This is a genomic window from Moraxella sp. I5G, from assembly GCF_055193055.1.
On sequence record NZ_JBUXLH010000002.1, the window covers coordinates 1 to 57671 of the forward strand.

The window sequence follows — 57671 nt, forward strand, 5'->3', positions numbered from 1 at the left end:
ATAGTGACGGTTTGCGGTGTCATACTCAATGTGAGAAGTATTGATGGTGATACCACGTGCTTTTTCTTCTGGAGCTGAGTCAATCGCTGCATAGTCTTTTGCTTCACCACCGTGATGTTTAGCAGCAACAGTTGCAATAGCAGCAGTTAGAGTGGTTTTACCATGGTCAACGTGTCCGATGGTACCCACGTTTACGTGCGGTTTATTACGTTCAAACTTGGCCTTTGCCATAATATTTCCTTAATAAAAAGTGATAAGTTCAATGTTCTAGAAAACTGCTTGCCTAAAACAAGCAGTTTTTACAACAAACAAATTACTCGTCGTCGTCTTTAGCAACGAATTTTTTGATGATTTCATCAGCAACGTTTTTCGGAGTTTCTTGGTATTTTGAAAATTCCATAGAATACGTTGCGCGACCCTGTGACATGGAACGCATTTGGGTTGCATAACCAAACATTTCAGCTAGCGGTACTTCTGCGGTGATTTCTTTAACGCCACCATGCAAATCATTCATACCTTGCACTGCGCCACGGCGACGGTTTAAGTCACCCATGATATCACCCATATAGTCTTCTGGGGTTTCTACCACAACTTTCATGATCGGTTCAAGTAGTGCTGGGCTTGCTTGCATAAAGCCTTTTTTGAACGCCATAGAACCCGCCATCTTAAATGATAGCTCGTCAGAGTCAACATCATGGTAAGAACCATCATACAAGGTTGCTTTTACGCCAACAACTGGATAGCCCGCCAGAACACCACTCTTCATACGTTCTTGAATGCCTTTATCAACTGCTGAATGGTACTCTTTTGGTACAACACCACCAACAATCTCTTCAGCAAATTCGTACTCAACATCACCTGTTGGGTCAAGCGGTTCCAAACGGAGCCATACATGACCAAACTTACCACGACCACCAGTTTGGCGAACAAATTTACCTTCAACTTCTACTTGCTGACGAATTGTTTCACGATAAGCTACCTGAGGTGCGCCAATATTGGCTTCCACACCAAACTCACGTTTCATACGATCAACTAAGATGTCAAGATGCAACTCGCCCATACCTGAGATGATAGTTTGACCTGATTCTTCATCAGTACGAACACGGAATGATGGATCTTCTTTAGCAAGACGACCTAAAGCGATAGACATCTTTTCTTGGTCAGCTTTGGTTTTTGGCTCAACCGCAAGGCTAATTACAGGTTCCGGGAATTCCATACGCTCAAGTGTGATGATATTATTGTTATCACACAAAGTATCACCTGTAGTAACGTCTTTTAATCCAACAAACGCTACGATATCGCCAGCGCGAACTTCTTCAACTTCATTTTGAGAGTTGGCATGCATCTCAACGATACGACCAATACGTTCACGTTTCATTTTGACAGGGTTATAAACACTGTCGCCTTGCTTAGCAACACCTGAATAAACACGTACGAAAGTAAGGTTACCAACGTATTTATCGTTCATAATCTTAAATGCAAGCGCTGCAAAAGGCTCATCATCGGACGATGCACGGGTAGCTTCAGTTTCGTCTTTATCATCTAATACACCTTTAATTGCTTCAACATCATCTGGAGCTGGCAAGAATTCAATCACTGCATCCAACATGCGTTGTACACCTTTATTTTTAAAGGCAGTACCACAAAGCATTGGTTGAATTTCGCAAGCTAGGGTGCGGGTACGCAAACCTTTTACGATGTCTTCACAAGATAAATCGCCATCTTCTAGGTATTTATCCATTAGTTCTTCAGAAGACTCAGCTGCTGCTTCAACCATATTGGTGCGCCACTCTTCAGCAATATCTACCAAATCAGCTGGGATTTCACCATATTCAAACTTCATACCTTGAGATGCTTCATCCCAAATAATGGATTTCATTTCAAGCAAATCCACTACGCCAGCAAAAGTGTCTTCTGCACCAATTGGCACAACGATTGGCACAGGGTTACCGCCCAAACGAGTTTTTACTTGCTCTACTACGCGGAAAAAGTTTGCGCCAGTACGGTCCATTTTATTGACAAACGCCAAACGGGGCACTTTGTATTTGTTAGCTTGACGCCATACAGTTTCAGATTGTGGTTGTACGCCACCTACTGCACAGTAAACCATACATGCGCCATCAAGTACACGCATAGAACGTTCTACTTCAATTGTAAAATCAACGTGACCGGGGGTGTCAATTAGGTTGATACGATGCTCTGGAAATTGTTCTGACATACCTGACCAAAAGGTGGTAGTTGCAGCAGAGGTAATTGTAATACCACGCTCCTGCTCCTGCTCCATCCAGTCCATGGTCGCTGCGCCTTCGTGTACTTCGCCCAACTTATGGCTTTTGCCTGTGTAGAATAAAATACGCTCTGAAGTGGTAGTTTTACCTGCATCAATGTGTGCAGAGATACCAATATTGCGGTATCTATTAAGGGGGGTTTTGCGAGCCATAATTTTTCCTAGAAAAATTCTTAATTTGACTCCAAAACTTAAAAAAGAAATTTAAGTTTTGGATTTTTTAAGTTATTTTGGGAACTACCCAATTGCTCTTAAATTGCTTTAATAACGACCCAAAGTCTGGATGCACAATTTAGAAGCGGAAATGTGAGAATGCTTTGTTAGCATCTGCCATACGATGAACATCATCACGTTTTTTGATGGCATTACCTTTGCCGTCAGCAGCGTCATTTAATTCGCCTGCCAAACGTAGCGCCATAGATTTTTCAGAACGCTTTGCGGCAGCATCAGCAAGCCATCTCATTGCCAACGCAGTACGACGGGAGGCACGTACTTCCATTGGTACTTGATAAGTTGCACCACCGACACGGCGAGCTTTTACTTCTACAGTTGGGCGAACGCTTTCTAAAACTTCCTCAAAAAACGCAACAGGGTCTTCAACATTACGTTTTGCAGTAACGGCATCTAACGCACCATACACAATTTTTTCTGCGATAGATTTTTTGCCATCAACCATTACATGGTTAATAAACTTAGCAATTGTTTGGCTACCAAATTTTGGGTCTGGTAGAATCTCACGAGCGGCAACGACGCGACGTCTTGGCATATTATTTCCTTAAATCTTCAGGGTAACTCTGGCATGACTTAGTATCATTCAATTTATTCAATGAAATCAGCCAGCCTTACTGCGTGCTAAACACGCACAATCAATTTTTTTAAGCGTAGGCTTATGCCTTAGGACGCTTAGCACCATATTTTGAACGACCTTGTTTACGGTCTTTTACACCAGCACAGTCAAGTGCGCCACGTACGGTATGATAACGCACACCTGGTAAGTCTTTTACACGACCACCGCGAATCAATACAACGCTGTGTTCTTGTAAGTTATGACCTTCACCGCCGATGTAGCTAGATACTTCATAACCTGAAGTTAAACGTACACGACATACTTTACGCATGGCTGAGTTTGGTTTTTTTGGAGTAGTGGTGTAAACACGAGTACACACACCACGACGCTGAGGGCAAGCTTGCAATGCTGGAACTTTTGATTTTTCCGTGATTGTTCTGCGACCCTTGCGGATAAGCTGGTTTGTGGTTGCCATTGGCAATTTCTCCCGTTAATTAAAAAATGATAAATCTCATCATTTATCGCTATGCCCATTTTCTGGGCAGTATATTATAGGTGTAAAATATAAAATTTTCAAGTCTAATCGTTTATAATAGCATATTTTTATCGATTGTGCTTGAAAAATGCAAACTCATTTTCCTTCTATATCTTTTCAAAAAATACGTGTTTTTTTAGGTGGCAGCTTTGACCCGATACACTTAGGGCATCAAACAATGGCAAAAACTGTTTATAAAAAACTTCAACAAACCTTTCCAAAAACTCCCATCATTCTGTCGTTTTTGCCAACCGCTGGCAACCCTTTAAAATCAGCACCAACCTCCGTCAATCACCGTCTTTCAATGCTAAATCTTGCTGTAGAAAACACGCCTTTTGTTGTTGATAGTTTAGAGGTTTATCAAAAACCGCCTGTTTTTACCATTGATACTGTTAAACAACTAAAAAAGTGTTATGTTGATGACCGGCTTATTTTTATTGTTGGTCAAGACAGTTTGGCAAGTTTTGATCGTTGGAAGGACAACAAAGACATTCTAAATTATGTACAGTTTTGGGCTTTTAAACGCAATGCCAATCAAGTGTCTGATAGGTTAAAAAATCAGCTCACCAATGACTTTTCGGAATTTAGTCAGCATTTTGATAAAATTTTTTGGGATGATACACCCATACCTGACATTTCTTCTAGCCAGATTCGTCAATATTTAAGTCAAAGTCCAAAACTTGCCAAACCTTTTTTATTACCGTCTGTGTTCGACTATATAAAAACACATCAACTTTATCAAACTATGTTATAATTAAGTATTTTAACCTATAAATTATTATGACAACACTTACATTAGATGAACAAATTGCCCTTGTGGTATCCGCTCTAGAAGATTTAAAAGCTCAAGCCATTACCGTGATGGAGGTTGAGCATCTAACCGAAATTGCCGAACGCATGATAATCGCCAATGCCACCAGCAAACGTCATGTAAAGGCTTTGGCAGACAAACTGGGTGCAAAAGCCAAAGAAGCTGGACTCATGCCCCTTGGTCGTGAAGGTGATAAAGATAGCGATTGGACGCTAGTGGATTTGGGAGCAATTGTAGTGCATATTATGACACCGCAAGCACGAGAATTTTATGATTTAGAAGGTTTATGGTCATCACCTGAAACTTTAAAGGCTCTTGCCGTTCAAAAGCCTTAATGGAATTTAAATAAACAATTTTTTTAATACGGTTTTTTTAAATACAGCTATTTTTAAAATGACAAAAAAAGGTTGCCATGCTAACTGATGATATTTCTGCTTATGTGCGCTTGATTGCCAGCCAAGCCAAACAAGCTGCCAACCAAATGCGTGCTTTGGATAGTCAAACCAAAAACCAAGTACTCATCAATCTTAAAGACGTACTAATTGAATATAAGCAAGATATTTTTACCGCCAATGAACAAGATATTCAAAAAGCGGTGCAAAATGAGCTTGCTTGCGCTTTAAAAGACAGGCTTATCATTAGTGAAACAGTCTTCCAAAATATTCTGAACTCTTTAGATGATGTCATTGCACTGTCTGACCCAATTGGTGAAATTAGCGATATGAATTATCGTCCAAGTGGTATTCATTTGGGCAAAATGCGTGTGCCTTTGGGCGTGATTGCCATGATTTATGAATCACGCCCCAATGTTACAATAGAAGCGGCAAGTCTTGCTATTAAATCAGGTAATGCGATTATTTTGCGTGGTGGCAGTGAAGCGTTTTTTTCCAATCAGCTGCTAGCAAAATGCATACAAATTGCTTTGGTTAAAGCTGGATTATCCAATCACTGTGTACAAGTTTTACAAACCACTGACCGCAGCGCTATAGATTGTTTGATTACCTTGCCTAAATTTATTGATGTGGTGATACCACGCGGTGGTCGCGGGCTTGTTGAGCGCATCAGCAAACACACTCAAATTCCTGTCATCAAACATCTTGATGGTAATTGCCATACGTTTATTGATAAATCCGCTGACTTGACCATGGCAAAAAATATCTGTGTTAATGCTAAAACATCTCGATACGGCACCTGTAATACCATGGAAACACTGCTGATTCACGCCGATATTGCCAGTGAGTTTTTGCATCCAATTTTAATGGCAATAAAAGATGCTGATCCAGCGATGAGTTTTCGAGTTTGTAATAATAGCTACGCCCATTTAACTGATGATTTAACCAAACTTAACATCACTTTAGCCACTGAAAACGATTGGTATGAAGAATATCTTGCGCCAATTTTAGCAGTAAAAATTGTTGATGATGTAAACCATGCCATCAGTCATATCAATCACTACGGCAGTCATCATACTGATGTCATTATCACAAATGATTACACCAATGGCCAAAAATTTTTAAAAGAAGTGGATTCTAGCAGTGTTATGATTAATGCTTCTAGCCGTTTTGCTGATGGCTTTGAATATGGTCTTGGAGCAGAAATTGGCATCTCAACTGACAAAATACACGCTCGTGGTCCTGTTGGTTTGCATGGCTTAACTTCTCAAAAATGGATTGTTCTTGGTCAAGGACAAATACGTTAAACATCAATTTCTTTATCAATTAACCAAATAAAAACCCTAAAGCACTACTTTAGGGTTTTTTGATGATTCGTTTATCCTGTTAATTTAATCATCATTTAAATGCTGCTTGCCTTCTGGTTTAGCTATCAGGTCCTGATTTTCTGGTAATTTTTCTGCTACTTTACGCTTAACCACCTGTGATTTTTGAGCAGCCTTGGAAGTTTTTTTGTTCACTGATGATTTGGAGTTTTTTGGTTTAGTAGGTTTAGGCTTTTTAGGCGTAGCAACTAAATTTAAAATCCCCAACTGTGGTGGCAACATCAAATCAGAAACTATCTCAATCATATTTTTATAGTTGTCTGATTTCTTTTTGTCATCTGCTTTTTTACCTGTTGGTTTTACCTGCTCTGCTTTTGGTTTATCATCACTTAATACTTGTTCAGTAAATAACTCCAACTGATTTTCTATGACATCATTTAACACATTGTCCACTAATTTTTGGCTAATATCCGTGGCATCAGATTGAGGAGCAATCTGTGCAGTTGTATCTACCTGCTCTGTTTGGTCAATTTGCATTTGAACCATTTGCAAGGATTGATTTTCAGCCAATTTACCAAAATCAGGATGCTGTCCACGCGGGTCGTTGCTGGCACGCTTACAAATTGGTGATGGTGTTACGGCAGTTTTTCCTTGAGGTGCGTTAAATTGCCCAACTGGTGTGGTATTTTGATGAAATTCTGCTAAATAACTACCATTGAGTGGAGCATAACCATAATTGCTAAAATCACGCAAATCAAAATCTTGATTTTGCTCATTGTGTTTTAACGCCAATAAAAAGTCTGCAATAAAATCGCCACTGGCTTTAGCTCCTAGCACCTTTTGAATAAACTCGCCTGACAAACCGTTAATAGCGATTGGCATTTGATGGTAAGCGGCAATTACTCGTGGGTCATTATTAGCGCGTCGCATTTGCTGGGCAATTGCGGTCAGTTTTGCTTGGTCAAGCTGCAAAGCAGCTGATTTTTGACTTGATGCATCATGTTGTGATGAGTCATCAATAAGTTTATCGTTTGACACAGCATCTGTTTTGGGCTGCACTGAATCTGATGAAATTTGTATTATATCAGATTGAGTATCAACAAATTTTGTTTGAGTTTTAGAACTTTGAACTACATCTTCAGGCATCGATACTGACTGGGTTTCTTCCATATGCACAGTTTGCTGATGATTTTTTTCTTGAGCCAAAGATTGGGTTTGAGCATTATCAATTGCTTTGACACTTTCTACTTGTGCTTTTGTGATGGCTTTATCTTTAGATTTTTGCACCAATTTTTTGGGTTCTTCTTTGCTATTATCCAATGATAAATGTACTACCTCTGCTGTTTTTTCGGTTTTAGGACTGGCAATCACTTGCAACACAACGTCGGTTTTTTGCTCTTTTTGCACAGGTTCTTTTTCTATGGACGATTTCTCGGTACGCGTCGTTTTTTCTGCTTTTGGTTTTAATGTTTCCATGCGTACCACTTCGCCACGTGGCTCACGCACTGAATGAGCATCACGTCTTGGGTATTCAGACTTTTCCTCTTTTTTATTTTCTTCTTTTTTGACGCGTTTATCAGCTTTATCCTGTTTATCTTTGTCATAATCAGCTTTAAATTCTGCCGATTTATGCTCTGAAGGCTTATCTGAAGATTTATACGATTTATCAGTTTTAACCTCTACAATTTCTTCTTTAAACTCGCGTCGTTTTCTAGGTTTGGTGTTTTTGCGCTCTTCGGATTCTTTTGTGCGTGTTGTGTCAGCAATATGAACCGCACCTGCCGAACCTAAGCTGACTCGTCCACTATTAACAATGCTCTCAATAGCCGCTGTAACATCGTTATTATTTAGTGCGCCTGTCAAATTGGCTTGTGGTTTTGGAGCGAACAAATTAGATAACCACGCCACTGTTTGGGTTGGCATTTTTTCAGGAATTTTGGTTTCTTTTTTAACTTTGTCGTTTTTGTCATTTTTGTCGCTTGCCACCTTTTGCCAACGATTAGTTCCTGATTGTTGAACTTCTGCAGTATGCCAATTGGTATCGTAGCCTTTATCAACAGCGTCTTTTTCTTCAGCATCGACAATGCGTTCATAGCTTGATGGCGCAAAACCATCTGGATTAAAATGCAGACTAAAATTAGGGCTTTCTAAATGCGCATGTGGCAAAATTGTAATACGTACACCGCTATCTTGTTCCAAATACACCAAACTTTCGCGTTTTTCATTAAGTAAAAAAGCAGCAATTTCAGTTGGTACTTCAGCCTGAATTTCACCCATACGCTCTTTTAAAGCAATTTGTTCAAGCTGGCGCATGATGGATAATGCCAAAGAACGTAAATCGCGAATCATGCCATTACCATGACAACGTGGACAAATGTATCCTGTGGATTCTTCCAACGATGGGCGTAGACGCTGACGACTCATTTCCATCAAGCCAAATTTGCTAATTTCAGCAAATTGCACGCGCGCTCTATCGTAACGCGTGGCATCAATTAGGCGTTTTTCCACGTCTTTTTGATGGCGAGGGTCGTTCATATCAATAAAATCAATGACAATCAGCCCACCCATATCACGTAGACGCAGCTGACGGGCGATTTCATCGGCAGCTTCTAAATTGGTGTGATAGGCGGTTTCGGCAACGTCTGAACCTTTGGTTGATTTTGATGAGTTAATATCAATAGCAACCATTGCTTCAGTTTGGTCAATCACAATAGAGCCACCTGACGGCAAACGCACTTCGCGCTGATATGCGGTTTCAATTTGTCTTTCAATATTAAAATGAGCAAATAAAGGTTCGTAATCGGTATATTTTCGCAATTTGCCCAATTGGTTTGGCATCACTGAGGCGATAAAGTTTGCTGCCTCATTATACGCATGTTCACTATCAATCCATACTTCGCCGATATCATCACGCAAATAATCACGTACCGCACGAGTAACCACGCCTGCTTCTTGATGGACAAGGCACGGGCTAGGACGTACGCGATTTTGTTCCAAAATGGATGCCCAAATATCTAGCAAATGTCCCAAATCATTTTGTAAATCATCAAACCCCTTACCCAATCCTGCGGTACGCACAATAACACTCATCCCATTTGGGATAGACAAGTTATTGATGATTTGCTTCATCTCTTCGCGAACTTTACCAGAAATCTGACGGCTAATTCCGCCCGCCTTATCGTTGTTTGGCATCAATACCAGATAACGCCCCGCCAGTGAAATATAAGTTGATAGCGCCGCTCCTTTATTACCACGTTCTTCTTTTTCAACCTGCACAATCACCTCATCGCCTTCTTTGATAAGATGACGAATTGAATCCGTTCTGGGGTCGCCTTTTAGATATTCTGCACTGATTTCACGCAGTGGCAAAAAACCTTGTCGTGCCGAACCATATTCCACAAAAACCGCTTCTAAAGATGGTTCAACTCGGGTAATGTACCCTTTGTAAATATTGGATTTTTTTTGTTCGCGGGTACGATTTTCCAAATCAAAATCGTATAAATGATTATCTTTACACAACGCTACGCGAATTTCTTCGTTATGGGTTGCGTTGATTAAAATGCGTTTCATGACGTTCCTTAATGGGAATTTTCCCAAAATTAACATCAAGTGCAGTTAGATTTTTTAAGAGTAGTTTTGATTGTTTTATATTTTGGTTATTTGTTTAACTGATAAACAAGTAAAACACTCATTCTGAATTTTTATCTGAATGTATGTTTTTTATTCAATTATTAAACTTACTTTGCCAAATATCCATTCTTGATTGCGCAAAACCAGTGTGACAATCACTAAAAATTGATTAATGCAATCATGCACATTGGTGTCATTGTTCATCAGTTATTTAAAATACCAAAACCCAAACTTCATTAATAATATATTTTATATATTATGCACCCTGAGTTTGGCAAAATATTTGGTTGAATTTTATACAAAATTCAAAAATCGTATTTAAACTTCAGTATTGGTACAATATCATCAGATACGCGCCAATAATTACTTTACAAAAACAGGTTTGTCTTGTGTTTTTGTGTCAGCTTCTTTTCTGTCAAAATCTTTTACATCACTTGATGTTATTATTAAAATCAAAAATAAAAATTGTGTTGGGCTGCATATAAAGATATCTCAAAAAAAAAATTAAAACACCTAAAAAAATTCAGTAGATGGCTGCTTGTTTTGATAAACATATTGATCACAAATGTATACCAAAAGCCAAATTAGGATTGATTGTGGAGTATCTAAATGCAACATGCTAAACTATAGCAAATTATTTGCCACTTGCCTACTAAAAGATGAAAAATTTTCAAAATTCCTACAAAAAACCCTCAGAAACCCAAACAGCCGATAATGCAATTAACAACTTTGACCAAGTTAACTACTTAACCATCACGCCAAATCAGGATGGGCAAAGGATTGATAATTTTTTGCTTACGCGTTTAAAAGGTCTTCCTAAAAGTCATTTATACAACATGATTCGCCGTGATGAAATTCGTATTAATAGCAAACGCTGTAAGGCTTTTAATCGTTTAAATGTAGGTGATGTGGTACGCATTGCTCCTGTGCGTTTAGCCACGCGCGACGACGTGATGATTAGTGATAATTTTGCCAAAAGTTTGTTATCACGAATTTTGTATGAAGATGATGGGCTAATTGTACTTAATAAACCTTATGGTATAGCAGTACATGGAGGCAGCGGTGAAAGTTTTGGGATAATTGAAGCAATGCGGTTTGCCACAGGAAAAAAATACTTAGAACTCATTCATCGTATCGATAAAGAAACATCTGGGCTATTGCTGATTGCAAAAAAACGCAGTACCCTAAAAGAGTTGCAAGAAAGTTTTCGACAAAAAACCATTCGCAAAAATTATTTATGCTTAGTGGATGGACATGTGCAAAAAGACCGCCAACTCATTCAAAAACCTTTGCTAAAATATACACTTGATAACGGAGAAAGACGCGTTAAGGTGGATAAAAACGGCAAAGACAGCAGCACTCATATTCAAACACTTGCTAGATTTTATATACAAAATCAAGCTGTTAGCTTGGTGCTAGCCAGCCCCCTAACAGGTCGTACGCATCAAATTCGTGTTCATATGAAAACTATTGGGCACGCTCTACTTGGTGATGAAAAATATCAAAACAATCCTAAAGCAGCACCTGTAAAACGTTTGTGTTTACATGCGTATGAGTTATTTTTGGCTGATTGCACACACCCTAAACGCCCAAAATCATTTATTGCCCAAATTCCTGATGACTTAGCTGCCTATATCAATCCTGCCTGGCTTAAACAAACAGACTAAACAAAAATCCGTAAGAAAAATAAAATAAGCTAACAAAAATACGAATGCAAAATGCTAAAATACAGCCTTTGTAATTTTTATAGATAAATGCTTTTATTAGCTATTTATTCCAATTTACCTGATTAAAAGAATTGAAAGAAAAATATGAAAGCTATATTCACTGATACCACTGCCCGCCATCAACAAATCGCCCAATCTTTGCATGACAGCAATCTTAGTAAAGATGAATTGCTTGGGGCAATTGACTTAGGCTCAAACAGTTTTCATTTAGCCATTGCTCGTTTAGACCATGGCGAAGTAAGAAAAATCGCCAGCATTTCCGAAAAAGTACAGCTTGCCGCAGGGCTTGATGAAAACAATATTTTATCTGAAGAAGCTATCCAGCGCGGTATTGATTGTTTGCGACGTTTTTCTCAACATATCAGTGCTGTAGACAGCTCAAGACTGCGTATTGTCGCCACCAATGCTTTAAGAAAGGCAGCCAATGCAAATGAATTTATCAAACGTGCAAACGTGCTTTTACCAAAACCCATTGAAGTGATTGCAGGGCGAGAAGAAGCACGGTTAATTTATCTGGGTGTATCACATTCTAATGCTAGTACAGATAAACGTCTGGTGATTGATATTGGTGGTGGCTCTACTGAATTTATCATCGGTCAAGGTTTTGAACCTATTGAAACGGAAAGTTTGCAAATGGGCTGCGTTTCCTTTACTCGCAAATTTTTTGACGATGGTAAAATCACTGAACAAACCTTTGATGCAGCCATGAATGCCACCAAAGCCACTTTAATCACCATCACCAAACGTTATAAAAAAACAGGTTGGGATAATGCAATTGCCTCATCGGGTACGGCAAAAGCAGCTAAATTGGTGTTAGAAGAATTAGGCTTGTGTCATGAATACATCACATTAGATGCCATGGTCAAACTCAAAAAACAATTAATCAAACTGGGGCATATTGATAAAATTGATTATCAAGGTGTCAAGGCTCATCGTCAAGCGGTATTTCCAGCAGGTGTTGCCGAATTGCTTGCGATTATGGAGGTCTTTGAAATTGATAAATTAGGCTACTCTGACGGAGCGCTGCGCGAAGGCGTCATGTATGATATGCTAGGTAGGCTCAATCATGAAGATGTACGTGACCGTAGCATCAGCGCCCTTGCCCAAAGGTATTCTGTGGACATCAAGCAAGCAGGACGAGTTACTAGCACCAGTCAAAGACTGTTTGATGCTGTAAGCAGTGAACTTGGATTTACAAACGAAGATAAAGATTTATTACGTTATGCGTCAAATTTACACGAAATTGGGCTTGCAGTTGGGCATAGCAACTACCAAAAACACAGTGCTTATTTGTTAGAATTTTCAGATATTGCAGGGTTTGCCCAATCTGGACAAGCAGTAATGGCGCAAATTGCTTTATATCACCGCCGTAAACTAAAGGTAGAGAATTTAGAAATTATTGAAAATCTAGGCGGTCGTAAATTAGCGTATTTATGTCTAATTTTACGTCTTGCTGTCAGCGCCAACCAAAGCCGTACCATCAAATCAGCGCCCATTTATTTATTTATCAAAAATCCCGATTACTGGCAAGTTACTGTTGGGGAAGGCTTGCACCGCGAATTGATTTTATCTCAATTAACAGCTGATATTAGCCAATTTGCCAAATGGGGCATAAAACTTGTGATAAACTAACCAATTATGGTACATTCATTCAATCATCAATCAACAATGACAAATAAAATATCAAGTTGGCATTCTAATTTGACTGTGTTAAACTAATGTGAGTTTACATTTGTTTGATTTTAAAAACTTGATTTTATTTTAGATTTTGGAGTAATTATGAGTACTGTTTGGGAAAGCGTTCAATTAGCTCGTCATGCAAAGCGTCCTTTGTTTTTGGATTACGTAGCAAATTTATTCACTGAGTTTGACGAGTTGCATGGCGATAGAGCGTTTGCTGATGATAAAGCAATCGTAGGTGGTCTGGCACGCTTTAATGACAAACCTGTTTTGGTTGTTGGTCAGCACCGTGGGCGGTCAACAAGGGAACGCATTGCCCATAATTTTGGCATGGCAAATCCAGAAGGTTACCGCAAAGTTATTCGTCTTGTGCAAATGGCAGAACGCTTTAATCTACCCGTATTTACATTCATTGACACGCAAGGAGCATATCCTGGCGTTGGTGCTGAAGAGCGTGGGCAAGCTGAAGCGATTGCCAAATCCATTGCTGTATTTTCCAGTTTAAAAACCCCAATCATCTCAACAGTAATTGGTGAAGGTGGTTCTGGCGGCGCACTTGCCATTGGAGTGGCAGATAAGGTAAATATGCTACAAAACAGCATCTATTCAGTCATTTCCCCTGAAGGCTGTGCCTCAATTTTATGGCGTACCGCTGAAAAAGCGCCTGAGGCATCTGAGGCTTTAAAACTAGATGCAACTCACCTGCACCAATTAGGGCTCATTGATGAAGTTGTTGAGGAAGGTTTAGGAGCGCATGAGCAGCCAGAACTGGTGATGGAAAATTTAAAATCACTTTTAACCGAACAGTTGGCTCAATTGGAAATTCTAGACACCAATGAACTTTTAAATCAGCGATACAATAGATTGATGAAGTTTAATTCAAATGTTTCTTTGTGATGTTACAAATTTTTATCATAAACCGCCTATTTGGGTGGTTTTTATTTTATACTGTAACGATTTAATTTTAAATACATCCTATCATTGCTATTAAGATTTTAATTGATGATAATTTATATCTTTAAGATAACTTGATAATCAATATATCAATTAGATAGAAAAATAAAATTATCTTAACTCAAAAGGTTTGTTATGCAAAAAAAATTATTTGTCTTGATTGGATTTGTCTTAGGCGTCACTGCTTGCCACAATCAAAACCATCAATCTGCCAACAAAAATGATGAGTCCGCTCTACCTGAACAAAGGATAATCAAAAATGCTGAAGAGGCTCATGATTTAAAAGCGCTTGCCACACAGTTACATCAAGACGATGGCAATGACCAAGAACCTGAGATAAAACCCATTATTACTAAAGATGGTAAGGTAAAAATCGATTGGTCATTAGTGGATACCAAACAACCCATTTTAGACACCAAAACTTATGAATACCCGATTGCGCTTGAAACTGAAGCAGTTAAAAATTATGCCAAAGCCTACAATATTACCAACAAACAAGCCCAGCATAGCATTGTAGTGGGTATGGCAGCTCCTGAAGCGCTGGGTAAAATTTTAGACCAGTTACAAGGCGAATATTTAGGACATTATTTGACAGATGGGGCTAATATGTCACTGGTAATTAACACAACAAACGACGTCATCCCCCAAAAGCACGATTATGTATTTGCAGATAATTTTGGCAAAGGGCTTGTACTGCCAGTTGTGATTGAACCTAAACACTCAACCAAATAAAAAAACCACTCAATCATGAGTGGTTTTTTGGCATTTAGGCTTGTTCAATGCCTTTCATCGTCAGCTTAATACGTCCACGATTGTCAATATCCTGAACCTGCACTTTAACCTTTTGCCCTTCTTTAAGGTAGTCAGTTACATTTTCCACACGTTCATCAGCGATTTGACTGATATGAACCAAACCATCTGTACCGGGTAAGATGGTAATAAATGCCCCAAATTCCACAATGCGAGCAACGGTGCCTTCATATACTGCGCCCACTTCTACTTCTGCAACAATTGATTCAATCTGAGCAATGGCAGCCTTAGTAGATGCTTTATTTAACCCAAAAATACGAATAGTGCCATTATCATCAATATCAATGGTCGCTCCTGTTTCTTCAGTTAAAGCACGAATGGTCGCCCCACCCTTGCCAATGACATCACGAATTTTTTCAGGATTGATTTCAATGATGGCATAATTAGGTGCGTGAGCGCTAATTTCGGTACGAGAAGCAGAAATAACCTGATTCATTGCGTTTAGAATATGGATACGCCCTGCATGAGCCTGTTTTAGAGCCTGCTCCATAATTTCTGGGGTGATACCTTCAATCTTAATGTCCATTTGTAAAGCAGTAATACCATTGGCACTACCTGCTACTTTAAAGTCCATATCACCCAAATGATCTTCATCGCCCAAAATATCCGAAAGCACCGCAAAACGTTCTCCTTCTTTTACTAGACCCATGGCAATGCCTGCAACAGGAGATTTTAAGGGTACGCCAGCATCCATCAATGCCAAAGACGCGCCACAAACCGATGCCATTGATGATGAACCATTTGATTCGGTAATATCGGACACCACACGAATGGTGTAAGGGAAACGGTCAGCAGTTGGTACCATCGCTTGAACGCCACGACGTGCCAAACGACCATGACCAATTTCACGGCGTTTTGGTCCACTCTCACGACCTGTTTCGCCTACTGAATACTGCGGAAAATTATAATGCAACATGAAGTTGTCTTGCTTTGTACCCGCCAACGTATCCACTAAGTTTACATCGCGTGTTGTACCAAGTGTTGTGGTTACCAGCGCCTGAGTTTCTCCGCGAGTAAATAGTGCTGAACCGTGTGTACATGGCAATACGCCTACTTGAATGTCCAAGGCACGTACAGTTTCTAAATCACGTCCATCAATACGTGGTTTACCCGATAAAATATTATCTCGCACTGTGCGGTATTTTAGATTTTCAAACAATTCTTTGATTTGTTTAACTTTTTCTTCATAATTTTCGGCATTTTCGTCGCCCGCTAAGGCAAGTGCCTCTGTTTCAAGCTCAGCCAAACGCGCATAACGGTCTTGTTTGATGGTAATGGTGTAAGCTTCACTTACCTTTTGAGTAAAAGCTTCTTTTAAAGCGGTGTTTAGATTTTCATCAATTGCAGGTGGTACAAATTCTTGTTTGGCATTACCTACCGCTTGAGCAAAGGCATTGATGTTATCAATAACGATTTGTTGCTGAGCATGCCCATATAAAACCGCCCCAAGCATTTGGTCTTCAGATAGTTCATCTGCTTCAGATTCCACCATCAAAACCGCTGATTTTGTACCAGCAACCACCAAATCCAAATCACTTTGCTTCATCTGCGCAAATGTTGGGTTTAAAACATATTCACCATCAATAAACCCAACTCTTGCTGCGCCAATTGGTCCATTAAAGGGGGCTGGCGAAATAGCAAGAGCAGCCGAAGCACCAATCATTGCCGCAATATCAGCATCTTGAGTTTTGTCTGATGAAATGGTGGTGGCAGTAATCTGAATTTCGTTATAATAACCTTCTGGGAACAATGGTCGAATTGGGCGGTCAATCAGACGTGATGTCAATGTTTCAAGTTCACTGGCACGCCCCTCTCGTTTGCCATAGCCACCAGGAATTTTACCTGATGCGTACATTTTTTCTTGATAATTGACTGTCAAAGGAAAAAAATCCTGACCAGCAACTGCTTCGGGACGCACCACAACCGCTACCAATACAGAAACACCGCCCATATGCACAAGGACACTGTTGGCTTGGCGAGCAATACGCCCTGTTTCTAAAACAACTTGGTTATCGCCATACTGAAATTCTTGACGAATGATATTAAACATATATTTTCCTTATTATTTAGGGCAAAATTTAAAGCCCTAAGAATTAAATCCATCCATCTAATTCTTAGAGTTTCAAACATTTGCCTAAAATACTTGAGTAGTTAAAATTAGTTATTTAAAAAAATATTATGAGGGTTTATGATGATAAAATAAAAACGGCACACGCAAAACGTACACCGTTTTTGATATTTTTTATCATACAACTTTGCTTGGTCATAATTTACAAACAAATACAGTTGCAAATTAACGGCGTAAGCCCAAAGAACCAATCAAATCAGTATAACGACCTAGGTCTTTAGCTTTTAGATAATCCAAAAGTTTACGACGTTGGTTTACCATGCGGATAAGTCCACGACGGCTATGATGGTCAGCTTTGTGAACTTTAAAATGGTTTTGCAAATCGTTGATACGAGCAGTTAATAAAGCCACTTGGACTTCTGGGCTGCCAGTGTCGTTTTCGGCACGCTTGTATTGTGCAATAATAGCTTCACGATCTTGATTTGTTAACATAACTATTTCCTAAAAATGCAATGCATAAATTATGGGTAAGCTGCGCATTGCCAAAGCACACCCAATTCGCCCATCTACATAGACAAAGTTTTATTATAACAGTTTTTATTCAAAACAAAAAGTCCAATTTGACTCAAATTAGACAATTTATTTTAAAAGCCGTAATTTTGGTTTTAGAAATTGACTCGAGCGCCTACTTTTGCGCCATATTGATCAACATTCACATCCGCAACTTTGCCTAAGTGATTGTATTCAATACCGCCATCTAGTGCTAAATTTGGATTCATTTGATATTGTACACCAGCAACACCTCCGATACCTGCCCTAACGCGGTGCTCCCCAACTTCAACAATATCACCATTTTCTTCCATAACATTCACTTTAGCATCCAAACGATTTGCTGAGACTTTAACGCCCAAATAAGGTGTTAAATTAGTATTGTTTTTAAAATCGTAAATGGCAGATAACCCGACACCTTGATTTTCAAGTTCGAAGCCTTCTTTGCGTAATTTACCTGTTTTGCCATAATAAGTATAATCTGCTTCAACACGAGCATTATTTTGTAGCTGTTTACCCACAGCAACACCATAAGAGACTTCATTGCCGTTTAAATGTCCACCCGATTCAAATTTTTGGCGAGAAAAACCAACATCGCCTTGGATATAATAACCATTTTGTGCCATCGCCAACATTGGAACAGATAATAATGCTGCTAATGCTAATTTTTTCATAATAAACTCCAAATTTATAAAATATGACTACTATTATAAACACTTGTTATATGAAAACAATGGCATTTGTCCGAAAAATCAGGGGGTTTATCCTTCTTTTATCAACGGTTAAACTGCTAAAATTCGTATGGGTTGCAACCTGCCTTCTGGATAAATTCTTGCCATACCCAAAAAAAGTTCACGATTATATAATCGTACTAATTGTTCATGAGTGGGTGCTTTATTAAATATTTGATAACTATTTAAGCGCTGACCGAGTCTAACTCTTATGGCTTGTTCATTGGTTAAATCAATTTTTGGTAAATGCTTAACCAACGTATCTACTGGCAATAAAACATCCAATCTTTGCTGAAATGACAAAGCAGATAACTCATCTAAAGTTAAGGCGTCATCTATTTTAAATCCACCTGTTTTGATGCGCTCCAAAGCCGTTAAATGCCCCAATGTGCCTAATTTTTCAGCGATACTTTCTGCCAAAACCCGAATATAGGTACCCTTAGAACAAGTAGTTTGCATTTTGATTTCATCGCCACTTATTTTTTGCAAAATCAGTTGATGAATATTAATTTGACGCGGCAAACGCTCAACAGTAATACCTTCTCGTGCTAATTCGTATAATTTTTTACCATTTTGTTTGAGTGCAGAATACATCGGCGGAACTTGCATTTGTTCACCCAAAAAAACCTTTGCCAGTGCGTCCAAGTCTGCTTGATTAAAAGATAAAACATCTTTTTTATCAATAACTTGACCTTCTTTATCACCTGTATCTGTTTTTCTTCCCAATTGAATGGTAGCACGATAAGTTTTATCTGCATCCAATCCAAAACTACTTAATTTAGTAGCCTCACCAAAACAAATGGGCAAAAGTCCCGTTGCCATTGGGTCAAGCGTGCCTGTATGCCCTGCTTTTTTGCTATCAAAATCTGCTGACATGAACAGTCTTTTTGCCTGACTGACAGCTGAATGAGACGTCATGCCCGGTGATTTATTAAGTAATAAAATACCAGAAACAATTTTTTTGGTTGAGTGAGTCATAAATATTTTTGTAACCTTAATTTAATCGGGATTACTTTCAGCGCTTTGGCGATTGGCTTTTTCAATCAAACTCATCATATGGTTGCCATAAGCAGTTACGGTATCATAATGAAATCTTAAGCGTGGGGTTGTACGCGTTCTCATGCTTGCTGATAATTGGCTGCGCAAAAATCCAGCCGCATTTTTTAAAACTTGCAAACTTTCAGCATGAGCACTTTCATTCATGCCACCATCTTGGCTGGGTTCTAAGATGGTAACATAAACATCAGCATAGCCTAAATCAGGGCTAACTTTTACACTAGAAATCGTAACAAATCCGGTTAAACGCGGGTCATTAATTTCATCACGAATCAAAACCGCCAAAGTTCGCTGAATTTGGTCGGCAATGCGTTGTAATCGTTGGTTCATAATACATTCTCACAAAAAATATCAACACATGATACCAGATTTTAACAAAACCTAATAATAATCTAACCAATCAGTCGCAGAGAAAACTGGTTTTGTAAAATAATCATGCTCGTTATCTTGCCAATAACTGGTATAACAAGTTTGATAAACCTCATCGTACGACCGATTACAACAAGCTTGCTCAAAATAGTCTAAACACGGATTTTTTATCTTGGATTGCCCTGAAACTGCTCTTTTTGCATACTCACTGACATTGGGTACGATGGTTAATTTTTTAGGTTGGTAAGGTTTTGAGATTTTATGCTGTTGGATGATATGTAAAATTAAATTATCATACAAAAAACTACGAAATATTTGGCTTGTATTTGTATCGTCAAGATTTGCAAGATACTCAAAAGTAGCAGCAAGAAATTCATCTACACTATCAACAAAAGTAACAGCATCAAAATATTCATATAAAAGTTTGTTTTTTGGGTATTTTAACTTTGCACAAATAGCAAAAATATCCTTAAGCTCCATGATATTACCAATCAATCATAGTTGTATTCTTAAGGATATTTATGAGCAAAATCCATACCAATTACTCAAAAAACGAGCTTGAGTTTTTGGCTTCTTAAAGTGTACTACAGCTCACGTTTGACTTCGTGAATCTCAAAGACTTCAATCAAATCACCAACGGCGACCTCATAACCTTTCACCGCAAGACCGCATTCCATACCTGCTTTGACTTCATTAACATCATCGCGATAACGACGCAAAGACTGCAATTGACCTGTAAAGATAACTTTATCATCACGCAAAACTCGGATGGGTTTATTACGATAGATGACGCCTTCTTGCACCATACAACCTGCTGCCGCACCAAACTTGCTAGAACGGAACACTTCACGAACTTCAGCAATACCAAGAATTTGTTCGCGATGCTCTGGAGCAAGCATACCACTCATTGCCGCTTTTACATCGTCTATCAAACCATAGATTACGCTGTAATAACGAATGTCCAAACCTGCCTCATCGGCTTTGCGTTTGCCCTGCGTATCAGCACGAACATTAAAACCAAGCAGTACTGCCTCACTAGATTCTGCCAAAATTACGTCAGATTCAGTGATTGCGCCCACACCTGAACTAATGACACGCACTTTTACTTCATCGGTAGATAAATCCGCTAAAGCGCTAAGTAAAGCCTCCAGTGAACCACGCACATCAGTTTTGAGAATTAGATTTAATGTGGCAGCTTCTTTACCCATGTTTTCAAACATGTTTTCAAGACGCATTTTGTTTTGACGCTCAAGCAATTTTTCGCGTTCACGAGTTACACGAAAATCAGCGACTTCGCGAGCTTTTTTCTCGTCAGAGACCACCAAAAATTCACTACCTGCCATTGGTGCATCTGGCAATCCCAAAATCTCAACAGGAATTGATGGTCCAGCTGATTTAATGCGCTGACCATTTTCGTCCATCATGGCGCGCACTTTACCATAAAACTCACCAGCAAGCACTAAATCCCCTTGGTTTAAAGTACCTTTTTTCACCAAAAGGCTTGCCACTGCGCCACGTCCTTTTTCCATACGTGATTCAATAACCACGCCTTGAGCAGCACCGTCAACTGGAGCGGTAAGTTCCATAATTTCAGCTTGAATGCTAATGGTCTCTAAAAGTTCATCAATACCAGCGCCAGTTTTGGCAGATACCTTAACCAATGACGTATCCCCACCCCACACATCAGTGATGATTTCTTTAACTGATAATTCATTTAATACTCGTTCTGGGTCAGCAGTGTCTTTATCCATCTTATTCATTGCAACAATGATCGGTGTGCCTGCTGCACGAGCATGGTCAATCGCCTCTTCGGTTTGCGGCATTACGCCATCATCAGCTGCCACTACCAAAACCACAATATCAGTTGCTTGAGCCCCGCGAGAACGCATCGCAGTAAAAGCAGCGTGTCCGGGTGTGTCTAGGAATGTGATGACGCCACGATCGGTTTTAACATGATATGCGCCAATATGCTGAGTAATACCGCCCGCCTCACCGCTGGCAACTCTGGTTTCGCGAATTTTATCAAGCAAAGAAGTTTTACCATGGTCAACGTGACCCATAATGGTAACCACAGGCGGACGTGTCTGCACATTGCCTGATTTTTCATTTACCGCTTCTTGCAAATCATCTTCAAGTTTTGTATCTGATACTAAAATCAAATTATGTCCAAATTCTTCCACCACCAGTGCCGCAGTAGTTTGGTCAATTGTATCAGACTCGCGCACCATCTCACCCATTTTCATCAAAGCTTTAATGACTTCACGCACTTTTACTGCCATTTTTTGAGCAAGGTCAGAAACCGTGATAAACTCACCAACTTCGACATTGTAGACAATTTTTTCAACTGGCATCTCAAATTTGTGTTTACCCGACTGGGATGATTTTAGACCACGAGTTTTGGTTTTAATTTCACGTTCTTCTTGCTGACCTTTGCGTTTAGTAGTTTTAGCACGAGCTGCTGTGTTGTTTGCACCACGTTTAATTTCGCGACGTTCTTTTTCAAATGACTCTTCCAAAGCCGCCCCAACCAAACCTTTGGCAAGCGGTTCATCTTTATCATGTTGTTTACCACGAACAACCGCAGATGTTGCCGATTCGTCTTTTTCATCGTATTTGCCAGCCATAGCTTTCATTTGCTCGAGTGTACGTTTCTGAGCCTCTTCAGCGGCACGGCGACGATTTTCAGCTTCTAAACGACGCAGTTTTTCTTCTTCAGCTTCACGCTGTTTTCTCAGTTCTTTATCTTCTACCGTACTAGGTTTAACAGGTTTAGGTGTTAATTTTTTCTTATCTACAGGTTTGGATTTTTTTACTACGGTTGCCAAAACGCTGTTTTGTTCTTCATTTTGTTGAACATCAACCGTTTCTTTTTTGGTTTTTTTAACCACAACAGATGCTGTAGAAACTGAATTTTTTTCATTTGAACTGCTGTTAGCACGCATCGCAGCTAGTGTTGCTTCTTGACGCTTTTTAGCTTCATCTTTAGCTTTTTCAGTAGCAAGACGGGTTTTTTCAGCTTCATCTTTAGCTTTTTGAGCCTTTTCAGCTTCAGCTTTTGCCTTAGCTTTTGCTTGTTCCTGAGCGGCTTTAGCTTTTTCAGCAACTTCTTCAGCAATTTTAATTGTAGGTTTTTCAAAAACTTTTTTCTTTTTATTAATCACACTGATATTTTTAGTTTTACCACTGGTATCGGTAATTTTTGCTGTTGTCGCTGTTTTAGATTTTAAACTAATGCGTGATTTTTGGGATTGTCCATGACTTTGTTGCAAAAAAATGACCAATTTTTCTTGCTCACTTTCACTTACTACGTCATCCTCGCTTCGAGCGGACAACCCTGCATCTGTAAGTTGTTTTAGTAAAATTTGGGGGGTTTTATTGGATAGTTTTGCCAATTCTTTTACGGTTTTATCTACCATTGGATTACCTAATTTTGTTGTAATTTGACAGGCTTTTGCCAATCTAAAATTTTTTACTGCCAAATCACAACATAATCATCTACGATTTGGCAACTAATAATGCGCTCATGGCGCTAAAACACAGCATTCATGGCTATTCAAACCATGATTTACGAGCGTTCATGATAAGTTTAGCGGCAAGTTCTGCCCCAAGCCCATCAATGTCTTCAATGTCAAAAACAGCTTGTTCAGCCAAGTCATCTAAAGTAATGACATTACGTTCAGCTAATTTATAAGCAATAGCAGGGGTCATATCATCTAAGGCTAAAAGCTCAGCGCTTGGCTCCTTGATATTTTGCTGTTTTATTAATTCATCTGCCAAAACAACTTCTTTGGCACGCTCTTGAATTATACTGATGGCTTCATCGTCAAGCCCTTCAATCTCATAGAAAGTCTCTGATGGCACATAAGCCACTTCTTCAATACTAGTAAACCCAACTTCTGCCAATGCTTGCGCAAGGTCTTTATCGACTTCTAAACGTTCGTAGAATAAATCAATCACAGCATTGGTTTCAGATGCTTGACGTTCTTGATATTCAGATTCCAACATCATGTTTAGCTTATAGCCTGTTAATTCAGATGCCAAGCGTACATTTTGTCCTTGAGCGCCAATAGCACGGGCTAGTTGATCATTGGTGGCAAAGATGATATCGGCGGTTTTGGTATCTTCATCAAGAACTAAACTAGATACATCGGCAGGCTCTAACGCACTAATGATGTATTGAACAGGGTCTTCACTCCACACCACCACATCAATACGTTCGCCATCCAATTCTTGTTGCACCGCCTGAATACGCGTGCCACGCATACCAATACACGCACCCACAGGGTCAATGCGGTGGTCGCCTGATTTAACCGATATTTTGGCGCGCAGTCCAGGAAGGCGCGCCACATCGCGAATCTCAATAATACCTTCACTAATTTCAGGGACTTCTTTGGTCATCAAAGCAACCAACATATCTTTGCTGGTTCGTGTCAAAAGCAGCTGTGAGCCGCGACCATCACGGTTCACTTGATAAAGTAGTGAAGTTACACGGCTTTTTGGGCGTAAAACTTCTCGTGGCAAGGTCTGGTCTTTGGCAAGGTAACCTTCAGCACCATCACCTAAATCAATCACATAACCATCACGATTTTGTTTTTTTACTTCACCCAAAATCAATTCACCAACGCGTGCTTCAAAGGCATCAGCAATCAATGAACGTTCAGCCTCGCGGATTTTTTGGATGATAACTTGCTTGGCTTGAGTTGCCGCAATACGTCCAAATTCAATGGAAGGAATTTGTTCTTCTTTAATATCCCCAATCTTCCACTCGTTAGGGTCTAAATCACTGATGGCTAACTGGCAAGCGGGCATTTCATGGTCTTCATCAGCAACCACAGTCCAAAAACGGTAAGTATCATAATCGCCTGTTTTACGGTCAATACTAACGCGTAGCGCCACTTCAGGAATATCAGTAAACACTTTTTTCTTGGTAGAAAATACCAGCGCCTGTTCAATGGCAGTAAATACATCTTCAGGATTGAGTCCTTTTTCGTTGCTGACAGTTTCAACAACAGTCAAAATTTCACGGCTCATTTTGGTATCCTTTGGCTAAAAATAAATTAGTCTTGGTAAATTAGATTGGCTTTATCAACATTTTCAAAAGCAATATCAAATTCTTGTTTGTCTTCAGTTACAACTTTCATGGTTTCATCACCCACTTCAAGCAAACGCCCAACAACTTTTCGGCGTTTGGTTTGTGCTGTGCCAATGGCATGAATTAGACGCAGGTTAATCATGTGACCGACAAACTGCCCAACTTGAGATGGACTAAATAACGGGCGGTGAAACCCCGGTGATGATACTTCTAAAACATACTCTCCAGCGATGGGGTCGTGCACATCTAACACCCCTGACACTTGATGATTAACCGCTGAACAATCATCAATGGTAATATGTTCGCCACGAATACGAGCATCTTGTGCCACTTCAATATAAATACGCAAAAGCGATTTTCGTCCTTGCGGCATAAATTCAATCCCCCAAAGCTCTACGCCACATGCTGATACTGCTGGCGCAATCATTTGGGTAAGTTCAAGCACTTTGCTAGAAGGTTTCATGATTTTTTATAAATCCAATAAAATAAAAATAAAAGGTTTTATAGTTTTTTTGATTGAAATTTTCAAAAAATGAATACATTTTACGAAAAACAAATGCAAAAAAACCCACAAACACATTGGTGGGCTTAAAAGATTTATCAGCCTATCTTTATTTTGATATAAAATAAAGACCCAAAATAATATCAAATTATTTTTAGGATTTTAAAATGGTAGCGGGGGCTGGATTTGAACCAACGACCTTCGGGTTATGAGCCCGACGAGCTACCAGACTGCTCCACCCCGCATCAACTTATGCTGGCTATTCTACACAATATTTTTAAATTGTCAAGAATTTTAAAAAAATTTTTTTAGGTCAGTTCTTGTGGTAACACGCATTTAAATGCCAACGATAATAAATGTAAAAATTCATATTCTTTTTGCCCAAGTGTGCCATCACTGATTAACGCAGTATATAATGTTTCTAAGAAAACTTTTTTATCGCCTTGAACTGCCAATAATATCAAAAGACCATCAATCACATCCAAAGCACGTACCTGATACAATAACGTTATATCATCAACCGATTGATTAATTTGTAGCAAACGACAAAACCGTTGGATGTTTTGCAATAGTTTTTCGTGTTTATACAATTCAAGACTGTTATCTTGAACACTTCCTAATAGCGCCAATAAAACAACTTTGGCAATATCAGATATATTTGTCTCATCCACCTGAAAACCAAGCCAGCTAAATAAACGAAGCTGGGCAGGTTTGGCATTTTGTTGTAACAACCCATCTGGGCTTTCCATGCCCGCCTGCACTGCCTGATACACCGCTAAAATAGTTGCTGATTGGCTGATAGTATGTAAGTTGGCGTGCCACGACTTATCTAGCATGATGTTTTGATTAAATGTTGTTTGATGAAATCTATTGTATTTGTCATCAATATGCTCAACAAAAGGTAAAAACCCTTCACTATAGCGCATTAAAAGCGTCTGATTGACTGCTTGTTGTTGATAAAGCTGATACAAACGACGAATCGCTAAAAGCAAAATCAAACCATCTAAACGCCTGTCTTGCTTTGCAATTGCTAGCAATGTTTCATCAAACAAACGATGGCATAATGTACCTGTTTTGTTGGTAGTCAGACAAGATTCTTTGGGCGTATAAATGCTATCAAAATCAACCGATACGCCCACTTGAATTGCATCATAATGTTGGCACAAAAGCACACTTTCAATAACTGAAATTGTCATAGCAACTTTATTGAAATTTTTGCTAATTTGCCAATCTAGATTGATTTTTTTTAAAATGCGATAAGGCAAATAAATAACTTTTGCATCAAAATCAGGTGGAAAAATTTCATGGGCTTTGGCGTCTTTTGGATAAATCATTTTGGTTAAGGGTTTCATATGTTCTTGTTCCACAACAAGTCTACCATTTATAACTACTTCGGGTGTAGGCGTAAATTCAATGACATCAGGCGTTGTTGACTCTGAAATTTTTTGTGTAAGTATTTCTTCTTGGATTGGTTGAAATGATGGATATGCAGCTACAAAATCATGAGCTTGTTTTAAATCATTTGGATTAATACGCACAACTGCTTGTCTGCCTACATCGGCAAATTGATGATTTTTTAGCGCATCTATTCGCTGTGTAATATCAGGATGACTGGTATGATAATCTTCTTTTTTAGGCTTGGGGTCAGCAAAGAAAAAATGGCTCATGCAGGTACTAAAAGCATGGGTTTGTAAATCAGTATGATAACGTTTGCTGAGTTTTTCCAAAACTTTAACAACATCGGGGCTACGAGTCAGCTGCACGCTAGTTGCATCCGCCAAAAACTCTCGCTGATGATTAAATTTTTTCTTTATCCATTCGGTTCCAATCATCCCCCAAACACCAAACAAACGAAATAAAATCAGTGGAGCAGCTACCCAAAACCACGCACTCATCATCTGTGCGGAGTTTTTATTGTAAGAATGATGACCTAAATAAAGTTTTTGCTGCAAATAATAACCTTGAGAAATATAATCCAGCCAATCTTCTTTACTGTACAGAAAAGGAGCTTTCATTGCTTTAAGATGAGCATAAGAATCATGATAATTTTTATCAAATTTACCGAATATTTTTTCTTCTAAAATATCTACTGAATCATAAATCCAGTTTAACATCATCAGCCCAACATAAATGCGCAAATTTAGTTTAGCATCTTGGTGTAAAATATGACCAAACTCATGTCCTAAAAGTCCATAAAGTTCAGCATTGGTGAGTTTTTCAGTTGCTCCTTGGGTTACAACCATCACCATATCTTCCTCATTAAAACCCGCTACAAAGGCGTTGACCCCCATTTCAAACGGTAAGACGTATAATTTTGGTAACGGGATGCCTGCACTGATTGCCATTTGATTAGCAAATTCATAATAGCGCTGATAACTCTTGGGCAATTCACTAACATGGCTAACTCGGATAAAATCGCGCCCAAATATCGATTCATCACCATCAGAATAAACAAATAAACGTACTGCTTTGGCTTGTTTGGCAATCGAGATGCCACCTTCTTTGATTTTTTTATTGCTAATCATCATACCAATTAGCAAATAAATAGGCACACCCAAACCCACCCAAAAAAAGATACTGGCTTCAATCTTACCCATAATGACATAAGTAATTGAACAAACAACAGTCAATACAATCAAAAGTTGTAACGCCACCACCAAAAACAACAATCCAAAAAATAAGCGGCTCATTTTGGCATAATGACGCTGTGCATCAAAAAAATGTGTCAATCTATCCATATCAAATTATCGTTTTTATTATGTAATGAAAATTAATTAAATCAAGGTCATAGGTTATTTTAAGAATGCAATGTTATTTTGGGTGATTGGTTCATTTGTGATTTATCAGTAAACTCTAAACTATTAATTGCGTGAAACTGAAACATACTACTAATAAAATTGTTTGGGAAAATTTCACGATTATTATTATAAAACATCACGCTATCGTTGTAATGTTGACGAGCAAAACTGATGCGATTTTCAGTGTTGGTAATTTCATCAAAAAGGTCTTTTATCACACCATCAGCTTTTAGTTCTGGATAACTTTCAGCTACCATATAAAAGCGCCCCAATGCACTAGATAGAGCGGTTTCAGCCTGAGCGATTTGAGCAAGAGTTTGATTGTCCAAAATAGGATTTTGCGCTTGTAGTTGACTGGCGTGATTTCTGGCATCAATCACTGCTTGAAGTGTGGTTTTTTCATGGGTCATATAGCCTTTTGCTGCTTCCACCAGATTTGGAATTAAATCATGACGACGTTTTAACTGCACATCAATTTGCGCCAAAGCATTGTTGATTTGGTTTTTTTGGCGAACCAGTGTATTAAAAATCCCAATCAACCAGCCAATAATTCCTGCAAAAACCAACAAACAAAATAACGTAACAACCAATGATGAAACCATAAGCATTCTCCTTTTTTTGATTTATTATCATCATGACAAAAGCACAATTAATCAGCGCGTAGCTAGCCCCTAAAGTTTAACACAGCTTGATAATTTATCCTTTATTTTATGCTAAATTTTATTAAAATTAGCAAATTTATTTTAATATTTTGTAGCGCTTTAGATTTTTATGACGTTTTTATGATTTTAAAATAAATTAAATAAAAAAAGCCAAGTAAAACTTGGCTCCAACTCAACAATCCTCAAATTAAGTGGATGTTGAATTTGATGGTAATTTATCCAAAAGTTCAAACAATGCTTTTTGATAAACCCCTTTTTTAAAAGCAATCACCTGACCTAAAGGATACCAATAACTAACCCACTGCCATTGGTCAAATTCTGGCACAGAAGTATCAAAACGAATGTATTTAGTGTCTTTTTCATCTAATTTTAGCAAAAACCAACGCTGTTTTTGCCCAACACACAATGGCTCTTGTTCAAAACGAATAAAACGCTTTGGCAGCCGATAACGCAGCCAATCTTTGGTTACGCCAAGCACTCGAACATGATGGGGCAACAGCCCCAACTCTTCATACAGCTCCCGATACATAGCGTCCATAGGAGTTTCACCATAATGAATGCCACCTTGGGGGAACTGCCAGCTATCGCCTTCTATGCGTTTGGCAAGTAAAACCTGACCTTGTGTATTTGCTAAGATGATACCGACATTGGCACGAAAGCCGTCTGCATCAATCATAAATCGCCCTTAATATTAAAAATCCGTTCATATAACGGTAATTAGGACTATTAAACCAAACTTTTGTTAAAAAGTATAGGGCAAGTGATTTTTATCCAAACTTTTTATGATAATTTTTTAATGATGAATTTGATGATAATTTTTTTTAATAATAATTGACGCAAGTAAATTTACAGCAATAAATTTATGATAACATAGCTTTCTTAAATGCAATGCCTTTGATTTGAGCTGACCTAAAGTGCTTGAAATTTTAAAAATTGCACTTAATTACTAAGCTAAATTTACATATTAAGCAAACCTATATCCAATTTAGATTTTATCATTCTTCTATTTAAGGCTTGTTTGACAATTTTTTAAGGATAATTTTATGAGTGATATGACCACCAAAATTCGTTGGCTAAAAAATGATAGTATAAATTTTGAAGCAGTTAGCAGTTCACAACATACAGTTATTATGGATTCTGCTCAAAAACTTGGGGCAAAACCAATGGAGATGATACTCATGGGGCTTGGCGGCTGTGCTAGTTATGATGTGGTGAGTATTTTACAAAAATCTCGTCAAGCAATCAGCGATGTTTCTTGTCAAATTAGTGCAAAACGTGCTGACAGCATTCCTGCCGTATTTACTGACATTCATTTGCATTTTGTGGTTACAGGTACCAACATCAAGGAAAGTCAAGTCGCCAAAGCGATTGAATTGTCTGCAACCAAATATTGCAGCGCCTCAAAAATGCTCGCTGATGGTGGTGTAACCATTACCTATGATTTTGAAATAAGACAAACAGACAGTACCAAAACAATATAGTACAAAACAGATAACCAAACTACGGTGTCGTTTATTCATATGATTAATTTTATTCAACATTTTCCAAATCGCCTAGAAATTGCAGTCATTGCCATGCTGACTGCCTGTCTTTTGCCTTATTTTTTTGCATTTTTTGCCAAAGTATCTGGTGGGTTTAATTTTAAGGTTGATAATGCCAACCCAAGAGATTTTTTGACCAAGGCGCAAGGTTTGCCTGCTCGATTAAATGCTGCTCAAGCAAATAGTTTTGAAGGACTGCCTATATTTTTAGCATCGGTTTTGGTAGCAATGCAATTTTTTGTACCTCAAAATATTGTCAATGCACTTGCATGTTTTTATGTATTACTTCGCTTAATATACGGTTTTGCTTATGCTATTAATGCACCAATATTTCGTTCGGTAATATGGATTTTATCTTTAGCATGTTGTTTACTGTTATTTTATTTTTCTTTGATTGTTGTTTAAATAATTATTTTTCTTTTTTATAAATAAATAAGAAAATGTTTGCTAGTTTTTAAAAATATGATAACATATGCAATCAATAAAACAATTATGGTTTTATAGGTTAGTATTTTCTTATTACCCTGCTATTCATTTTTTATGTAAAATACTTGTTGGGTAAAATATGTATTTTGGCGTGGTAATCTTTTAGTTTTATTTTTTAATTACCTTAAATGGAGATAAATTTGTTATGAGTATTGAAGAGCAATCTATTGAACAATTGCAAGCTACCATCAAGGATGCCGAAGCAAAAATTAAACAAAAAAAAGCGCAGAGTCTAAAAGATGCTTATGTTCAATTTAAGGAAATCGCTAAAGCAAATGGCTCTACTATTGAAGAAATTCTAAAAGTTGGCAAACGCGTTCATAAAGAAAGCAAAGTTGCCTACCGTGACCCTGCTGAGCCAAAAAATGTTTGGGCTGGTCGTGGACGCAAGCCACTTTGGTTAGAAAAAGCATTAGCAGAAGGCAAAAAGCTAGAAGATTTTGCTGTATAACAGTTTTATTTTAGTACGATTATAGCTACCAGTTATCATATTCTTCTTGCTTTTATGATGACAATTTGATAAATTTAAGTCAGAATAGAGCTTTGTTCTGACTTATTTTGTATTCTGGTTTAATGAATTTTTTTAGCTAATTAAACTTTTTAATATTATAAAAACAATTTAAACCAAATTAAAATTTATTTTTTAATTTGATATATCTAATATTTTTTTATTATAAATTGTGATAAGTGTATTATTATGGCAAGTGTAAATAAAGTAATCATCGTTGGCAATCTAGGCAACGACCCCGAAGTACGTCAATTCCAAAACGGTGGTAAAGTTGCCACTATTAACGTTGCTACCTCTGAACGTTGGACAGATAAAACAACAGGGGAACAAAAAGAGCAAACCGAATGGCATCGTATCAGCCTGTTTAATCGCTTAGCGGAAATTGCTGAACAATATCTACGCAAAGGTTCTAGTGTCTATATTGAAGGCAGTCTACAAACTCGCAAATGGACAGACGCTCAAGGTGTTGAACGTTACACCACCGAAATCAAAGCAAGCAGCATGCAAATGCTTGGTAGCGCTCCTAGTCGTCAAAACAAGCCTTTTGACCAGTTCTCTGCACCTCAAAGTTATCCACAAGCAGCCCCATCTGCTTCAACCAATACTGGTTATCCAAATACAAATTACCCAAATAACAACTATCCTGCTAATAACAGTTATCCTAATAACAACTACCCGAACAACCCTCAACCTGCTCAACGTAATGATTTGGGTAATAATCAATTTGCACCCAATCAAACATTAGCTAATAATGCAGGTGATGATGATATCCCATTTTAATCAAAATTAATTTGATATCAGTTTGAGATTTTTTATTTAAACCCATCTAACTATTTTAAATTAGATGGGTTTTATTTATTGTGAATAACAATATTTTACAGCGAATAAATTATCACAATTTAGTGAATTATAGTTTTTATTTTATCATAATTTATCAGGGGAGTATTTATGAAAAATATTGCGGTCATCTCTTTGTTTATTTTATTGAATGCTTGTGCAATAAAACAACCTGAAATTATTCAAAAAAATCGTCCTACGCATTGGGCAAAAATTATTAAAGCTGATGCCAACTTACATCAAGTAGATAATCTTTTGTATCGTAGCGAACAACTTATTGATGATGACAAAAAAACCATTGAGCAGTTGGGTATAAAAACCATTATTAATTTACGATATTTTGACCGCAATGATAATGAGCAATTATTTAAAGGTCAATCCATCAAATTAATCAACAATCCTATTTTAACTTTTAAGGCAAAACCATCTGATATTGCCAAGGCTTTACACACTATCAAACAAGAACAAAAGCACGGTTCAGTTTTACTACACTGTTATCACGGGGCTGACCGTACAGGCATTGTAACAGCAATGTATCGGATAATTTATCAAAACTGGACAATTGAAGATGCTCGCCAAGAAATGAAAAATGGTGGCTTTGGCTATCACAGCGTTTGGAAAAATTTAGATAATTTATTAAGTCAAGACGGCGTCAATAAAGTCAAAGCTGAATTGGAAAAATTAGAGCATCATCAATAACCGCTCATCTATTTTAAGAACAACTCAACCCAGTTTATATTGAGATTTTGTCAAATTGTTAAATTTATTCACAACAAAACCAATCTTTATAAAGTTTGATATCAAATTTTAATCTTTGGCTTAATGTTTTTATTGAATTTACAATTTATTGATTTTATTTTAATTTTTTACAATTAAACCGTTTTAGATAAATTAAGGTATTTTTGGTATTTTGGTAAATTATCATGATTTTATCAACCAAATCCGCTAAAATTAACCATTCTTTCTTATTGAAATGACATAACTATGAACATTATTTATTTACATGGACTAGATTCTAACCCAGATGCCACTAAAGCTGTTATCACCAGTGATGCAGCTAAAATTCATAACATTCAAACACATCGCCCCAATCTAAATTGCGCGCCAGAACAGGCTTTAGCAAAAATTTTGCAATTAATACAAAACTACCCAAATTCTGTACTGATTGGTTCATCGCTTGGTGGATACTTTGCAAGCCTAGTCAGTGATATAACTGGCAGACCTGCTATTTTACTCAATCCAAGCATTCGTCCTGACTTAAGCTTTCAAAGATTTTTGGCGGATAACTTTCACTCAAAAACCCTTAATCCTGACAGCGTCATCTATACTACCGTTTATGGTTGGCAGATTTTATACCAAGATTTATCATGGTTTAAAAAACACCCCATTCAAGTAAATTACCCCAATAAAATCAAAGTATTATTAAAAATGGCGGATGAACTATTGCCCAGTGAAAAAACGGCTCAATTTTTTCTTGCTAAAGGTGCGGAGGTCTTTTGTCAAGAAGGTGGCGACCACCGCTTTAGTGATTATGATGTGCAAGTTGATACAGTGGTCAATTTAGTTAAACAGCTTTTATCATAACGGTTATTTGATAGTTTTTTAATTTATCTTGATTTATCGGTACAATATGAGGCAATTTTTTTTTAAATTGACCTAGTTTTAGAATATTTGTGATAATTTATAGTTAATAAAATTTTGAGTGAATAGATAAGACAATGACGCATTACACTGCACAAAATTTAGAAGTTTTAGAAGGTTTAGAACCTGTTCGTCGCCGACCTGGAATGTATACTGACACCACAAGACCCAACCATCTTGCTCAAGAGGTCATTGATAATTCAGTTGATGAAGCCTTGGCAGGTTTTGCAAAGAATATTTGCGTAACTTTGCACACAGATGGCTCATTATCAGTTTTGGACAATGGGCGTGGTATGCCGACTGATATCCATCCAGAATTTGGGCAATCTGGCATTGAGCTGATTTTGACACGCCTGCACGCTGGTGGTAAATTTAGTACAGATAATTACGCCATTTCTGGCGGACTGCATGGCGTAGGTATCAGCGTTGTAAACGCCCTATCTAGCCGTGTTGAGGTTACTGTCTGGCGAGATGGTCAAGAATATACCATGGCTTTTGAGCATGGAAACGTTGTCAGCCAACTCACCAAACAAGAAGCACAGCGCAAAAAACAACGCGGCACCCAAGTGCGATTTTGGGTGGATGGTCGTTATTTTGACAATCCCAAATTTTCCATCAAAGCGCTTAAACACACTCTAAAAGCCAAAGCAGTGCTGTGTGCAGGGCTAAAAATTGATTTTGTTAATGAAAATATTGATGATAATGAAGCCAACTTATCCCAAAGTTGGCAATACAGTGATGGGGTTATCGAATATTTAACCGAGCAAACCAAACAAGCCGAACTTTTGCCCAGTACGCCATTTTATTTTAATCAAGAACCAGCCAAAGGAGAACGAGGCGGGGCAACATTTGCCATCGCTTGGCAGACCGATTTAGGACTACCCATCCAAGAAAGTTATGTTAATCTCATTCCAACCAGTCAAGGCGGCACTCATGTCAATGGTCTTAGAACAGGTATTTTAGAGGCTTTGCGAGAATTTTGTGATTTACACAATCTATTGCCGCGCAGTGTGCGCTTAACCGCTGAAGATGTTTGGGATGGGGTGTGTTACATTTTGTCATTAAAATTTGCCGAACCACAATTTAGCGGACAAACCAAAGAACGGTTATCCAGTCGTGAAGCAGCTCCTTTGGTGCAAACACTTGCCAAAGATAGTTTTAGTTTGTGGCTACATCAAAATCCTGATACTGCTAAAGCCATTGCCGAACTTGCCATTACCAAAGCCAACAAACGCCTAAAATCTGCCCAAAAAGTTGCTCGTAAAAAAGTGATGCAAGGACCTGCCCTGCCCGGAAAACTGGCTGATTGTAAGGGTGATTTAAAAGATGGAGCAGAACTGTTTTTAGTTGAGGGTGATAGCGCTGGTGGCAGTGCCAAACAAGCACGCGACCGCCATTATCAGGCAATTTTACCACTGCGAGGTAAAATTTTAAACACCTGGGAGGTTTCTGCAGATACCGTCTTATCCAGTCAAGAAATTCACGATATTGCGATTGCGATTGGTGTAGACCCAGGCAGTGATGATTTATCTGAATTGCGTTATGAAAAAATCTGCATTTTAGCCGATGCTGATAGTGATGGATTGCACATCGCAACACTAATTTGCGCACTATTTGTTCAACATTTTTCAGCATTGGTAGAAGCAGGTCATCTGTATGTTGCAATGCCACCTTTATATCGAATTGATGTAGGCAAAGATGTTTATTACGCTTTAGATGAAGATGAGCTAAAAGTGATTCTAAAAAAAGCTAAAAATAAAAAACCACAAATCACTCGTTTTAAAGGTTTGGGTGAAATGAATGCCGAACATTTACGAGAAACAACAATGAATCCAGATACCAGACGGCTGGTGCAATTAGATTTGGATGACATTTCACACACCAAAGCCGTGATGGACATGCTACTTGCCAAAAAACGAGCTGCTGACCGTAAAAACTGGCTAGAAACCAAAGGTGATTTAGCACAAATCTAAACAACAGATAGGCAATTATCATGCAGCATTTAAGTTTGCCGCCGAACGTCCCAAAACGTGGTGGTGGTGTTTTAATAAAAAAAATTGCTAGTTACATCAATCAGTTAACTGGCTGGAAAGCAGTGGGCAGTTTGCCAAACATTTCCCAAGCTGTGTTAATTGGGGTACCACATACATCTAATTTTGACGGTGTTTTTGTTCTGCCGCTTTTGGTTGAAATGGACATTCAATTGACCATTTTAGCTAAAAAACAATTGTTTTATGTGCCAATTTTAGCTAATTTTTTACGCAAAATGGGCGCAGTTCCAATTGACCGTGATAAAAAAGGGTCGGTTTTGGGGGCAAATATTGAACGTTTTGCCAGCAAACGTCCATTATTTTTAGCGTTAGCTCCTGAAGGCACTAGAAGTTATACCAACTCTTGGAAAACTGGATTTTATTATCTGGCATTAAATGCTCAAGTACCCATCATTCCTGTGGCAATTGATTATGGTAAAAAACAGCTTCATTTTATGTCGCCTTTTTATCCTAGTGGCGATATTGAAAATGACTTACCAAAAATTTATCAATATTATCAAGGTGTTGTTGCCAAGTATCCCAAAAATGTTTCCAAGCCTTTACAAGATTTAATGTCATGACAGCTCAGTTTTATATTTTAAAAGATAGAAATTTGATTGGCACAAACAACTTAATGGACAATCGGGCATTTGCTTATGGCGATGGTTTTTTTAGCACACTGGGTGTTAAAAATGGCAAAATTTTATGGCAAAACCAGCATCAAGCACGAATCCATTTTAGCGCCAAGCAATTTTTATTGGATATTGATATTACAGTCGTCATGGCGAGTTTGCAGTTGCTTGCCAAAAAAATCACTGAAGGCACTCTAAAAATCATCATTACTCGCGAAAATCAAAACATCAGTGGTTACGGTTTTGATACCAATCATCCACTTATTTTTATCAAAAGTATCGCCAGCAATATTTATCAAAATCTTGATTTTATTGGTGATTTTCCCATACAAAAAGATGGGCAGGCGTGTATTTGCAATCAAAGTCTTGGTATTCGAGCATCTAGATTTGGTGGCATCAAACTTATCAGCAGTCACGAACAAGTTTTTGCTCGACACGAGTTTTTAATCAAACAGCAGTCCAATCCAAAACTGAGTGAAGCACTGGTAAAAAACATCCACAATGACATCGTCAGCGGTACCAGCAGTAACGTTTACTATCAATTGGATAATCGTTGGTATACGCCTTTTGTGCGAGCATCTGGTGTTAATGGCGTAGTGCGACAAAGATTACTAACCAATGGTAAAATCTCTAAACGCATTTTTAGTGATGGTGATTTATCTAACATTACAGCTTTATTTTTTAGTAATGCCGTCAAAGGCATCATCCCTATAAATAAACTTTGGATAAATGTCAATAACGCCATCTTTTTGGATACTTTGGCAGTAAAAAACGCGTTATAACCAACTCATCAAACAGCGATACATGTAAACATGCAAAAATTGATTCCGCCGATGTTAAATGGAGTGAGTGCCAGCACATTATATTTGGAGAAAATCACCAATCCACCTGCAACAATTTTTGAATTTTTATGTCAAAAATTTTCCCATATTGATAAAACCATTTGGAAAATGCGATTTTTAAATCGTTTAATTTTTAACCAAGAAGGCAAGGCTCTAACTTTAGACTCACCCTATCAGCATGGTGTCTTTATTTATTATTATCGAGAAGTTAAAGATGAAATTGTTGTTCCGTTTGATTATCAAATAATTTTTGAAAATCATGAAGTTATCGTGGTGGATAAACCCCATTTTTTGCCCGTTACACCCTCTGGTCGTTATGTAAGCCAGACACTTTTAACACGACTAAAGCATGATACTAAAAATCCAGATTTATCGCCTATTCACCGCTTAGACAAAGAAACAGCTGGGCTAATCTTAATCAGCAAAAACCCACATACTCGAGGCGCCTATCAAACATTATTTAGCCAACACAAAATCAATAAATTGTATCATGCGATTGCACCTTTTAAGGCAGAGCTGAACTTCCCTCAGACAATCGCTTTACATTTGCAACGTGGTACGCCGTTTTATGTCATGAAAATTAACCTTGAAAAAGAACCCAACTCTTTTACTCAAATTAGCATAATCAAACACAATGATAAATTTGCCAAATATCAACTAATTCCTACTACAGGTAAGCTGCACCAGCTCAGAGTGCATATGAATCATTTAGGTATCGCCATCAAAAACGATGGATTTTATCCAAAAATTTTCCATAAAGCTGGTGATGATTTTAGCAGCCCCTTGCAACTACTTGCCAAAGAATTGGTTTTTTGCGACCCAATTAGTCAAAAATTACATCATTTTTATTCAAAACAAGCGCTGCATTTACCCTAATCAAGTTAAGCATTAGTTACTGTTTTGCTGTAGTCGCCACAAAAAATTTTTGATGTTTATCATCAACCACCACATCCACTTCATCAGTTGCTTCCAAATAATCATTGACATTATTGCTAAACATTGTATTTTGCTTGGTGTTTTTGATGATATCGTAGGCAATATCTATCAAACCAGATACTGCTTGCACATAACAGCTTAGCGCCCTATCACTAATGCTGGTAAATTCACCATCAAATGATACTTTAGCGCGTAGTTCGCCATCATAAGGGTCTAGTTCTAAATTACCATAGCCTATTTTCATGTTTGCCTGACTAGTTTCCACCATGGTTTGAGCATAGTGATACGTTGGAATGCTTTCTTCAATTACTCCAAACAAAGTAACTAATTGATTGGATTCATTAATGCGAAAAATACACGTCCAATCTTGATTGTTTTTATCTGTAAATCCCAAAATCAAATGATGAGTACGACTGGCGTTTTCACTAGGTGGGCGATGGTCATAACGCCAGCCTTGACCATCAAGCCACGTTTTAATTCGATTAGTGATTGGCAACTGGTGAGCCTCATCTGCAGATGGTTTATTTTGCGATGCATGTAAAGTATCTGGTAGAATATCCGTTTTATTAGGCTTAGGTAGGTAGCGATGTTCATTATTTTTTGGGCTTAACCAAAAAAATCGAGTAAAAAATTGTTTTAATTTTTCTAACATAAATCAAGCACTTCTATTCTTATCTTTTCGCCCAATAGCATAGCAAAAATTTATTAGGATGGCTTAAATTTTGTTGATTCTTTACCAAATTTTATCTTTTTTAACAAAAATTTTGATATGATTAACATTTTGCAGTGGATTGTATAATTTATGACGGATACAGATGAGAAATCTTTATTGGTTTTGGATGATTTAAGCGTACAACGAGGCGAATTTATTCTTTGCCAGGGACTTAATTTTAATTTAAAACCAGGTGATATTTGTCATTTAATTGGTGAAAATGGTTTGGGGAAAACCACCCTATTTAACCAAATTGCAGGACTTTTACCAACACAAACTGGTTTAATTAAAAAATCACCTTTAGTATATATTTCTCATCAGTTGGGTATTAGCGCTGATTTGACGGTTTATCAAAATTTAGCATTTTTATTGTCACTATATGATGTGGATTACCATCAAGATATTTTAGATAAAGCTTTGGACGATGTTGGTTTGTGGGGGCTTGGTGAAACGCCTAGCAGTCAGCTTTCAGCAGGTCAGACCAGACGCATTGGTTTGGCGAGGCTTTTTGTCATGACGCCAGAGCATGCTCCGCTTTGGCTGCTTGATGAACCTTTAACCGCTTTAGATAAAAACATGACTGCACAAATAGAAGACCGAATGCAAGCGTTTGCCAAACTCGGCGGCGCCATACTAACAACCAGTCATCAGGCGATTCAAGGAACAACTATGACGATAAATTTAGCGGATTTTGCTCTATGAATCATGGAATTTATCAACAAATTTTATCCAGAGAGTGGCATATTAAACGACAAAAAGCCGTGCAATGGCTTTATCCTTTGGTACTGTTTTTACTGATTATTACCTTATTTGTTTTGGCGGTAGGCGGTGAACCCAAACTACTGCTTCGTCTGGCAAGTTCGGCGGTTTGGGTAGCGGTGCTATTATCTTTGGTAATTGGTGTGGATGATTTGTTTCGTCCAGATTTTGACAATGGTACATTAAGTCAGCTTGTGGTATCATCGGCGCCTTTATCGTTTTGGGTATTGGTGCGTCTAGGCATGCACTGGCTGTTTAGTGCTGGATTTGTCAGCTTACTGTCTTTGTTTGCTGTGCCTTTATTTGGACTGCCCATTGGTGAAGCCTTGATACTCATGCTGTCCATCGTGGTTGGTTCACCCCTGCTACTGATGTTATCTGCCATTGCCAGCAGTTTAACATTAACCTTAAAAAATGGAGCAATTTTAGTACCACTCATCGCCCTACCTATGCAGTTACCTGTGCTGATTTTTGCTACTGGCGCAGTGGATTTATTTGCCACAGGGCTGAATGCTTTACCAACTTTAGCGCTGCTTGGCGCGGGCAGTATTTTGGCGATAATGATTACACCATTTGCCGTAGCTAATATTTTAAAAATGGCATGGACTTAAAATTTAAGTGTCTGCATATCCCATCTAGGAACACACCCTACTGACAAACCATCAAACTGACCCGCTTTAAGCCGACAAAACCCTGCATAAGCAATCATCGCTCCATTGTCGGTACATAATGACTGAGGGGCATAATAGACACTTGCACCCATTTTTTTTGTGGCATTTTGCAGTTCGATTCTAAGCTGACTATTTGCTGAAACACCCCCTGCAATGACCAATTTTTTTAATCCTGTTTGTGTTAGAGCTTTGATGCATTTTTTTGTTAATGTATCAATAACCGCAAATTGAAAACTAGCAGCAATATCAGCACGCACTATTGGATTGTCATCACTGCCTTGAGTGTCTTTGATTAAATTGTGTACTGCTGTTTTCATGCCACTAAATGAAAAATCAAGTCCCTTATCCAGCATGGGACGCGGTAAAGCATAAGCGTTTTTATTGCCATTTTTTGCCAATTTTTCGATATTTGGACCCCCGGGATAAGCCAATCCAAGCATTTTTCCAGTTTTATCAAAGCATTCCCCTACTGCATCATCAATTGATTCGCCCAAAATTTCATAATCACCCAATTTTTTAGCATGCAGTAGCATTGTATGACCGCCTGATACCAAGAGGCAAACAAATGGGAATTGCAATCTTTGACCATCGGATTTGTCATGGTCAAGCAGTGGCGCTAACAAATGTCCTTCCATATGATGCACGCCAATTGCTGGGATACCTAAACCGTAAGCCAATGCTCTTCCAAATAACGCTCCCGTCATCAAAGCCCCAATCAATCCTGGACCTTTTGTATAGGCAACCGCGTCAATTTGAGTTTTGTCCATATTTGCTTTTTGCAAAAGCTCATCAAATAGTGGTACCAATTTACGAATGTGGTCGCGACTGGCAAGTTCTGGCACAACTCCACCATATAAAGCGTGCAGCTGTATCTGACTGTAAAGTACTTGCGCTAAAATACCGCCCTGCCCGCCATTCATTTGACTGTCATAAATCGCCAGTCCTGTTTCATCGCAAGATGTTTCCAAGCCTAAAACTTTCATTTCATACCCTTTAATCTTATATCTTATTATGGTTAAATCACACGGGAAAAACGATTTTGATGTTTTTTGACCAGATATTCATCAAACACCATGGCAATACTACGCCCTAAAATACGTCCTTTGGGTAAAATTTGCACACCATTTTTATCAATTTTCAACAAACCATCATCTTGCATTGCTTGCAAACCTTGCAATTCTTCAGCAAAATACTGCTGGCAATCAATGCCAAATCGCAAGTTTAAATCAGCAAAATCCATCATATCGTGACACAATAAATTCATAATCACATCACGACGTAACGCATCTTTTGGGCTGGCTTGAACATGTTTAACTGCAGGTAAAATTTTCGCATGGATTTTCTCTTGATAATCACCAAGGCTGGTTGGGTTTTGCAACATATGTTCGCCAATTTGACTGATGCTACTGACCCCAAAACCCAATAAATCACATTCGCCAAGTATGGTATATCCCTGAAAATTGCGATGCAACCGCCCCTGTCTTTGAGCTTTTGCCATTTCATCAGATGGTTTCGCAAAATGGTCAATGCCAATATATTGATAATTGGCTTGGTTTAAAGCGGTAATGGCATTTTTAAACATTGTTAATTTACTTTCAGGGCTAGGTAAATCAGCTTCATTGATGCGTTTTTGGGGGGTAAAACGCGACGGCAAATGCGCGTAATTAAATAGCGATAACCGATCAGGCGATAATGCGATAATCTTCTGAATCGTTGTTGCCATGCTAGCTACTGTTTGATGAGGCAACCCATAAATTAAATCAATATTGATGGATTTAAATCCAAGTTGCCTAGCACAAGTCATCACATTCTCAATCAAATGCTCAGGTTGAACACGATTAACAGCAATTTGTACTTTTTCTTCCAAATCTTGAACTCCAAAACTTAAGCGATTCACACCCAGATTTTTTAAAACAGTTAACGTATTTTCTCGAAGTTCTCTTGGGTCAATTTCCACTGAAAAATCACCATCATCAGCAAAATCAAAGTGTTGTTTTAAAAATTGCCACAACAAAATCAGTTCATCATCACTTAAAAATGTTGGGGTTCCGCCACCCAAATGCACCTGTTTTACTTGTAATGGGGCAGTTAAAAACGATTTTTTATGCAAAATTTCAGCAAATAAATAATCTAGGTAATCGCCCGAGTCGCTGTTTTTTTTGGTAATGATTTTATTACAACCACAGTAATAACAAAGATGACGGCAAAACGGGATGTGAATATATAATGATAAAGGTCGTTTAGAATCGCGGTTTTTTAAAATATGCTGCTCAATGGAATCATCTGAGCTAATGGGAGAAAACTCTAAAGCGGTTGGGTAAGAAGTATAACGCGGTGCTTGCTGATTGTATTTTTTAATCAATTCCTCATGAAAAGTAACCGAAGCAAAATGATTTTGTTGATGAATGCTAAAATTTTTCATAGATGTTTTTGTAAATAACTAAAACGCCTATTATAACGGTTTTAGGTCAAAGTTTTTAGTTAATTAACCACCAAAAACAAAACCCGCATAGCGGGCTTGTTTAACTAAATTCAACTTAATGCATTAAGTTTTAAGCAAGTGCTGACTTTGCTTTTTCGCAGATTGCAGTAAAGGCTGCCGCATCATGCATGGCAATATCTGCCAAGATACGACGGTCAATCTCTACACTGGCTTTTTTCAAGCCATTGATAAGGCGACTATAGCTTAGACCATTTAAGCGAGCGCCTGCATTGATACGAGCAATCCACAAACGGCGGAAAGTACGTTTTTTGTTACGACGGTCACGATAAGCGTATTGACCAGCTTTCATGACAGCTTGTACAGCAACACGATACACGCGTGAACGAGCACCATAGTAACCTTTTGCACGAGCTAGAACTTTTTTATGACGGCGATTAGCCTGTACACCACGTTTTACACGAGCCATTTTTTTCTCCTAAATAAATTGTATGGGCATTAAATGTATGGGCACATACGACGAATGGAAGCCACGTCTGAAGCGTGAACCATCACGCAACCACGCAATTGGCGGATACGCTTAGGAGATTTTTTGGTCAAAATGTGGCGTTTGAATGCTTGTTTACGCTTAAAACCGTTCGCTGTTTTTTTAAAACGCTTGGCAGCACCACGTTTGGTTTTTAGTTTCATGATTTTTCCTCTTTTTAATAGTTGGCTAAGCCAACCTAAAAAACCCGTTTGCCTACTAAAGTAGTCTTAAGGTGGGGTGTGTATTATAATCTAACAATTCTTGGATTTCAAGCCAATCTAACTTTTTTATCCTTCAGATTTATGTTAGAATTTGGTTGTCTAAAAAAGGAAAATCAGTGTATGACTTGGCTTGATGAAATTCAGTTTAATCAAAATGGGCTTGTGCCTGCCATTGCTCAAGATAAAGACACAGGGCGGGTTTTAATGATGGCATGGCAAAACCGCCAAGCCTTAGAACTGACCTTAGCTACTGGTATGGGTGTGTATTTTAGTCGTAGCCGAAACAAACTTTGGTACAAAGGCGAAAGCAGTGGTCATCAGCAAGTTGTGCATGATATTTATACCGATTGTGATGGCGATGCGATTTTGCTTACCATTACTCAAGTCGGCGGTATTGCTTGCCATACAGGGCGACAAAGCTGTTTTTACCAAAAGCTAGATAGCAAAAATCACACTTGGCAAACTTGTGATAATGTCATTAAACCAGCTGATGAAATTTATGGTACAAACCATGCCAAAAATACACCTTTACCAAACATCTTACCTCAAGATGTTTTATCAAAACTAGATATGATTTTAAACCAGCGCAAAACTGCCAATAAGGACAGCTCTTATGTTGCCAGTTTATATCACAAAGGTTTGAATAAGATTTTAGAAAAAGTTGGTGAAGAAGCGGTAGAATCCATCATTGCCGCCAAAGAACTGCAAACAGCCATCAAACTGGGGCAAGATTTTCAAAAACAGCGCAGCGATTTTATTTATGAAGTCGCCGATGTTTGGTTTCATACCTTAGTAGCGCTGGCGGATTTAAACCTATCATCAAACGATATTTTAACTGAATTAGCAAGACGTTTTGGGCTTTCAGGTATTGATGAAAAAAATGCCAGAACTGCGATACATTAAATTTTAATTTAAAGTGTTTACATCAACAGCCATAAATTTGATAAACTTAATAAAACTGGTTTTACAAAACTTATTTTACAAAATAAAGGTAAAAATATGGGCGGATTTTCTTTAACTCACTGGCTGATTTTTTTAGTGGTGATTGTGGTAATTTTTGGTACCAGCAAATTAAAAAATGCTGGCAAAGATTTGGGGGAAGCTGTTAAAGGTTTTAAAGATGCGGTTAAAGACGAGGAAAAACCCAAGCTAACCCAAGACAACACCACCATCAATCAAGATGTGCCAATTCAAGCTGAAATCAAAGAAATCAAACCTAACGATAAGGCATAATCCAAATGTTTAATTTGGGATTTTTTGAACTGCTGCTTTTTGGCATGATTGCACTGATTGTCTTAGGTCCTGATAAATTAATTTATGCTGCAAAAACATTGGGCAAATGGTACGGGCAATTTCGCAGAATCTCTGACAAGTTACAACAAGATTTTGCCAGTGAATTTGAATTAAATCAATTGCAAAAACAATTTGAAACCGAAATTGCTAAAATTCGAGCCTCTGAGCAAGATTTAAAAAATCGGCTTAACCAATTGCAAAATGATTTGCAAGATGGCTCAAAACAAACATTACAAACCGTTGAATTAACCAATAATAAAAAGGCTCCTTTGCCATTATCAGGTCGATTTTTTTTATTGGGCGATTATGATAAAAAGCGTCGCCTACCCAATGCGCCTTTTTTGCCCAACTATAAAGCAGATAAACTGCTCTATCAATCCATCAATATACCATCATGAACACTATCAAACCACAAAAATCTGATGAAGGCGAAATGCCTATTTTGGCGCATTTTGCTGAGCTGCGCACTCGTCTGATTCGCATGGTTTTTGCGGTTTTGGTTGTGTTTTTGGCATTGGTAGGTTTTAGTCGCACATTATACGATTTTATTTCCAATCCTTTGGTTTCCCTATTGCCCGATAATGCCAGCATCATTGCCACAGAAGTTACTTCAGGGTTTGTTGCGCCCATTAAATTAACGTTCTTTATGGCAATTTTTATCAGCATTCCTTTTATTATTGGTCAGCTTTGGGGTTTTATTTCGCCTGCTTTATATAAACACGAAAAACGCATTGCCATCCCTTTATTATTATCAGCAATTATTTTATTTTATGTTGGTATGACATTTGCCTATTTTTTAGTATTGACCCCTGCTTTAAAATTTTTGGTGCTGTTTTCTCCAGATAATGTTTTGCCAATGACAGATATTAATAGTTATTTGGATTTTGTATTAAAATTATTTTTATTATTTGGCATTGTTTTTGAAATACCAGTTGCCACTTTACTTTTGGTATTATTAAATATTGTCAGTACCGATAAACTTATTAAAAGTCGCCGATATGTGATTGTAGGGTGTTTTTTTATTGCGGCACTGGTAACACCACCTGATGGGTTATCTATGTTAATGTTAGCCATTCCAATGTGTTTGTTGTTTGAAGTGGGAATATTATTGGCAAAACTATTAAAACGTTCAACTAAAGCAGCCTAAATACAATCTGGATAATTGTATTGATATCATATTGCTAAATTAATAGCAACATAAATCTAAAAATAACCAAATTAATCTTTTAGCATCTTTGGATAAAAACTGCGGATTTTGTAAAAAATCATACGCCTGAAGATAAACATCACTGGCAAACGTGCTATTTGATGTATCAAAATCAGCATTTAAATTATCCTGTGATACATAAAAATAACGACCCAACGCCAAATTTAATAAACATTCAATAGCTTGAGGTTTGATTTCTACTTGCTCAAATAGCTTTTGGGTGGCTTCATCACGCCCATCAGCAACATACCAATAACCAAAATCATCTAATTGACGACGTTTTTTGCCCGCCACACACCAATGACTGATTTCATGTAAAGCACTGGCAAAAAAACCGTGAGCAAATTCAATGCGTGCAGGATTGCCATCGCGACTGGCAAAATATTCTGGTTCACCATCGCCACGCACTAAAATGGTTGGCACACCATCCATATTGGTTTGCGCAAACATACTGTTGAACAAATCAATTAGCCATTGAGTAAGTTCATCGTCATTTTGGTTTTGAGATAAATCATTTCGCCATTTTTTTTGGTAATCGTGATAATCATCTATGTGGGTGATTAAATTTTTTATTTCACAAACAACATTAGGGTTTTTATAAAAATCTTGCCAAAGTTTTAAAATAGGTTTGGGGTTAGAATGACAATTTTTGTGGGCGTAAGGCGATAGCTGGTTAAAATTAATCATAATTATAAAATAAATAAAAAACTACATTATAGCATTGACCAACGATTTTTTTTTGCGTAAACTTAAATCAATTCAACAACTATTTAAAAACTCAATGACACATTTATCTTCTAATAATTCTTTAAATCAAAAATCACAGATGCCCACCAATATTTTATTAGAAAAATGGGCAGATGTTGGTTTTGTTTGGTCTGGACAAGTGGCAATTTGTGAATTTTCTCGCCTTTATCAAGTATTGGATAAAACACACACTCAGCCAAATCTCACCATCCAACTTACTTTAACTAAAAAAGAAGGTATTTTGTGGCTCAGTTATGACATTCAAAATCATGTACAGCTTGCATGTCAGCGCTGTTTACTGCCAATCACTGTTAATTTATCAGGAAACTACACTTTGGCGATTTTATATAGTGAAAGTCAGATTGCCAGTATCAATGATGCTGAATTTGTGTTTTTAGATGAAGTTTGTCCTGATAATCGCAAAACATTGCCTATCAAAGATTTATTAGAAGATGAACTACTGTTACGTTTGCCTTTGTCGCCTCGTCATGAAAATTGTCAATTACCCATAACGTTACAGAGTTTCGAGCCTGAAGAAAAGGCAGACAATCCATTTTTGGTACTATCACAATTAAAGGGGCAGCTACCCAAAAAATCATGACTGATTCACCATGACACCCATCAAAAATCTGAAATATTGATTGAAATTTTATATTTTTTTAAGTATAATCGCAAATTTAGTGCGCAACTTCATCTAACTCGTCGTGAGTTTAGTTTGAAATAACAAACTATAGACACGCACCCAACCACTTTTTATGGGCAATGAGTTTGCCTTGATGATTAGATTTTAGGAGCTATCATGGCCGTTCAACAAAACCGCAAAAGCCGTTCACGCCGTGATATGCGTCGTTCTCACGACCGTATCAGCGTGGCTACTTTAAGCATTGATTCAACCACTGGTGAAAAACACATTCGCCATCACGCTACCAAAGATGGTTTTTATCGTGGTCGCCAGTTATTTAAGGTCAGTCAAGAAGGCTAATCCATTATTGATTGATATAAAGTCAAGTTCTTATTTGATAAGGGCTTGACTTTTTTTATTGCCTCATTGATGTTTATGTATTCAATCATTGACAACACCAAAAACCAGTTTACAACAAATTAGCCTACAAATAGATTAAATATCGGTCAATAGTTTTAATACGTGTAAACAGATGTTCGTTTTTGTGATACAATGAATCTTTTTACACAATTTTAAAATTTATGAAGAATGGGTAACATATGGTAACAGAAACAAGACGAATTGCGGTAATTTTTCCAGGTCAAGGTTCACAAACCATTGGTATGATGAATGAACTTGCTCAGTCGTTTGATGTTGTTCAACAAACTTTTGCTGAAGCTAGTGATGCCTTGGGTTTTGATTTGTGGCAGATTACAGCCGATGAAGAGCGCCTACATAAAACCGAATACACTCAACCAGCACTGCTTGCAAGCAGTGTCGCAATTTGGCGAATTTTACAAGATAAATTTAATCATCATGGTATCTCACCTTTATATCTAGCTGGACATTCTTTGGGCGAATATAGCGCACTGGTCGCCTCAGGTGTGATTAACCTAAAAGATGCGGTATGTTTGGTTCATGAACGTGGCAAACTAATGACCTCAGCGGTTTTAGGCATGGATACACAAATGGCGGCAGTCTTAGGTTTAAGTGATGAACAAGTCATTAGTTTATGCGAATCTGCCAAAGAAACTGTTGGAATTGTTAACCCTGCCAATTTTAACAGTCCAGGTCAAGTCGTAATTGCTGGCACTGCCTTGGGTGTGTCTGAAGTATTAACAGCAGTGGAGGCTTTGGGCAAAAAGGCTGTTTTATTGAAAGTATCTGTACCATCGCATTGTGAATTGATGAATCCTGCCAGTGAGGCATTGGCTGAAATTTTGGCAAAAACGACTTTTAATTCTGCAAAGATTGCAGTGATTCAAAACCGTCATGCCTGTGTTCATAAAGCAACCAGTGAAATCAAAACCGCCTTAACTGAACAACTTTCCATGCCTGTTCAATGGGCAAAAACCATGCAAGTTTTGGCAGAAAAACACATAGATTTATTGATTGAATGCGGTCCTGGTAACGTACTTTCAAATCTTGCCAAACGTCAAGCAACCCCTATTTTGGCACTGCCGACTGACAAACTGGCGCGCCTTGAGAAGTTAGATGAACAATTAGGAGCAAATCATGAGTAGAAAAATAGTTTTAGTTACAGGTGCAAGTCGTGGCATTGGACGTGCAATTGCTGAACGCTTTGCCAAAGATGGTCATTTTGTCATTGGTACTGCAACCAGTGAAAAAGGGGCGGCGGCTATTAGTGAATATTTGAGTGAATCAGGTGGTATTGGACGCGTACTAAATGTTTGTAGTGATGAAGACATTGATGCCCTATTTGATGAAATTGATAGCGTCTATGGTTCAGTTAATGTATTGATTAATAATGCAGGAATTACCAAAGATGGGCTTTTGATGCGCATGAAACAGGATGATTGGGCAGATGTCATTGATACCAACCTAACCAGCATCTATCGCACCAGTCGTCGCGCCGTAAAAGGCATGATGAAAGCTCGCTTTGGACGTATTATCAACATTACTTCAGTTGTTGGTCAAATGGGCAATGCTGGACAAACCAACTATGCTGCTTCAAAAGCTGGAGTAGAGGGTTTTACCAAATCATTGGCACGTGAAATTGGTTCTCGTGGTGTAACGGTCAACTGTGTTGCCCCGGGTTTTGTAGAGACAGACATGACCGAAGAATTGGATGAACGCATGGTTGCATCACTGCTTGATGCTGTTCCTATTGGACGCATGGCACAGCCCCATGAAATTGCTGCTGCTGTCGCCTTTTTGGCAAGTGATGATGCCAGCTACATTACAGGGGCATCACTTGCAATCAATGGTGGCATGTATATGTAATTTTTATAAAAAATACAAATCGTGAACGTATGTTTTAAAAAACTTGCATATTTTAATTAAATGTTTTATGATAACAACTTTAATACATTTACATAGTACAGTGTACTGATTAAAAATTTGGAGATTTTTATGAGCGATATTGAAGCTAAAGTAAAAGCTGCTGTTGCTGAACAACTTAGCCTAAATGCTGACGAAATCAATACTAGTGCCTCTTTTATGGGTGATTTAGGCGCTGACTCATTGGATTTGGTTGAGCTGGTAATGGCATTTGAAAATGAATTCAACATCACCATTCCTGATGAAGATTCAGCAGAGCTAACCACTGTGCAAAAAGCCATTGATTATGTGACTGCAAAATTAGCGTAATTGATTGTTTTTAAACATTCATTTGATAAAGACCACTACGTTAGTGGTTTTTATTTTTTTGAGCGCCCGATAACAATCATAAAATGCTAGTAGCAATAACAGCGTAATTTGACATAAAAAAATTTTACTGACTTTTAGACAAAAATGTAATAAGATAGAAAAAGTTTTAACCCCACTAACTGAGGAGTTTTTATGGGTATTTTTAGTTTTGCTAAAGACATCGGCGATAAAATTTTTCATCGCAACAAAACCGAGACTACTGAAACTGCTGCACCCCAAGCAGTAGAAACTCAAGCAGAGCCAACCGCTCAAGAAATTGCTAATTTGCTACTAGCTCGCATCCAAGCTCAAAATGTACAAATTGATGGATTGTCCGTACATTACAATGGCGATACGGATACAGTAACCCTAAAAGGCACTGCCAAAACTCAAGAAGATCGTGAAAGAGCCCGTTTGGCGGTAGGCAACGTGCAATATGTTGCGGTCGTTGAAGACAATATTGAAGTAGAAAAACCAGAGCCTGAATCACGTTTTTACACTGTGAAAGCTGGTGATAATTTATCAAAAATCGCTAAAGAAATGTATGGCAATGCCGACTATATGAAAATCTTTAACGCTAATAGACCAATGTTGTCTGACCCTAACAAAATCTATGTTGGTCAAGTTTTGCGTATTCCTGAGTAATTTTAAAACTTAGCAGACCTTAAAACAAACACCTTAATTTTTTAAGGTGTTTTTTGTGCCAATTTTAGATATGTTTGATGCAAATTGATTAACTGATTTTGTAAATTAATCAGCGTACCTGAATTATCTACCACATCATCAGCCAACACCAAACGTCTATCACGAGAAATTTGCTTATTGATGATTGCCAAAATATCTTTCTTGGTCTGATTATCTCTTTGGCTAGCTCGCTGAATCTGTACATCAACAGGCACATCCACCACCAAGACTCTATCACAAAATTCACTTAACCCTTTGTCATCATCTTTGATATTTTCTAACAAAAGTGGTACACACAAAATACCATAATCACTGGAAATGCATTCTAAATTTTGTATAATTTTTATACAAATTTGTGGATGCATAATAGCATTTAGTTGTTTTAACGCATCAGGATTTTGAAAAACAAATTGGCGCAAAGCTTGCCGATTCAATTCGTCATTTTGTAAAATCCAGTCGCCAAAGGTTTGTTTTAGTGTTTGTAAAATAGGCGAACCTTTTTTGGTTAAATCGTGGCTGATTTTATCAGCATCAATCACATCAATGCCTTGAGCAATAAACCAATCACAAACTGCTGTTTTGCCACTACCAATACCGCCAGTAACGCCAACGATGAATTTACCATTTACCATAATTTTGCCTTTACTTATGAAAAATCATAAGTTGTAAAAGTTTTTTTGATAAATTTATTAGATAATTTACCCAAAATCAACTAAAAATATTGCTAAAACCTTGATAATTCTTTAAAATATCGTAAACTTTTGTAAACCATCCAAAGAAGCGAACCAACCATTATGAGTGATTTTTTACCCAATTTAGATGAAAATCTGATAAATCTTAGTCATGACGATTTTAAAGATTTTGCTCAAAAAGCATCTATTTTAATTGCTAAAGCCGATAATGAAAAAACCCTGCAAGAACTCAAAGTTAATTTAATGGGCAAAAAAGCGATTTTAACCACTTTATCCAAACAGCTTGGTAAATTAGATAGTGAGCAAAAAAAACAATATGGTGGCTATTTACACGAACTACGTACTCAGCTTACTACCAATTTTGATGAAAAAAATCAAAAACTTATTCAAGACGCCCTAGAAGCCAAACTTGCCAGTGAACAAATTGACATTACTTTGCCAGCTCGTACTGTAAAAAAAGGCACGCTACATCCTGTAACCATGGCTGCCAAAAGAATGCAGACATTTTTTGTACAAGCAGGCTTTAATGTAGCAACTGGTCCTGAGGTAGAGAGCGATTATTATAATTTTGAAGCTTTAAATATCCCTGAAACTCATCCAGCACGCGCAATGCATGATACTTTTTATTTTGATGCTCATTATCTTTTGCGCACGCACACCAGCCCCGTACAGATTCGCACCATGCAGAACAATGAGCCGCCCATTCGGGTGATTTGCCCAGGTCGGGTATATCGCTGTGATAGCGACCAAACACATTCGCCCATGTTTCACCAAATGGAAGGGCTTCTTATCTCAAAAACTGCTACTTTTGCTGAATTAAAGGGACTGATTCAAGCATTTTTAGAAGCTTTTTTTGAAAAAAAATTAACCGTGCGTTTTCGCCCTTCATTTTTTCCTTTTACCGAACCTTCTGCCGAAGTTGACATTCTAGCCGATAATGGTAAATGGCTTGAAGTGATGGGCTGCGGCATGGTTCACCCTCAAGTGCTAAAAAACTGCAACATTAATCCAGATGAATACACAGGCTTTGCTTTTGGTATGGGGATTGAACGCTTTGCAATGTTGTACTATGGCGTAAACGATTTACGACTATTTTTTCAAAATGATGTACGTTTTTTAAAACAATTTAGCTAAATGTTACAATTACCCAACTGATTGCTTTTTATCAATCATGCTATTTTATATTCCATCTTATCAAGTGTATAAACCCCAAAAATAGCTGGTTGATTAAACAAGATTAACCTTTTATAGAGTAATTTTGCCTACTTTAAAGCAGGTGTAAGTTACTTTTTAAATTTTAAAACAGATATTTGAGATAAACAATGAAAATCAGCGAAACTTGGTTAAAACAGTATTTTCCCAATCTAAATTTAAGTGCTGAAGAAATTGGTCATCAGCTAACCATGGCAGGGTTGGAACTGGATGATTTGTATAAAGTTGCTCCAGATTTTAGCGGTGTTGTGATTGGTGAAGTATTAAGCTGCAACCAACACCCTGATGCTGACAAACTGAAAGTTACCACTGTAAATATTGGCACAGAAACTTTGCAAATTGTTTGTGGCGCGCCCAATGTTCGAGTTGGGCTAAAAGTTGCAGTGGCAACGGTTGGGGCGATATTACCCCCTATGGATGGCAAACCATTTACCATTAAAAAAGGGAAATTGCGTGGTATTGAATCCTTTGGTATGTTATGCGGCGCATCTGAACTTGGCTTGCCCGACGAAATTGATGGTCTGTTAGAATTGGATGACGACGCACCCATTGGAACAAATTTACGTGAATATTTGGCGTTAGATGGTCATATTTTAGATATTTCCATCACGCCAAACCGTGGTGATTGTTTTAGTGTGTTAGGAATTGCTCGTGAAATCGCAGTCATTCACCGACTAAAAAAAGAAAATAATACAGGCATAGATGCTCATCAACAGGAAAATGAAAAAGTATACTCTGCCCTACTTCACCAAAATGTTGTGGTTCAGGCTGATGACGCTTGCCCACGTTATTTCTTGCAGCCTATTTTTAATATTGACCGAAGTAAAGCCACCCCAAAATGGCTTAAGGACCGCTTGATTGCATCAGGACTACGAACGCATAATTTTTTAGTTGATGTGACTAACTATGTGTTATTGGAATTAGGTCAGCCACTACATGCATTTGATGCCGATAAAGTTGTTGGTGATGTTTGTGTGCGTCTTGCCCATGCTGGTGAAACTTTTACATTGCTCAATGAGCAAACTGTTACGCTAACAGGTGATGAACTTGTGATTGCAGACAGTGAAGGTATTTTAGCGTTGGCGGGTATCATGGGCGGATTACGTTCAGCAGTTACAGACAACACCAGCAATATCATCTTAGAAAGTGCCTTTTTTGCACCCAATGCCATTGCTGGACGTGCCAGACGTTTTGGATTGCATACCGATGCCAGCCAACGATTCGAACGTGGTGTGGACTTTAATTTACCAAAACGCGCATTAAATCGAGCCGTTGATTTGATTACCAGTGTAGCAGGTGGTGAAGTTGGCAGATGGTTTACTGTTGAAAATTTAGATAATTTACCCAAACGCTTACCTATACAAGTAGCACTTACTCAAGTAAAAAGCTTGTTAGGCGTAGATATTGCTAAAGATGAAATTATTCAAATTCTAACCCATTTAGAAATTATTGTAGAAGACAAAGACGCTTTTTTAGTTTGTACGCCACCAAGTCACCGTTTTGATTTAACCATCAGCGAAGATATTGTTGAAGAAATTGCTCGTATTTACGGTTATGACAACATCGCTCCAGTATTGCCAAGTCTGTTAGTGGACATGGATTATGATGATGGTCAAGATTTACTGTTAAATCTAAAAAATACCCTAGTTTCTGAAGGCTATCAAGAAGCAATCAGTTTTAGTTTTAGTGATGAAAAACTAGAAAACTTGCTAAATGATGAAAAATTGGGAGCCATATTACCCCTTGCCAATCCTATTTCTTTAGACCTTGCCGTCATGCGTCGCACATTGCTGTCTAGCCTTTTGCCAATTGTACAGTACAATCTAAACCGCAAACAAAATCGCCTGCGTTTTTTTGAAACGGGACTTAGTTTTGTGGGTAAAAATGTTTCAGAACTGGTACAAACGCCAAGCCTTGCGATGATATCGGTTGGCGATGTTATGGATAAAAGTATCTACACTAATCGCCCTTTTGATTTTTTTGACTTTAAAGGCGATATTGAAAATTTACTGCCTGCTAATTTAGACAATCGTCGTGTTGGTTATCAGCGTGCTGATTTAGCATTTTTACACAAAGGTCAAAGTGCGTATTTATTGATTGATGATAAAAAAGTTGGTTGGTTTGGTCAGCTACACCCAAGCATCGCTCAAGCACTGGATTTACCAACTACGTGGGTGGCTGAGTTTGCCTACGAAACAATTCTCAATTTATACCATAATTTACCTAAAATCACCCCGCCAAGCAAATTTCCTCAAGTGCGTCGTGATTTAGCATTTTTGATAGATACAGCAGTAGACTGGCAAACTTTGGCTAGCGATATCAGAATAGCTGCTGGTGAATTTTTAATAGATTTGGCTTTATTTGATGTTTATGAAGGTGAGCGTTTGCCGACTGGCAAAAAATCGGTTGCCTTTACTATGACGTTTGAAAATGCCAATAATACACTGGATGATGAAACCATCAAGACCCTAATGGATAAGGTGATTGATATTCTAACCCAAAACCACAACGCCAAACTGCGTGATAGCTAATGGCAAATTTAACCAATAAAAGTTAATCAAAGGAAATAATCATGAGTACACTAACTAAGGCTGATATGGTTGATCATTTAACCGTTCGCCTGCGTATGAGCCGCCAAGATGCCCGATTTTTGGTAGATATGTTTTTTGCCCAAATCAGCCAAAGTCTAGCCGATGGCAAAGAAGTCAAATTATCAGGATTCGGTAATTTTGAGCTGCGCGACAAAAAAACTCGCCCCGGGCGCAACCCAAAAACTGGAGAGGAAGTTCCAGTGAAAGCGCGTCGTGTGGTGACTTTTAAAGCAGGTCAAAAATTGCGTGGTGAGATTCAAGCCTAACTAACAAAATATGCCCACTTAATAAGTGGGCATATTTTTATTGATGATAACAAACTTGATAACCACGACTTATAAATGACCAAATTTACGTTTCTTAGGTGCAGTTTGGTTAAAAAGCACTTCTTCTACGCGTTTTTGTGGCTTATCTTTTTTAAATGTTGAAGGGCGGCGTGTATTTTTTGTTGGCGCCGACTCTTTGGTTGTTGATTTAGCAAATTTACTGCGTTTTTTGGAAGCAAAACCATTATCATCCACCTCTACCGCACCAAGAAAACGATTGGATTTTTTGTCAGAAAATGCAGATTTCGCTGCTTTTTTTGCTTCAAAATTTTGTAATTCAAAACGACTGCCCATTCTATCACGCTTTTTATGCGGTTTGGCAAAATAACCTTGTTCAAAATCACCATCTTGATTTTTGATAAAATTCGATTGTTTTTTGTCCATTCTATTAAATTTATCACTGACAGTTTTTGACCGAACGCGTTTTTTATCACGTTCAGACTTGTGATGAGTTTTTTGAATGTTGCGTTTTGGTTCAAGTCCTTCCAATACTTCTTCTTTAATTTCACGTTTTAGATAACGACCAATTGAAGTTAGCTGTCTTCTATCATCAATGCTGCATAAATTCATCGCAACACCCGTACGACCAGCTCGACCACAGCGACCAATACGATGCACATAATCTTCCACCTGACGTGGCAAATCATAATTCACCACATGGCTAATTGCAGAAATATCAATACCGCGAGCTGCCACATCAGTTGCTACTAAAATTTGATACTTGTTGGCTTTGATATCGCTGATAATGCGATTACGTTTTCCTTGAGGTAAATCGCCATGCAGATATTTTGCTGACAGCCCTGCTTCGGTCAATGTTTGGGTTAAATCTTCAGTGCTTTTTTTGGTCGCTGTAAAAACAACCGCTTGCTTAATTTCTGGATTGCCCAGCAGCTGTAATAAGATTTTATTTTTATGATGAAAATCATCACAAAAATAAACCGATTCATCAATATGAGCAGTTTCTACTTTGATGGCGATTTTCTTAGGATTATTGGTGAAATTTTCAGCAATTTTACCGACTTCGCCATCCCAAGTTGCTGATGACATGATGGTTTGACGACTAGTTGGTACTGCTTGCATGATTTTTTCAATGTCTTCAGCAAAACCCATATCCAGCATTCTATCTGCTTCGTCTAATACCAAAACTGACAGTGCTGATAAATCCACACGTCCTGCGGTCATATGGTCTAGCAACCGACCAGGCGTTGCAATGACTATTTGCACACCTTTACGCAAATTACGGATTTGTCCGCCATAATTAGAGCCGCCAACCAATGTTGTGCTGTACAAACCTTTGATATTTGCCCCATAACGACGCACGCTATCATAGACTTGCTGAGCAAGTTCACGAGTTGGTGTTAAAATCAGGGCATGAATGTGTTTTTTTTGTTTATCAAGCTGACATAATTGATTCAAGATTGGCAGTACAAATGCTGCTGTTTTACCTGAACCTGTCTGAGCAGATAGCAATAAATCTTCTTGGTTTAAAGCACAAGGGATTGCCCCAGCTTGAATGGGGGTGGGTGTGGTGTAGCCACTTTTAGCCAAGGCCTTTAAAATTGGTTTTTGCAGTTTTAAATCGTCAAAACAAAGTGGCTTAGCGTCTGCCGGTACGGTGATGTTGGTTGTCATAATTAAATTTTTCCATTAAAAAGCCAGCCGATGAACGATTGTCCACAAAAAAGCAATCTCAAATCGTGGTAAAGTATTTTGAGCGCTGGCGTGTTGTCGCTGATGTTGATCGTTAAATGATGAAATCAAGTTAGGCAATCAACCAAAATCATCGCAACAAAACAAGAAAAACATTAACCAAAACATATTCATTGAGGAATTTTTTATTTAGATTAAATTTAGACAAATTGATAGAAGCAATTATTAGTAGCGATGTCATCAAAAGCGAAGGTTAATTCTTAATTATAGCATATTTTTATTTAAAAATAAAGTTTTTAATTTAACATAAAGAATAAAGAAGCTTTAACTTAAAATTAAATAAATCAAATTAGTTGTTAAAGGTGAATGTTACCACAACAAAATAATCGGCGACCAATACACAATCAGG

The 57671-nt window shown here is 37.9% G+C and carries 58 protein-coding genes and 1 tRNA gene (1 of these 59 running past the window's edge); 32 read left to right on the plus strand and 27 right to left on the minus strand.

Features of this window, described 5'->3' with window-relative positions:
- From ACZBKJ_RS01055 to rpsL, 4 genes are all read right to left on the minus strand, one after another.
- Nucleotides 1-231: GTP-binding protein (locus tag ACZBKJ_RS01055; protein ID WP_463199053.1), on the minus strand; the 231-nt coding region annotated here is incomplete at its 3' end.
- A gap of 82 nt (nt 232-313) precedes the next feature.
- A complete protein-coding gene (gene fusA / locus ACZBKJ_RS01060) occupies nt 314-2440 on the minus strand; it encodes an elongation factor G (protein ID WP_463199054.1) in 2127 nt (708 codons plus the stop codon).
- 139 nt (nt 2441-2579) lie between these two features.
- The gene (gene rpsG / locus ACZBKJ_RS01065) at nt 2580-3053 is read right to left on the minus strand and encodes a 30S ribosomal protein S7 (RefSeq protein WP_463199055.1); all 474 of its coding nucleotides are present in this window, start codon (nt 3051-3053) and stop codon (nt 2580-2582) included.
- Between the two features lie 121 nt (nt 3054-3174).
- Nucleotides 3175-3549: a 30S ribosomal protein S12 gene (gene rpsL / locus ACZBKJ_RS01070; protein ID WP_463199056.1), complete on the minus strand. Its 375-nt coding sequence runs from the start codon at nt 3547-3549 to the stop codon at nt 3175-3177.
- 148 nt (nt 3550-3697) lie between these two features.
- Here rpsL and nadD point away from each other — a divergent pair, with 148 nt between their 5' ends.
- The 3 genes from nadD to ACZBKJ_RS01085 all read left to right on the plus strand — a co-directional run bounded on the left by nadD (nt 3698) and on the right by ACZBKJ_RS01085 (nt 6119).
- Nucleotides 3698-4363 (plus strand): nicotinate (nicotinamide) nucleotide adenylyltransferase, encoded by a 666-nt coding sequence (nadD, locus tag ACZBKJ_RS01075; RefSeq protein ID WP_463199057.1) that lies wholly within the window; start codon nt 3698-3700, stop codon nt 4361-4363.
- A gap of 26 nt (nt 4364-4389) precedes the next feature.
- On the plus strand, nt 4390-4755 hold the full coding sequence (gene rsfS / locus ACZBKJ_RS01080) for a ribosome silencing factor (protein WP_463199058.1): 366 nt from the start codon (nt 4390-4392) through the stop codon (nt 4753-4755).
- 77 nt (nt 4756-4832) lie between these two features.
- Complete coding sequence (locus ACZBKJ_RS01085; RefSeq protein WP_463199059.1) at nt 4833-6119, plus strand: glutamate-5-semialdehyde dehydrogenase; 1287 nt, start codon at nt 4833-4835, stop codon at nt 6117-6119.
- An 84-nt stretch (nt 6120-6203) separates the two neighbouring features.
- On the opposite strand, the gene ACZBKJ_RS01090 is transcribed toward ACZBKJ_RS01085, so the two are convergent.
- Entirely contained in the window at nt 6204-9707 is a 3504-nt protein-coding gene (locus ACZBKJ_RS01090) for an Rne/Rng family ribonuclease (protein WP_463199061.1), read from the minus strand.
- Between the two features lie 719 nt (nt 9708-10426).
- Here ACZBKJ_RS01090 and ACZBKJ_RS01095 point away from each other — a divergent pair.
- The 4 genes from ACZBKJ_RS01095 (at nt 10427) to ACZBKJ_RS01110 (ending at nt 14860) form a co-directional block, all read left to right on the plus strand.
- Nucleotides 10427-11434 carry an RluA family pseudouridine synthase gene (locus tag ACZBKJ_RS01095; protein WP_463199062.1) on the plus strand — a complete coding sequence of 336 codons (1008 nt, stop codon included), beginning with the start codon at nt 10427-10429 and terminating at the stop codon, nt 11432-11434.
- Between the two features lie 144 nt (nt 11435-11578).
- Nucleotides 11579-13126: a Ppx/GppA phosphatase family protein gene (locus ACZBKJ_RS01100; protein WP_463199063.1), complete on the plus strand. Its 1548-nt coding sequence runs from the start codon at nt 11579-11581 to the stop codon at nt 13124-13126.
- 147 nt (nt 13127-13273) lie between these two features.
- Nucleotides 13274-14071, plus strand: coding sequence for an acetyl-CoA carboxylase carboxyltransferase subunit alpha (locus ACZBKJ_RS01105; RefSeq protein ID WP_463199065.1), 798 nt, complete (start codon nt 13274-13276; stop codon nt 14069-14071).
- Nucleotides 14072-14263: 192 nt separating this feature from the next.
- Nucleotides 14264-14860: a hypothetical protein gene (locus ACZBKJ_RS01110; protein WP_463199066.1), complete on the plus strand. Its 597-nt coding sequence runs from the start codon at nt 14264-14266 to the stop codon at nt 14858-14860.
- A gap of 34 nt (nt 14861-14894) precedes the next feature.
- On the opposite strand, the gene pnp is transcribed toward ACZBKJ_RS01110, so the two are convergent.
- The 13 genes from pnp to ACZBKJ_RS01175 all read right to left on the minus strand — a co-directional run bounded on the left by pnp (nt 14895) and on the right by ACZBKJ_RS01175 (nt 29441).
- Nucleotides 14895-16988 (minus strand): polyribonucleotide nucleotidyltransferase, encoded by a 2094-nt coding sequence (gene pnp / locus ACZBKJ_RS01115; RefSeq protein ID WP_463199067.1) that lies wholly within the window; start codon nt 16986-16988, stop codon nt 14895-14897.
- A gap of 243 nt (nt 16989-17231) precedes the next feature.
- Nucleotides 17232-17498 (minus strand): 30S ribosomal protein S15, encoded by a 267-nt coding sequence (gene rpsO / locus ACZBKJ_RS01120; RefSeq protein ID WP_463199068.1) that lies wholly within the window; start codon nt 17496-17498, stop codon nt 17232-17234.
- 173 nt (nt 17499-17671) lie between these two features.
- Entirely contained in the window at nt 17672-18229 is a 558-nt protein-coding gene (locus ACZBKJ_RS01125) for an opacity family porin (protein WP_463199069.1), read from the minus strand.
- Between the two features lie 108 nt (nt 18230-18337).
- The gene (gene truB / locus ACZBKJ_RS01130) at nt 18338-19264 is read right to left on the minus strand and encodes a tRNA pseudouridine(55) synthase TruB (RefSeq protein ID WP_463199070.1); all 927 of its coding nucleotides are present in this window, start codon (nt 19262-19264) and stop codon (nt 18338-18340) included.
- A gap of 21 nt (nt 19265-19285) precedes the next feature.
- Nucleotides 19286-19672, minus strand: a complete 387-nt coding sequence (locus ACZBKJ_RS01135) for a ribosome-binding factor A (protein ID WP_463199071.1) — start codon at nt 19670-19672, stop codon at nt 19286-19288.
- A gap of 51 nt (nt 19673-19723) precedes the next feature.
- A complete protein-coding gene (locus tag ACZBKJ_RS01140; protein ID WP_463199072.1) occupies nt 19724-20191 on the minus strand; it encodes a hypothetical protein in 468 nt (155 codons plus the stop codon).
- 104 nt (nt 20192-20295) lie between these two features.
- Nucleotides 20296-23127 carry a translation initiation factor IF-2 gene (gene infB, locus ACZBKJ_RS01145; protein WP_463199073.1) on the minus strand — a complete coding sequence of 944 codons (2832 nt, stop codon included), beginning with the start codon at nt 23125-23127 and terminating at the stop codon, nt 20296-20298.
- 133 nt (nt 23128-23260) lie between these two features.
- Nucleotides 23261-24742 (minus strand): transcription termination factor NusA, encoded by a 1482-nt coding sequence (nusA, locus tag ACZBKJ_RS01150; protein WP_463199074.1) that lies wholly within the window; start codon nt 24740-24742, stop codon nt 23261-23263.
- Nucleotides 24743-24768: 26 nt separating this feature from the next.
- Nucleotides 24769-25266: a ribosome maturation factor RimP gene (rimP, locus tag ACZBKJ_RS01155; protein WP_463199076.1), complete on the minus strand. Its 498-nt coding sequence runs from the start codon at nt 25264-25266 to the stop codon at nt 24769-24771.
- Between the two features lie 207 nt (nt 25267-25473).
- A tRNA-Met gene (locus tag ACZBKJ_RS01160) sits at nt 25474-25550 on the minus strand.
- Between the two features lie 63 nt (nt 25551-25613).
- Nucleotides 25614-28043 (minus strand): M48 family metalloprotease, encoded by a 2430-nt coding sequence (locus tag ACZBKJ_RS01165; protein WP_463199077.1) that lies wholly within the window; start codon nt 28041-28043, stop codon nt 25614-25616.
- A gap of 59 nt (nt 28044-28102) precedes the next feature.
- Nucleotides 28103-28705, minus strand: a complete 603-nt coding sequence (locus ACZBKJ_RS01170; RefSeq protein WP_463199078.1) for a LemA family protein — start codon at nt 28703-28705, stop codon at nt 28103-28105.
- Nucleotides 28706-28952: 247 nt separating this feature from the next.
- Nucleotides 28953-29441, minus strand: a complete 489-nt coding sequence (locus ACZBKJ_RS01175) for an RNA pyrophosphohydrolase (protein ID WP_463199080.1) — start codon at nt 29439-29441, stop codon at nt 28953-28955.
- A gap of 376 nt (nt 29442-29817) precedes the next feature.
- Here ACZBKJ_RS01175 and ACZBKJ_RS01180 point away from each other — a divergent pair, with 376 nt between their 5' ends.
- The 10 genes from ACZBKJ_RS01180 to ACZBKJ_RS01225 all read left to right on the plus strand — a co-directional run bounded on the left by ACZBKJ_RS01180 (nt 29818) and on the right by ACZBKJ_RS01225 (nt 38158).
- A complete protein-coding gene (locus ACZBKJ_RS01180; RefSeq protein WP_463199265.1) occupies nt 29818-30246 on the plus strand; it encodes an OsmC family protein in 429 nt (142 codons plus the stop codon).
- A gap of 39 nt (nt 30247-30285) precedes the next feature.
- Nucleotides 30286-30711 (plus strand): MAPEG family protein, encoded by a 426-nt coding sequence (locus ACZBKJ_RS01185; RefSeq protein ID WP_463199081.1) that lies wholly within the window; start codon nt 30286-30288, stop codon nt 30709-30711.
- A 226-nt stretch (nt 30712-30937) separates the two neighbouring features.
- Nucleotides 30938-31243, plus strand: coding sequence for an H-NS histone family protein (locus ACZBKJ_RS01190; protein WP_463199082.1), 306 nt, complete (start codon nt 30938-30940; stop codon nt 31241-31243).
- Nucleotides 31244-31489: 246 nt separating this feature from the next.
- Nucleotides 31490-32080: a single-stranded DNA-binding protein gene (gene ssb, locus ACZBKJ_RS01195; RefSeq protein ID WP_463199083.1), complete on the plus strand. Its 591-nt coding sequence runs from the start codon at nt 31490-31492 to the stop codon at nt 32078-32080.
- 168 nt (nt 32081-32248) lie between these two features.
- Nucleotides 32249-32836 (plus strand): tyrosine-protein phosphatase, encoded by a 588-nt coding sequence (locus ACZBKJ_RS01200; RefSeq protein WP_463199084.1) that lies wholly within the window; start codon nt 32249-32251, stop codon nt 32834-32836.
- Between the two features lie 285 nt (nt 32837-33121).
- A complete protein-coding gene (locus tag ACZBKJ_RS01205; RefSeq protein ID WP_463199085.1) occupies nt 33122-33721 on the plus strand; it encodes a YqiA/YcfP family alpha/beta fold hydrolase in 600 nt (199 codons plus the stop codon).
- Nucleotides 33722-33855: 134 nt separating this feature from the next.
- Complete coding sequence (parE, locus tag ACZBKJ_RS01210; RefSeq protein WP_463199086.1) at nt 33856-35751, plus strand: DNA topoisomerase IV subunit B; 1896 nt, start codon at nt 33856-33858, stop codon at nt 35749-35751.
- A 20-nt stretch (nt 35752-35771) separates the two neighbouring features.
- Complete coding sequence (locus tag ACZBKJ_RS01215) at nt 35772-36389, plus strand: 1-acyl-sn-glycerol-3-phosphate acyltransferase (protein ID WP_463199088.1); 618 nt, start codon at nt 35772-35774, stop codon at nt 36387-36389.
- Nucleotides 36386-37222, plus strand: coding sequence for an aminotransferase class IV (locus ACZBKJ_RS01220; RefSeq protein WP_463199089.1), 837 nt, complete (start codon nt 36386-36388; stop codon nt 37220-37222). Before ACZBKJ_RS01215 ends, ACZBKJ_RS01220 begins: the two co-directional genes overlap by 4 nt.
- A 30-nt stretch (nt 37223-37252) precedes the next feature.
- On the plus strand, nt 37253-38158 hold the full coding sequence (locus ACZBKJ_RS01225; RefSeq protein ID WP_463199090.1) for a pseudouridine synthase: 906 nt from the start codon (nt 37253-37255) through the stop codon (nt 38156-38158).
- 16 nt (nt 38159-38174) lie between these two features.
- Here the strand turns inward: ACZBKJ_RS01225 and ACZBKJ_RS01230 are convergent, their stop codons facing one another.
- Nucleotides 38175-38870, minus strand: a complete 696-nt coding sequence (locus ACZBKJ_RS01230; RefSeq protein ID WP_463199092.1) for a hypothetical protein — start codon at nt 38868-38870, stop codon at nt 38175-38177.
- Between the two features lie 150 nt (nt 38871-39020).
- Here ACZBKJ_RS01230 and ccmA point away from each other — a divergent pair, with 150 nt between their 5' ends.
- Nucleotides 39021-39632 (plus strand): heme ABC exporter ATP-binding protein CcmA, encoded by a 612-nt coding sequence (gene ccmA / locus ACZBKJ_RS01235; RefSeq protein WP_463199093.1) that lies wholly within the window; start codon nt 39021-39023, stop codon nt 39630-39632.
- A complete protein-coding gene (locus tag ACZBKJ_RS01240; protein WP_463199094.1) occupies nt 39629-40300 on the plus strand; it encodes a heme exporter protein CcmB in 672 nt (223 codons plus the stop codon). The genes ccmA and ACZBKJ_RS01240 overlap by 4 nt, the downstream gene beginning before the upstream one ends.
- On the opposite strand, the gene tsaD is transcribed toward ACZBKJ_RS01240, so the two are convergent.
- The 4 genes from tsaD to rpmI form a co-directional block, all read right to left on the minus strand.
- Nucleotides 40297-41343: a tRNA (adenosine(37)-N6)-threonylcarbamoyltransferase complex transferase subunit TsaD gene (gene tsaD, locus ACZBKJ_RS01245; RefSeq protein ID WP_463199095.1), complete on the minus strand. Its 1047-nt coding sequence runs from the start codon at nt 41341-41343 to the stop codon at nt 40297-40299. The two genes, ACZBKJ_RS01240 and tsaD, sit on opposite strands and share 4 nt — an antisense overlap.
- 32 nt (nt 41344-41375) lie before the next feature.
- Nucleotides 41376-42782: an oxygen-independent coproporphyrinogen III oxidase gene (hemN, locus tag ACZBKJ_RS01250; protein ID WP_463199096.1), complete on the minus strand. Its 1407-nt coding sequence runs from the start codon at nt 42780-42782 to the stop codon at nt 41376-41378.
- A 130-nt stretch (nt 42783-42912) separates the two neighbouring features.
- On the minus strand, nt 42913-43269 hold the full coding sequence (gene rplT, locus ACZBKJ_RS01255) for a 50S ribosomal protein L20 (RefSeq protein ID WP_463199098.1): 357 nt from the start codon (nt 43267-43269) through the stop codon (nt 42913-42915).
- A gap of 29 nt (nt 43270-43298) precedes the next feature.
- Nucleotides 43299-43493 (minus strand): 50S ribosomal protein L35, encoded by a 195-nt coding sequence (gene rpmI / locus ACZBKJ_RS01260; protein ID WP_036331620.1) that lies wholly within the window; start codon nt 43491-43493, stop codon nt 43299-43301.
- A gap of 138 nt (nt 43494-43631) precedes the next feature.
- On the opposite strand from rpmI, the gene hisIE reads away from it, so the two are divergent.
- The 4 genes from hisIE to tatC all read left to right on the plus strand — a co-directional run bounded on the left by hisIE (nt 43632) and on the right by tatC (nt 45990).
- Nucleotides 43632-44453 (plus strand): bifunctional phosphoribosyl-AMP cyclohydrolase/phosphoribosyl-ATP diphosphatase HisIE, encoded by an 822-nt coding sequence (hisIE, locus tag ACZBKJ_RS01265; RefSeq protein ID WP_463199266.1) that lies wholly within the window; start codon nt 43632-43634, stop codon nt 44451-44453.
- Nucleotides 44454-44549: 96 nt separating this feature from the next.
- On the plus strand, nt 44550-44783 hold the full coding sequence (gene tatA / locus ACZBKJ_RS01270; RefSeq protein WP_463199099.1) for a Sec-independent protein translocase subunit TatA: 234 nt from the start codon (nt 44550-44552) through the stop codon (nt 44781-44783).
- A gap of 5 nt (nt 44784-44788) precedes the next feature.
- Nucleotides 44789-45241, plus strand: coding sequence for a Sec-independent protein translocase protein TatB (gene tatB / locus ACZBKJ_RS01275; protein WP_463199100.1), 453 nt, complete (start codon nt 44789-44791; stop codon nt 45239-45241).
- The gene (tatC, locus tag ACZBKJ_RS01280) at nt 45238-45990 is read left to right on the plus strand and encodes a twin-arginine translocase subunit TatC (protein WP_463199102.1); all 753 of its coding nucleotides are present in this window, start codon (nt 45238-45240) and stop codon (nt 45988-45990) included. The genes tatB and tatC overlap by 4 nt, the downstream gene beginning before the upstream one ends.
- Nucleotides 45991-46029: 39 nt before the next feature.
- On the opposite strand, the gene ACZBKJ_RS01285 is transcribed toward tatC, so the two are convergent.
- Nucleotides 46030-46737, minus strand: coding sequence for an elongation factor P hydroxylase (locus ACZBKJ_RS01285; protein WP_463199103.1), 708 nt, complete (start codon nt 46735-46737; stop codon nt 46030-46032).
- Nucleotides 46738-46831: 94 nt separating this feature from the next.
- Between ACZBKJ_RS01285 and ACZBKJ_RS01290 the strand changes: the two genes are divergently transcribed.
- From ACZBKJ_RS01290 to lysM, 6 genes are all read left to right on the plus strand, one after another.
- Nucleotides 46832-47398, plus strand: coding sequence for a YceD family protein (locus tag ACZBKJ_RS01290; protein WP_463199104.1), 567 nt, complete (start codon nt 46832-46834; stop codon nt 47396-47398).
- Nucleotides 47399-47596: 198 nt separating this feature from the next.
- Nucleotides 47597-47779, plus strand: coding sequence for a 50S ribosomal protein L32 (gene rpmF / locus ACZBKJ_RS01295; RefSeq protein WP_463199105.1), 183 nt, complete (start codon nt 47597-47599; stop codon nt 47777-47779).
- A 239-nt stretch (nt 47780-48018) separates the two neighbouring features.
- Complete coding sequence (gene fabD, locus ACZBKJ_RS01300; RefSeq protein WP_463199106.1) at nt 48019-48981, plus strand: ACP S-malonyltransferase; 963 nt, start codon at nt 48019-48021, stop codon at nt 48979-48981.
- Nucleotides 48974-49702 (plus strand): 3-oxoacyl-ACP reductase FabG, encoded by a 729-nt coding sequence (gene fabG, locus ACZBKJ_RS01305; protein WP_463199107.1) that lies wholly within the window; start codon nt 48974-48976, stop codon nt 49700-49702. The genes fabD and fabG overlap by 8 nt, the downstream gene beginning before the upstream one ends.
- 129 nt (nt 49703-49831) lie before the next feature.
- The gene (acpP, locus tag ACZBKJ_RS01310; protein ID WP_463199108.1) at nt 49832-50068 is read left to right on the plus strand and encodes an acyl carrier protein; all 237 of its coding nucleotides are present in this window, start codon (nt 49832-49834) and stop codon (nt 50066-50068) included.
- Nucleotides 50069-50260: 192 nt separating this feature from the next.
- Nucleotides 50261-50752: a peptidoglycan-binding protein LysM gene (lysM, locus tag ACZBKJ_RS01315; protein WP_463199109.1), complete on the plus strand. Its 492-nt coding sequence runs from the start codon at nt 50261-50263 to the stop codon at nt 50750-50752.
- A gap of 41 nt (nt 50753-50793) precedes the next feature.
- On the opposite strand, the gene coaE is transcribed toward lysM, so the two are convergent.
- Nucleotides 50794-51423, minus strand: coding sequence for a dephospho-CoA kinase (gene coaE, locus ACZBKJ_RS01320; RefSeq protein ID WP_463199111.1), 630 nt, complete (start codon nt 51421-51423; stop codon nt 50794-50796).
- Between the two features lie 162 nt (nt 51424-51585).
- Between coaE and pheS the strand changes: the two genes are divergently transcribed.
- From pheS to ACZBKJ_RS01335, 3 genes are all read left to right on the plus strand, one after another.
- Nucleotides 51586-52617, plus strand: a complete 1032-nt coding sequence (pheS, locus tag ACZBKJ_RS01325) for a phenylalanine--tRNA ligase subunit alpha (protein ID WP_463199112.1) — start codon at nt 51586-51588, stop codon at nt 52615-52617.
- Nucleotides 52618-52805: 188 nt separating this feature from the next.
- Entirely contained in the window at nt 52806-55226 is a 2421-nt protein-coding gene (gene pheT / locus ACZBKJ_RS01330; RefSeq protein WP_463199113.1) for a phenylalanine--tRNA ligase subunit beta, read from the plus strand.
- A gap of 41 nt (nt 55227-55267) precedes the next feature.
- Nucleotides 55268-55552 (plus strand): integration host factor subunit alpha, encoded by a 285-nt coding sequence (locus ACZBKJ_RS01335; RefSeq protein WP_463199115.1) that lies wholly within the window; start codon nt 55268-55270, stop codon nt 55550-55552.
- A gap of 69 nt (nt 55553-55621) precedes the next feature.
- On the opposite strand, the gene ACZBKJ_RS01340 is transcribed toward ACZBKJ_RS01335, so the two are convergent.
- A complete protein-coding gene (locus ACZBKJ_RS01340; protein WP_463199116.1) occupies nt 55622-57244 on the minus strand; it encodes a DEAD/DEAH box helicase in 1623 nt (540 codons plus the stop codon).
- Nucleotides 57245-57611: 367 nt separating this feature from the next.
- On the minus strand, nt 57612-57671 hold the 3' end of the coding sequence (creC, locus tag ACZBKJ_RS01345) for a two-component system sensor histidine kinase CreC (RefSeq protein ID WP_463199118.1). The gene runs 1482 nt beyond the window's last position; the window shows 60 of its 1542 coding nt (coding positions 1483-1542); the start codon falls outside the window, past its right edge; its stop codon occupies nt 57612-57614.

What these genes read in the sequence shown, in the direction of transcription:
- fusA (WP_463199054.1), bottom strand. Translation starts at nt 2,440, where the DNA reads ATGGCTCGCAAAACCCCCCTTAATAGATACCGCAATATTGGTATCTCT.
- rpsG (WP_463199055.1), bottom strand. Translation starts at nt 3,053, where the DNA reads ATGCCAAGACGTCGCGTCGTTGCCGCTCGTGAGATTCTACCAGACCCA.
- rpsL (WP_463199056.1), bottom strand. Translation starts at nt 3,549, where the DNA reads ATGGCAACCACAAACCAGCTTATCCGCAAGGGTCGCAGAACAATCACG.
- nadD (WP_463199057.1), top strand. Translation starts at nt 3,698, where the DNA reads ATGCAAACTCATTTTCCTTCTATATCTTTTCAAAAAATACGTGTTTTT.
- rsfS (WP_463199058.1), top strand. Translation starts at nt 4,390, where the DNA reads ATGACAACACTTACATTAGATGAACAAATTGCCCTTGTGGTATCCGCT.
- ACZBKJ_RS01085 (WP_463199059.1), top strand. Translation starts at nt 4,833, where the DNA reads ATGCTAACTGATGATATTTCTGCTTATGTGCGCTTGATTGCCAGCCAA.
- ACZBKJ_RS01090 (WP_463199061.1), bottom strand. Translation starts at nt 9,707, where the DNA reads ATGAAACGCATTTTAATCAACGCAACCCATAACGAAGAAATTCGCGTA.
- ACZBKJ_RS01095 (WP_463199062.1), top strand. Translation starts at nt 10,427, where the DNA reads ATGAAAAATTTTCAAAATTCCTACAAAAAACCCTCAGAAACCCAAACA.
- ACZBKJ_RS01100 (WP_463199063.1), top strand. Translation starts at nt 11,579, where the DNA reads ATGAAAGCTATATTCACTGATACCACTGCCCGCCATCAACAAATCGCC.
- ACZBKJ_RS01105 (WP_463199065.1), top strand. Translation starts at nt 13,274, where the DNA reads ATGAGTACTGTTTGGGAAAGCGTTCAATTAGCTCGTCATGCAAAGCGT.
- ACZBKJ_RS01110 (WP_463199066.1), top strand. Translation starts at nt 14,264, where the DNA reads ATGCAAAAAAAATTATTTGTCTTGATTGGATTTGTCTTAGGCGTCACT.
- pnp (WP_463199067.1), bottom strand. Translation starts at nt 16,988, where the DNA reads ATGTTTAATATCATTCGTCAAGAATTTCAGTATGGCGATAACCAAGTT.
- rpsO (WP_463199068.1), bottom strand. Translation starts at nt 17,498, where the DNA reads ATGTTAACAAATCAAGATCGTGAAGCTATTATTGCACAATACAAGCGT.
- ACZBKJ_RS01125 (WP_463199069.1), bottom strand. Translation starts at nt 18,229, where the DNA reads ATGAAAAAATTAGCATTAGCAGCATTATTATCTGTTCCAATGTTGGCG.
- truB (WP_463199070.1), bottom strand. Translation starts at nt 19,264, where the DNA reads ATGACTCACTCAACCAAAAAAATTGTTTCTGGTATTTTATTACTTAAT.
- ACZBKJ_RS01135 (WP_463199071.1), bottom strand. Translation starts at nt 19,672, where the DNA reads ATGAACCAACGATTACAACGCATTGCCGACCAAATTCAGCGAACTTTG.
- ACZBKJ_RS01140 (WP_463199072.1), bottom strand. Translation starts at nt 20,191, where the DNA reads ATGGAGCTTAAGGATATTTTTGCTATTTGTGCAAAGTTAAAATACCCA.
- infB (WP_463199073.1), bottom strand. Translation starts at nt 23,127, where the DNA reads ATGGTAGATAAAACCGTAAAAGAATTGGCAAAACTATCCAATAAAACC.
- nusA (WP_463199074.1), bottom strand. Translation starts at nt 24,742, where the DNA reads ATGAGCCGTGAAATTTTGACTGTTGTTGAAACTGTCAGCAACGAAAAA.
- rimP (WP_463199076.1), bottom strand. Translation starts at nt 25,266, where the DNA reads ATGAAACCTTCTAGCAAAGTGCTTGAACTTACCCAAATGATTGCGCCA.
- ACZBKJ_RS01165 (WP_463199077.1), bottom strand. Translation starts at nt 28,043, where the DNA reads ATGGATAGATTGACACATTTTTTTGATGCACAGCGTCATTATGCCAAA.
- ACZBKJ_RS01170 (WP_463199078.1), bottom strand. Translation starts at nt 28,705, where the DNA reads ATGGTTTCATCATTGGTTGTTACGTTATTTTGTTTGTTGGTTTTTGCA.
- ACZBKJ_RS01175 (WP_463199080.1), bottom strand. Translation starts at nt 29,441, where the DNA reads ATGATTGATGCAGACGGCTTTCGTGCCAATGTCGGTATCATCTTAGCA.
- ACZBKJ_RS01180 (WP_463199265.1), top strand. Translation starts at nt 29,818, where the DNA reads ATGACCACCAAAATTCGTTGGCTAAAAAATGATAGTATAAATTTTGAA.
- ACZBKJ_RS01185 (WP_463199081.1), top strand. Translation starts at nt 30,286, where the DNA reads ATGATTAATTTTATTCAACATTTTCCAAATCGCCTAGAAATTGCAGTC.
- ACZBKJ_RS01190 (WP_463199082.1), top strand. Translation starts at nt 30,938, where the DNA reads ATGAGTATTGAAGAGCAATCTATTGAACAATTGCAAGCTACCATCAAG.
- ssb (WP_463199083.1), top strand. Translation starts at nt 31,490, where the DNA reads ATGGCAAGTGTAAATAAAGTAATCATCGTTGGCAATCTAGGCAACGAC.
- ACZBKJ_RS01200 (WP_463199084.1), top strand. Translation starts at nt 32,249, where the DNA reads ATGAAAAATATTGCGGTCATCTCTTTGTTTATTTTATTGAATGCTTGT.
- ACZBKJ_RS01205 (WP_463199085.1), top strand. Translation starts at nt 33,122, where the DNA reads ATGAACATTATTTATTTACATGGACTAGATTCTAACCCAGATGCCACT.
- parE (WP_463199086.1), top strand. Translation starts at nt 33,856, where the DNA reads ATGACGCATTACACTGCACAAAATTTAGAAGTTTTAGAAGGTTTAGAA.
- ACZBKJ_RS01215 (WP_463199088.1), top strand. Translation starts at nt 35,772, where the DNA reads ATGCAGCATTTAAGTTTGCCGCCGAACGTCCCAAAACGTGGTGGTGGT.
- ACZBKJ_RS01220 (WP_463199089.1), top strand. Translation starts at nt 36,386, where the DNA reads ATGACAGCTCAGTTTTATATTTTAAAAGATAGAAATTTGATTGGCACA.
- ACZBKJ_RS01225 (WP_463199090.1), top strand. Translation starts at nt 37,253, where the DNA reads ATGCAAAAATTGATTCCGCCGATGTTAAATGGAGTGAGTGCCAGCACA.
- ACZBKJ_RS01230 (WP_463199092.1), bottom strand. Translation starts at nt 38,870, where the DNA reads ATGTTAGAAAAATTAAAACAATTTTTTACTCGATTTTTTTGGTTAAGC.
- ccmA (WP_463199093.1), top strand. Translation starts at nt 39,021, where the DNA reads ATGACGGATACAGATGAGAAATCTTTATTGGTTTTGGATGATTTAAGC.
- ACZBKJ_RS01240 (WP_463199094.1), top strand. Translation starts at nt 39,629, where the DNA reads ATGAATCATGGAATTTATCAACAAATTTTATCCAGAGAGTGGCATATT.
- tsaD (WP_463199095.1), bottom strand. Translation starts at nt 41,343, where the DNA reads ATGAAAGTTTTAGGCTTGGAAACATCTTGCGATGAAACAGGACTGGCG.
- hemN (WP_463199096.1), bottom strand. Translation starts at nt 42,782, where the DNA reads ATGAAAAATTTTAGCATTCATCAACAAAATCATTTTGCTTCGGTTACT.
- rplT (WP_463199098.1), bottom strand. Translation starts at nt 43,269, where the DNA reads ATGGCTCGTGTAAAACGTGGTGTACAGGCTAATCGCCGTCATAAAAAA.
- hisIE (WP_463199266.1), top strand. Translation starts at nt 43,632, where the DNA reads ATGTTAGAATTTGGTTGTCTAAAAAAGGAAAATCAGTGTATGACTTGG.
- tatA (WP_463199099.1), top strand. Translation starts at nt 44,550, where the DNA reads ATGGGCGGATTTTCTTTAACTCACTGGCTGATTTTTTTAGTGGTGATT.
- tatB (WP_463199100.1), top strand. Translation starts at nt 44,789, where the DNA reads ATGTTTAATTTGGGATTTTTTGAACTGCTGCTTTTTGGCATGATTGCA.
- tatC (WP_463199102.1), top strand. Translation starts at nt 45,238, where the DNA reads ATGAACACTATCAAACCACAAAAATCTGATGAAGGCGAAATGCCTATT.
- ACZBKJ_RS01285 (WP_463199103.1), bottom strand. Translation starts at nt 46,737, where the DNA reads ATGATTAATTTTAACCAGCTATCGCCTTACGCCCACAAAAATTGTCAT.
- ACZBKJ_RS01290 (WP_463199104.1), top strand. Translation starts at nt 46,832, where the DNA reads ATGACACATTTATCTTCTAATAATTCTTTAAATCAAAAATCACAGATG.
- rpmF (WP_463199105.1), top strand. Translation starts at nt 47,597, where the DNA reads ATGGCCGTTCAACAAAACCGCAAAAGCCGTTCACGCCGTGATATGCGT.
- fabD (WP_463199106.1), top strand. Translation starts at nt 48,019, where the DNA reads ATGGTAACAGAAACAAGACGAATTGCGGTAATTTTTCCAGGTCAAGGT.
- fabG (WP_463199107.1), top strand. Translation starts at nt 48,974, where the DNA reads ATGAGTAGAAAAATAGTTTTAGTTACAGGTGCAAGTCGTGGCATTGGA.
- acpP (WP_463199108.1), top strand. Translation starts at nt 49,832, where the DNA reads ATGAGCGATATTGAAGCTAAAGTAAAAGCTGCTGTTGCTGAACAACTT.
- lysM (WP_463199109.1), top strand. Translation starts at nt 50,261, where the DNA reads ATGGGTATTTTTAGTTTTGCTAAAGACATCGGCGATAAAATTTTTCAT.
- coaE (WP_463199111.1), bottom strand. Translation starts at nt 51,423, where the DNA reads ATGGTAAATGGTAAATTCATCGTTGGCGTTACTGGCGGTATTGGTAGT.
- pheS (WP_463199112.1), top strand. Translation starts at nt 51,586, where the DNA reads ATGAGTGATTTTTTACCCAATTTAGATGAAAATCTGATAAATCTTAGT.
- pheT (WP_463199113.1), top strand. Translation starts at nt 52,806, where the DNA reads ATGAAAATCAGCGAAACTTGGTTAAAACAGTATTTTCCCAATCTAAAT.
- ACZBKJ_RS01335 (WP_463199115.1), top strand. Translation starts at nt 55,268, where the DNA reads ATGAGTACACTAACTAAGGCTGATATGGTTGATCATTTAACCGTTCGC.
- ACZBKJ_RS01340 (WP_463199116.1), bottom strand. Translation starts at nt 57,244, where the DNA reads ATGACAACCAACATCACCGTACCGGCAGACGCTAAGCCACTTTGTTTT.